Origin of the sequence: Cypionkella sp., assembly GCF_028290025.1 — a bacterium.
Classification (GTDB): Bacteria; Pseudomonadota; Alphaproteobacteria; order Rhodobacterales; family Rhodobacteraceae; genus Cypionkella.
The window spans coordinates 1-56,525 of the sequence record NZ_JAQGKQ010000050.1 but is presented as its reverse complement, the minus strand read 5'-3'; the positions used below and the strand labels follow the sequence as shown (position 1 = coordinate 56,525).

Here is a 56,525-nt window from a genome sequence, read left to right as displayed (position 1 = left end):
GCCCCTGCCGCCAATTTCGTGCGTCGTGCCGGAAGTCGAGATAGCCCAGCGCGCAAGCCAGCCCGATCGTTGGCATCTCTAGCGGGCCGTTCAGCACCTCCCCCCATTGAGCCTCAATCACATCCAGTGCCCTCGCGGCCTTCGCCCATTGCGCTTCGATCCATTCGGGGAACTGCTTATCCACCGGGCGCAACCTCACCTCGTAAGCCATCGCCAGCGCGGCCTCGAGGACGCCGTCCACCGTCGCCTCACGCACCAAACACGGCCAAATCGCTGGCCCGGTTGGGTAAATCTCAGCTTCCGCCAGATCGTTGAGATAGCGGCAAATCACCCGGCTGTCATAGATCGCCCCATCATCGGTTTGCAGCGCCGGGATCTTTCCGAGCGGATTCTGATCGACTGGCAGCGACCCCGGTGCAAGCGGTGTGCCCATGACATTGACCACTTCAACCCGATCTTTCAGGCCCAATTCCATGATCAGCACCATGACCTTGCGGCCAAAGGGCGTGGCGGGGGATGTATAAAGCCGCATGATTTCTCCGATGCAAAGCCGTGATTCGAGGTTGCGGCAGTTAAGCCGCGCTGCCCCTCGCATGACAACACTTGTCAGTTGCTAGCCTCGTGCATTCGATCAATTCACCAAGGCGCTCAACTGGCGCAGCAACCACTCGCGCTATTCCAAATCCCGCCGCATCAGCGCGGCAATAGCCTGCGATCCCGCGTCACTCTGCTGCGCCAGATGATCCACAGCACCGCGACGCACCTCAGGTGTTTTGTTCTGGTTCAGCTTCCAAGTGCCTTCAACCGAGCCAATTTCAAACCGAAACGGCAATATCATCCGCAACATGCGCGGCATCGCACCTTGCGACATTTTGCTCGACTGCCAAGGCGTCTTCGGCAGCAAACGGTTTTCATGCTCGGCTGACAGCGCATCAACATGCGGATGCAACGCGGCCTCGGGCAGAGCCGACAGCAGGCCACGCAGATGCACGGCGATGTAATTCCATGTCGGCACCTGATCGTCCGAGCCATACCAATCGGGCGAGATATAGGCGTCCGGCCCCGACACCATAATGACCGCCGCAACTGGCCCCTCCAGACACGCCTGCCCTACCGGATTTGAGCGTGCGAGATGCAACTCGGCAAACCCAGCATCCGGCGAGATCAAAAACGGCACATGCGCCGCCAAAGGCCCATCCGCACCATTCACCGACAAAATCCCAAACCCCCGCGCCTGGGCGAAGGCGAGGTTGTCTTGCAACGGCGTCGAACGAAAGGCGGGGTTAGGGTGCATGTGCTGGCTTCCAATATTGGCAGGTCTGGTTGCGCCTAAGCCGCACAGCGCCTCACGACAATCTAATCATTCTTAACCGGCATTAGGCCGACGCAGGCACGCTCTACCCCATGCAACATTGAAAAAGCCGCCAGAGATTGCTCTCGGCGGCCTATTCGAAGCTGCTGTGCGCGATAAACCTGCCAAGTATCAACCTTGGCGAGCCTTGTAGCGCTTTTGCGTCTTGTTGATCACATAGACGCGGCCTTTACGGCGCACGACCTGGCAATCGCGATGACGATTCTTCAGCGAGCGGAGCGAGTTTGCAACTTTCATCGTAGCATCTCCCTTGTTCGCGGCGCGTCTTCGCGCCAGTTTAATAGCGTTGCCCCCGTTGCCGGGAACGGCGAATGCCCCCGAAGGGAACATGTAATGGTGGGCGGTACTGGGATCGAACCAGTGGCCACTACGATGTCAACGTAGTGCTCTACCGCTGAGCTAACCGCCCACAAACCTGACGTTCCCGCCCAATCTATTCGCCGAAGCCATAAAGCCCAAACAAAAGGACGCGGGCGGAACCGCGTCGGATGGCTGGGCTATAAACAGAGTCGCAGCGCGGTTCAAGGGGGTAAAGGGGGGTATCCGCAAAGGATATTTTGCAGTTATATCACAACGTAACAGGAGCATGGCGTGTCGCAGAACTTCCGTATTCATCGACCAGAGCGGCAGGATACCGCAGTGGTGTTTGCCTCGCCGCACAGTGGCCGCGCGTATTCTGAGGCGTTTCTGGCGCAGACAGTCTTGTCCGATCATGCCATCCGTTCCTCGGAAGATGCCTTTGTAGATCAAGTGTTTGGCGCCGCTACGCTGCACGGTGCGCCGCTGTTGGTGGCCGATGTGCCACGCGCTTATCTTGACCTCAACCGTGCGCCGGATGAGTTCGACCCCGCGGTGATCGAAGGCATCGCGCGGGTGCCGCACAATCCGCGCATCTCGTCTGGCCTAGGAGTGATTCCTCGCGTGGTGTCGGGTGGTCGGCTGATCTATCGCGGCAAGCTTGCATTGGCCGAGGCAGAGGCCCGGATTACTGAGGTTTGGCACCCCTACCACCGCGCCCTGCGGCAGTTGTTAGAGGAAACCCATACACAGTTTGGTGAGGCCGTACTGATCGACTGCCACTCCATGCCGCACGAAGCCATCGACGGCCACGGTCGCCCCGGTCAGCCCAAACCCGATGTGGTGCTGGGCGATCGCTTTGGTGCCGCTGCCGGGCGTCACGTCATGGACGAGGTTGAAGCGGCGTTTCAGCGCGCGGGTCTGCGCGTGGCGCGCAATGCTCCCTTTGCGGGCGCGTTCATTGCGCAAAGCTATGGTCGGCCCTCGGCGCGCAGGCATGTGATCCAAGTCGAAATTGATCGCGGGCTTTACATGGATGAAGCCACCATCACGCCGCATGAAAGCTTCGACGATTTCCGCGCGCTGATGGCCGGAGTGATCGCCGATGTGACCGGGATCGGCCGCGCCAGCCTGCCGCTCGCCGCAGAATAACCGCAGATTGCCCTAGTGGCGTCAGCGCAGCGGTGCGAGTCGACCACTAGCGCAAGGCTCGCCCTTTAATAATAGCCTCCCGGCCAAATCTGGCGCGGATTGCATCGGTTGCCCGCTCGGCTGCGGCGCGTTTTCCCGCCGTTGGGTCAAGCAGATCGCCCGACAGATCAGCCACAGCCTCGGGTGCCAGATCGCTGATGCCGACACCGATTAAGCGAAACGGCCCGCGATTGCCCGCCTGATCGAACATCGCGCGGGCGGCGCGATAGATGCGGTCGGTCAGTTGGGTGGGGTCGCTCAAAGCATGGCGGCGGCTGATCAGCTGGAAATCCGCGCGCTTCAGCTTCAGCGCCACGGTCTTGCCTGCCAACCCTTTGGCCTTGGCGCGGTCGGCGACTTGCTCGGCCAGCCGCCACAGATGGCCGTCGAGCAGGTCGGCATCGGTGGTATCCTCAAAGAACGTCGTCTCTTTGCTGATCGACTTCAGCTTTTCATCCCGGTTCACCCGGCGCTGATCAAGCCCGCGTGCGAGATTCCACAGCCGATCGCCCATGCTGCCGAAGCGCGCCGTCAGATCGGTGCGATCCCAGCGCAGCAGGTCGCTGATGGTGCGGATGCCGGCTTTCTCCAACGATGCCTGCGCGGCGGTGCCGACGCCCCAGATGATCCGCACCGATCTGGGGCGCAGGAATGCTTCGGTTTCCGCGCGTCCGATGATTGAGAAGCCGCGCGGTTTGTCGAGGTCTGATGCGATTTTGGCGAGAAACTTGTTGTGCGACAGCCCGACCGAGCCGGACAGTCCCAATTCGTCCTCCATCCGTTTCACCAGCCCTGCCAGCACGACGGCGGGGGGTGCGCCGTGTAGGCGTTCGGTTCCGGTGAGATCGAGGAACGCCTCGTCCAAAGATAGCGGTTCGATGGCCGGAGTCAGCGCCTCCATCATCGCCCTTATGGCGCGCGAGGCGTCCACGTAGACCGACATTCGGGGCTTCACCACCACGGCATCAGGGCACAGTTTCAGCGCCTGAAACATCGGCATCGCGGATCGCACCCCATGGATGCGGGCGATGTAGCAGCAGGTTGAGACGACGCCTCGGGTGCCGCCGCCGACGATCACGGCTTTGTCGCGCAGCTCGGGGTTGTCGCGTTTCTCGACGCTGGCATAAAAGGCGTCGCAATCCATGTGGGCTATGGAAAGCTGATTCATCTCGCCGTGGGCAAGCAGGCGCGGAGAGCGGCACTTTGGACAGCGGGCTCCGGCTTCAAATTGAGTGAGACAGTCGCGGCACAGGCTGGTCATGGCGGAATTATGCCTGATCTTGGGTGGGCTTGTCCACGTGTGGCGCTTTGCTACGCCGCATATAAATCAATGGGTTAAAGAGGGGTCGTTTACGAATTCTTTACTTTTGCGCGCATTGCTTCACGCCCATCCCCAATCGTCAAAGCTTTGAACCCGCGCCCCAGTGACCTAACTTAACCTGACCACCGATTTCGGGGCGAAGCTACCCACGCTCAAATGTCGTCAGGACCGGCCGCATGAGACAATCGCAGATACCGCCGTTTGACCCGCAGCTTGATGCCGTGTCGCTGGCGCGTGCGTTGATCGGCGGCTGTCTGATCGTTCGCGGCGCGGGCGGCACCATCATCGAGACCGAGGCTTATACCCAAGACGACCCGGCCTCCCACAGTCACCGGGGCCAAACCGCGCGCAATGCTGCGATGTTTGGGCCTTCGGGACATCTCTATGTTTATCGATCTTACGGCATCCATCTGTGCCTGAATGTAGTGGCAAGACCGGGGGAGGCCGTGCTTATCCGCGCGATCAAGCCCGAGATCGGTGTTGATCTGATGCGGACCCGCCGCAATTCCGCGCTGCTTTGCGCAGGGCCGGGTCGCGTGTCGCAGGCGCTTGGCATTCAAATGGATGATAATGGTGCTGCGTTTGACGGCATTGAGTTTTCGCTATGGCTGCCGGATATCCCTCCCGCCATCATTCTGTCTGGCCCACGCATCGGCATTTCGCGCGGGATGGAGTCTCCGTGGCGCTTTGGCATGGCAAAAACGCTCGGATTAAGCCGTCCGTTTCGCCAAGCCTAAAAGACCGTCAAGCCAGCGCCAAATAATCACGGAACCGTTATGCCATACGGTGCGTTAGTGTTTTGCCCCAGAACATCGCGATGTAGGCGGCTTCTTTGAGCGTGAATGCTACCTGGTCAGTTGAGACGTCTCGATTGTCGATTTTATTGTTGGGAATAGCCGGAATGAACGAACTAAGCCTTACAGCACATTCTGAAAACTTGCTCGCAGCACTGCTGGTTCCGGCTTATATTACCGACAGCGCAGGAAATATCACCTTCTACAATGAAGCTGCGGCTGAATTTTGGGGTTACCGGCCAAAGCTTGGCACTGCCAAATATTGCGGCGCTTGGCGGTTGTTTTTGCCCGACGGCACGCCGCTTCGACATGAGGAATGCCCCTTGGCGGTCACCCTTCGGCAGGGACACCCGGTGTTAGGGTCGGAAGCCGCGGCAGAGCGTCCTGACGGCACGCGCGTTTCGTTCATATCTTATCCAAGTCTGATCAAAAACGCGGCGGGTGAGATTGTCGGTGCGATCAATCTTGTTGTGGACGTATCTGAACGCAACGCCAGCGATCTGCAGCAAAACAGGCTGGCTGCGATCGTTTCCTCGTCGGAAGATGCGATCATAAGCAAGACCCTAGACGGCTACATTACCTCGTGGAATGCGGCCGCGACGCGGATCATGGGATATGAAGAACGCGAAATGCTCGGCACCCATATCAGCCGAATAATTCCGCCTGAACTTATGCACGAGGAAGACGAAATTCAGCGCAAACTGCGTCAGGGCGAGCGGATTGAGCATTTCGATACCGAGCGTCTGGCCAAAGACGGCAGCCGCGTGAATCTGTCGGTAACAATATCGCCGTTGCGGGATCGTACCGGACGTGTCGTTGGCGCATCAAAAGTTGCGCGCGATATTACCGAACGCAAACGCAGCGAAGATTTGCAGAAGCTGCTGTTTAACGAGCTCAATCATCGGGTGAAAAACACTCTGGCGACGATCCAATCCATCGCCGATCAATCGCTGCGTCACTCGGCAAACCCGAAAGAATTTGTCACGAGCTTTAAGGGCCGTGTGCAGGCATTGGCGCGGGCGCATGATCTGTTGGTGCGCGGCCTGATGAAAGCTGTGAGCGTTGACGATCTGCTGCAAGAACAGGTTGTGCTGGGTCAAAGCGACGCGCGCATCCTGCAGTCAGGCCCAGAGGTGCGGCTGGAACCGCATACCGCTGTGCAACTCGGGTTGGTGTTCCATGAGCTTGCCACGAATGCGCGAAAATATGGCGCGCTTTCACGGACCAGAGGTACGCTCACAATCCGATGGCGTATCGAGTCGTCTCAGTCGCCGGAACTGGTGATTGATTGGAAGGAAACCGGGGTGCAAGACCTGTTGGTGCCTACGAAAGAAGGCTTTGGCTCGACGTTGATACGTCATGCTTTAGAAGGTGCAGGCGGCAAAACCAATCTGGAGCTTACCTCGACTGGTCTTGCGTGCCACATTCGCCTTCCGCTTAGCGTGACAGAAAGGACAAGCCTGATGGACCCGATGATTGATGACAAAACGCTGGATTTCTCGGTAAGCGAGGTTCCGCAAAACAGCTTGAGCGGGCGGCGCGTGCTGATTGTAGAGGATGACGCCATCATCGGTATGGATATCGAGGATATCTTAAACAGCGAAGGCATGGTCGTCGTCGGCCCGGCGCGGACATTAGAGCAGGCGCGCGAAATGGCGACGGATGAGGCGTTTGAAGTGGCGCTGGTCGATGCCAATCTGCACGGGGATCGGGTTGACCAGATCGCAGAGGTGCTGGCAGGGCGTGGCATTCCGTTTGCCTTTGCCACCGGATATGGCCGCGATGCGCTGCCGAAGGATCATGGCGACCGGGCGATATTGTCAAAACCGTTCTCGCCGGAAAATTTGATTGCGACCATCAAAGAGTTGTTCGACGAAGTTTAGGTTGGGGCGCGGCAAATGGTGCCGCGCCCTATCGGGTTACTTAACTTCAGCTTTAACCTTATCGACGTCAGCCGTGGTCATCTCGCCAATCGTGGTGACTTTGCCGTCAACGATCTGCCACAGCCGGAATGGCCCCGAGATATCGCCGTATTGGTCAAAGTTGACCGGGCCGATCACGCCTTCATAACGGATCGCTTTGCCGTCTTTGATCAGCGCCAGCGCCTTGGTGAATTCTTCCTTGCCAGCGTAAATCACCTCGCCCGCCGGATCGACCGCCTTGCGCATCGCGTCGGGCAGTTTCGCCGCATCCGGGCCGCCTGCGATAGCGATCGCCAAGCCGACCAACGCACCCGCATCGTAGGAACGGTCAGCGGCAGGCGCTGCCGGGTCCAGCCCCGAGAACGCGTTGTAGTTGGCGTTAAAATACTCGGTCGAGGCCGAAGCGACACTGCCCGACGAGGTGCCATAAGCCCCGCCCAGATATTCCTTGCCAACTGCGGCCACGAAATCATCCGAGTTCATGCCATCGTTCAACAGGAACTTTTGCACGCCACCTTGGCTGATCCATGTCCGCGCAATCGTCGCCCCATCAACCGGGTCCGAGATCAGGTACAACGCATCCGGTTCACCCGCCAAAGCCGCGGTGACTTCCGAGGCATAGCTGGATTGCTTGGCGTTGTAAGGCGTCACCGAAACCACAGCGCCACCCAATGCGGTGTAGGGAGCGGTGAACTCTTTCACCAGATTGACGCCGAAGTCGTTGTTCTGATGGATGATCACGATTTTCTTCATGCCCTGATCCATCGCGAACTTCGCCGCAGCCACGCCTTGCAGCGCGTCCGAGGTGATGGTGCGGAAGAACACGCCATTGGTTTTGCCGTCTTTGCCAAGCTCGGTCAGCGTAGGCGAGGACGAGGCGGGAGAAACTTGCAGCACCTTGGCAGGCCCGGTCACCGACGTCAGGATCGGGATCGACATGGGCGAGATGATGCCGCCGATGATCGCAGGCACATGCGCCACTTGCACAAGCTGGGTAGCCGCATCCACCGCCAAGTTAGCCTGCGTCTGGCTATCGCGCGTGTCGGTTTTCAGCGTGCAGCCCGCAACGCCGCCCGCATCGTTCAGATCGCGGAACGCCATCTCAACCGATTTCGCCCCGGCCTGACCATAAGCCCCAGCCTCACCGGTCAGCTCTAGCACCAGCCCGACGGTGATGTCACAAGCCTGCGCGCCCATAGGCGTCAGGGTCAAAGCGGCGACGCTCGCCAGAAGTATATTTCTCATCGTATCCTCGTCTGTTGGATTGGCCTTTTGTTATCCGCGCAAATGCAGGCAAATCAGCGCGTTGGCGGGTTTTTAGGACGCCGTATTGAGATTGTATTTGATGATCTGGCCGTGCCGCCCATTGCGGTCACGCTCCAACGTATAGGTGTCGCCTTCGGGCACATGGCCCTGCGCCAGAACGGCGGCGATTTCCGCCCGATCTTGCGCCGTCAAAGCCAAACCCGCCACCTTCAAATTCTGCGCCAAATGGCTGCGATTGCGTGCGCCGACGATCACCGCCGCAACTGCGGGCCGGTCCAGCATCGCGGCACTGGCAATCGTGGCAATATCAGTGTCATGGCGATCCGCGACCCCCCGCAGGCAGCGCAGCAAAGCCTGAAACAACTCCCAGCCGCCGAAATCGTCGATGATCAGCTTGTATTTCGTCAGCGAGCGGTTCTCCAACGGATGCTCTGGCTCGACCAATCCCAGCCAGCGATCGCCCAAGAAACCGCCCGCCACGGTGCCATAGCAGAAAATCCACATATCATTCGCGGTGGCCGCTTTGGCCAGCAATCGCTCCGCCCGCGTGTCCAGCAACGAATACTGCACCTGCATCGACAACAACGGCACCCCGCTTCCGATGATTTCCAACGTCCGCGCGGTGTCGAAATTGGTGCCGCCGATCTGATCGACCTTGCCCTCCAGCCGCATCTCGTTCAGCCAACCGACCGCTTCCAGATAGCGCGGCACTTCGTAATCCCACCAGTGGAACTGCACCAGATCCAGCCGATCCATCCGCAACCGCTGCAACGACGTTTCCACGCTGCGCTGGATGCTGGCACGGTCCACCACGGCCAAAGCCGCCAAATCCGGCACCAGTTTGGTATGCACTTTGATGCGGCCCAAAGCCTCTGCGCCGCGCTGATTGCCATAGGCGGTGCGGAAAGCCCCGATCAATTCTTCAACGCCGGTGTAAATATCGGCGCAGTCAAAGCTGGTGATCCCGGCATCGGCGAAGGCGATCATATCATCGACCTGCTGTGCGGCATCCACAGGACCATGCCCGCCCGCCAACTGCCAACCGCCACGGATCACCCGTGAAGTGGTATAGCCGGGGCGCAGTTGCAGAGTGGGAACGCTCATGGCGTAGGCTCCTTTGGCAAGGGAACGGCGGTGGTGTCGGCGTGGGAAAAGCTGCGTTTGCCGAGCCTTGTGATGCGCAAACGCGATGGGCAATGCGGATCGGGGCAGGCGACTTCGGCATCCGAAGTCATCCAATCATTCGGATGCGTCACGCGCTGCTTGGCGGGCAACAAAGGCAGGATCGACGACAGAGAATAGATCGAGAAACTTTGCCCGGGCGGCATGTGCAACTGCTCACCATGCAGTTCAAACCAATCACCGACCTTGCCGCAGTAAATCTTTGCACCCTCGGGGGCTATGAGTTCAACCCGCAGATCGTAAAGCTCAAACTCATCCATCATGCGACCCTTTCATAGCTGATCTCGCACGCACCTGCACGGCGGATTCTGCCGCAAGCCTCTGCCAGATTGGCGCGATCTTGGGGGCGCACTTGCGCCACAACCGAGCCCGCCAGCCAGCCGATTGGAAACAGCATCCGCGCGCCGGGGCCATAGAACAAGCCAATGTCAAACACCGGATCAGGATTTCCGCCCCACATCTTTGCAGGCACATAGGCCAGCACAATATCACCCGGTTGCGGGTGCAAAGTCGCATTTTCCGGGGGCAAAGCTGCTTCAGCGCCCGCGAAATGCGCCGTTGGGATCGGGCAGGAGATCTCTGGCCCGGTCCACATCGCATGTATCCCCGGCACCACGCGCGGCACTTCCAGATAGCGCCAAAGGAACGCGGCGTTTGCAGGCGCTTTGTCGGGGTTCAACACCGCCAAAACGTCCATGCCAGAAGCTTCGTGACTGATGCGGATACTGTTCATGCGGCGATCTCTTTCGACAAAAGTTTGTTGCGTAAAAATGCGAAGGGGCGGCTGATATCTGCAACCAAAGCCTCCCGCGCGGCTTGTGCTTTGCCTGATGCCAAGGCGTCGATCATGTTGTGGTGGAAGTGCGCAGAGTCAGACTCGCCCGCTTCTGAGAACGCGAAGATCGCCGCACGGGTGCAGGGGCCAGATTGTAGCCAGAGGCTTTCGATCATCGGGATCAGCACCGCCGAACCGCAGGCGCTGTAAATCTCAAAGTGAAACGCCTGATTGAGTGCGGCTTCCTGATCGACCGTCGCCGGGTCGCCACCCAACCGCAACACCTGCCATTGCGTCATGTAACCGCGCAACGTGTCGATATTGGCCGCCGTCATCCGGGGCGCGGCCAAAGCAATCGCTTCACCCTCGATCAAGATGCGGGTGCGCAGCAGATCGTCAATCCGTTCCAGCGAAATCGGCGGCACCCGGATCGAACGGTTCGGCAGCGCCTCTAACGCGCGTTCGCTGATCAGACGGCCCAAAGCCTCACGCACCGGCATGGTCGAGGTCATCAGCGCATCGGCCAGTTGCCGGATCGTCAGCACCTGCCCAGGCGCGAACAGACCGCTGATCAAGGCGCGGCGCAGTTCGGAATAAACCCGATCCTGCACGGTTTCCCGCCCGACCGGAGCCAGCGTCAGACCTGCTTCACCCAACGTCATGCGACCTCACGAATCATCTTGCTCGTTGTGAGTAGACGCGCCTACTGTGATCAAATCAAGTGTGATCACAGATCAAACATCAGAGGCGACATGGTAGTTCTGGAAGCGCGCAATGTCTCAAAGCGGTTCGGCGGGATCGCGGCCGTTGACGGCATGTCGTTCTCGGTAGCCTCGGGTGAGATATTGGGGCTGATCGGGCCAAATGGCGCGGGCAAGACCACTATGTTCGATCTGCTGGCCGGATCGGTCGCGGCGACTTCGGGGCAAATTCATCTGATGGGGCAGGATGTAACCCGTGCGCCTGCGCATCGGCGTTTGGCGGGGGGGATGGGCCGCACCTTCCAGATCCCGCGACCGTTTCCCGAACTGACCTTGCTCGACAACATGCTGCTGGCACGGCAGCATCAAAGCGGTGAACGGCTGTGGGCGAATTTCATCGCACCCCGTCGGATCGCCGCCGAGGAACGCGCCGCGCGTGATAAGGCGCTGGGCCTCTTGGACCTCGTGGCGCTGCGCAGGCTTGCCGATGAACCGGCCCGCGTGCTGTCCGGCGGTCAGCGCAAACTGCTGGAACTCGCCCGTGTGATGATGGCTGACCCCAAAGTGGTGTTGCTCGATGAACCCGCCGCCGGAGTGAACCCGTCGCTGCTGGAAGTGCTGATCGACCGCATCCGCGAAATCAACGGCAGCGGCGTCACCTTCGTTTTGATCGAGCATAACATCGACATGGTGACCCGCCTCTGCCACCGCATCCTCGTGATGGCCTCCGGCTCCATGCTGTGTGAAGGCACCCCCGAAGAAGTCGCCCGCGACCCCCGCGTCATCGAAGCCTATCTCGGAGGAGCGCCAGCATGAGCATCCCAGACGTGCCGATCCTCGACGTGCGCGGCCTTATCGCGGGCTACGAGCCGGGGCTTTCCATCGTCAAAGGCGCCTCAATCCACGCCGATGAGAAAGAAATCGTGGTGATCCTCGGCCCCAATGGCGCGGGTAAATCCAGCCTGATCAAAGCGATAGCGGGGCTGGTCCCCATCACGGGTGGCGAAGTCCTACTGGACGGCCGCGACATAACCCACGGTGCCGCCCATCTGCGCGTCCGCCAGGGTCTCGCCTTCGTGCCGCAAACCGAGAACATCTTCCCGCTGATGACCGTCGAAGAAAACCTCCGCGTCGCAGGCGGCGTTCTGCAGCGTGGTGAGGTGCAAGCCCGCATTGATGAGACCTACACGATGTTCCCCGACCTCGCCCGCCAACGCAAACTCGCGGCAGGCAGCCTGTCGGGTGGTCAGCGCCAGATGCTCGCCGTCGGTCGCGCCCTGATCGTGCATCCCCGCGTGTTGATGCTGGATGAACCCTCGGCGGGCCTGTCGCCGAAGTTTGTCGAGATGGTGTTCGCCCGCCTGAATGAAATCCGCCGCGCTGGCCTCACCATCGTCTTGGTCGAACAAAACGCCCGCGCCGCGCTGGCCATCGGTGACCGCGCCTATGTGCTGGTTGAGGGTCGTGAAGCCCACGAAGGTCGCGCCGCAACGTTGTGGGAAGATCCCGTCGTCGCTGAACTTTACCTTGGCAAGCGGAGGCACGCATGAACCTGCAATTCATCGTGGACGGCCTGATCTCGGGCAGCCTGATCGGCCTCGGCGCCATCGGCATCACGCTCACCTATTCCATCCTGCGCTTTTCGAACTTCGCCCACGGTGATTTCATGGCCTGGGGCGCGTACGGCACCTTATCCGTGGTCGCAGCCATCGGAGCCCTCGTCGGCACCACCGCCCCAATCGGCGCACTCTCCTTCGGCTGGCCCCTCATACTCGCCGCCATCGCAGGCATGATAATGACCGCCTGCCTCGCCCTGTTGCTCGATTGGCTGCTGTTCGCCCGCCTGCGCGACAAGGGCCAGTCGATCATCGTCGTCATGGCCTCGTTTGGCGCATCAATGGCCCTACGCAGCCTGTTGGAGTTCATTTTCACCTCCAGCCCGACCTACTTTTCGCGGGGCATCCAGATGGCGATCCCCATCGGCCTCGGCATACGCATCACCCCCGACCAAATGGTGATGCTCGCCACAACAATCGTCCTCGTCACCGCGATGCACCTGTTCATGTCGCGCAGCCAAACCGGACGTGAGATGCGCGCCTACAGCCAAAACCCCGCGCTCGCCCGCGTCGTCGGCATCAACGTGGACCGCGTCGTGCGCGCCACTTGGATCATCGGCGCGGCGCTCGCCTGTGCTGCCGGTGTCATGGTTGGCATCCTCGTGCAAATCCGCCCGCTCATGGGCCTTGACCTGCTGCTACCGATGTTCGCCGCAGCCATCCTTGGCGGCATCGGATCAGTCCCCGGAGCGGTATTGGGTGGCCTAATCATAGGGTTGTCAGAAGCCGCCGCCGTGCAACTGATCGGTGCAGAATGGCGCGCCGCTATTGCCTTCGCCATCCTGATGGCGGTGTTACTCGTCCGCCCGATGGGCCTGTTCGGAAGGGCTGAACGATGATCGACCTCCTCGGCTACGGCGCGTTCTTCATGTCCAGCGCTTTGATTTTCGGCCTGATCGCGCTGGGCCTCAACCTGCAATGGGGCCAAACCGGGCTGTTCAACGTCGGTATCGCTGGCTTTGTCGCTATCGGAGCCTACACCTCCGCCATCCTGACCACACCCGAGACCGCCGACCGCATCGGCGGCTTCGACTGGCCGATCCTCGCAGGCTGGCTGGCCGCAGCCCTCGTCACAGCCGCCGCCGCCGCGCTGACCGGATTTGCTACCCTCAGACTAAAATCCGATTACCTCGCCATCACCACCTTCGGCGTCGCCGTCGTGGTGCAACTGGTCGCCCTAAACGCCCAAAGCCTAACCGGAGGCCCGTTCGGCGTCGCCTTCATCCCGCGCCCGTTTGCCAGCTTGCAAGACCAACCCGTGCTGTTCAACTTCATCAACCTCGGCGTCATCGCCGCCGTAACCGTGGCGGTTTACCTCGCGCTGGAACACCTCGCGCGCAGCCCATGGGGCAGGGTGCTGAAGGCATTACGCGAAGACGAACGCGCCGCGATTTCCCTCGGCAAATCGGCAAAATCCTACCGCATCCAAGCCTTCGCCGCAGGTGGTGCCGTCATGGGCCTCGCCGGAGCAGTGCAAGCGCATTTCATCGGCTTTATCGCCCCGAATGGCTATCTGCCGACGCTGACATTCCAAGTCTGGGCGATGCTGATGGTAGGCGGATCAGGCTCCAACCGAGGCGCGATCTTGGGCTCGGTCGTGGTCTGGGCCATCTGGGTCGGCGCAGGCGCATTCAGCGCAGCCGTAGTGCCGGGCGATTGGCAAGCCCGCGCGGCCTCGCTGCAAATCGTCGCCATCGGCGTGATGCTGTGCCTGATTTTGCTGTGGCGACCACAGGGCTTCTTCGGCCCGCAAGGTTTCTTCGGAAAACGCCGCTCGTGATGCAACCTGAACCTAAAACCCTCTGGCACGCTACCGCTGCGCCCGCCGCTCTCCGCCCGAAAGCTACCGGCGAAATCACCGCCGATCTGCTGGTGATCGGCGGCGGTTTCGCGGGCCTGTCCACTGCCTTGCACGCCGCCGAGGCCGGGCTGCGGGTGGTTTTGTTGGAAGCTGAACAGATCGCATCGGGAGCCACCGGTCGCAACGCAGGCTTCGTGGTGCCGAACTTCGCCAAGGTCGATCCCGAAGGCGTCCGCGCTGCATTGGGCGAAGCCAAGGGCAACCAACTGGTGCAAATGGCGGCGGGCAGCGCCGAACTGGTGTTCGATCTGATCCAGCGCCACGCCATTTCCTGCGATGCGGCGCGTTCCGGCTGGATACAGCCGTCGCACTCGCCCACCGCCCTTGATCGCGCCAAAGATCGGGTCCGCCAATGGGCCGCCGAGGGTCGCCCGGTGGAGTTCCTAACCGCCGCCGCCGTGCAGAATCTCACCGGAGCGCAAGGCTGGCTCGGTGGTTGGATCGACCATTCCGGCGGCGTGCTGAATCCCGTCGGCTATGCCCGAGGACTCGCCCGAGCCGCCGAAACCGCAGGCGCGCAACTGCATGAAAACTCCCGCGTCACAGCCCTCATCGCCACGCCCGAAGGCTGGCAGGCCCGCACCGCCACCGCCACCATCCAAGCGGCCCGCGTCGTTGTGACCACCAACGCCTATGCCGACGGCCTCATTCCTGGCCTCGCCCACAGCTTTTTCCCGCTGAAAGTGTTCCAGATCGCCACGCAGCCCTTGCCGCAATCGGTCCGAGAACGCCTGCTACCCGGCGGCCAATGCGTCTCCGACAGCCGCCGCAACCTGTTCACCTTCCGCTTCGATGCCACCAACCGCCTGATCACCGGCGGTATGCACATTCTCGGTCTAGGAGCCGACGCGCGGGTGCCCAAAGCCATTCGCCGCCGCATGGCGCAGATGCTAAACCTGCCCGACCTGCCGCCGCTGGACTATGCTTGGTCTGGCATGGCGGCGGTGATGCCGAGTTTCCTGCCGCGCCTGATCGCCCCGGCTCCGAACCTGATCGCAGGTATCGCCTGCAACGGTCGCGGCATCGCAATGACCACCGCGATGGGGCGCGAACTGGCACTTTGGGCCGCTGGCACCCCAGCCGAGGCGCTGGCAATTCCCGTTGGCCCTCCCGCGCCAATCCCGCTGCACGCCCTGATGCGCCACGCCCCGAACGCGCTGCTACCGATCAGTCAGCTGCGAGATCGCATTGAGAGCCCCGCAGATTTGGGGCGTTGAAGCGTTAACAAATGTTTAACGAAAAACCTAAGCCGTTGACAAACAATGTCTTAAAGCCCTGTCCGCGTGTGGACTGCCGCAATTTGCCTCGGCGCGCAGTTTTCTATATCCACAGACCATGACAAGCCTGATCAACCAAACCCTGATAGTGGGCGCAAGCGGGCGCGTTGGCCGATTGCTGACCCAAGCATGGAGCCAAGCCGGGCAAACCCCAACCCTGCAACACCGTGGCAAGCCGCTAAATTGGCCCGCCGCGCAGCTAGAGTGGCCCCCCCTGCGAGCCACCCCGCTGGACCCCAACCGCTTCACCGCAATGATCGTCCTGGCCGGAGCCGTCCGCGGCGACCTAACCCTGAACGCCCAACTCACCGAAGCCTGCTGCGCCGCCGCCGCAAAAGCCGGGATCGCGCAAGTTTTGCTGGCCTCATCCTCCGCAATTTACGGCGTGAACGACGGCTACCCCTGCCGAGAAGACACCCCCACCCAACCCGTCAACGACTACGGCCGCGCTAAACTTGAAGCCGAAGCCGTAGCCGATCAGTGGCGCGAACGGGGGCTTTCTATCACCTCGCTGCGGATCGGCAACGTCGCCGGAGCCGATGCTCTGCTGGCCTACCTTCAGCCCGATCAGCCCACCTTGATCGACCGCTTCCCCAACGGCGCAGGACCGATCCGCAGCTATATCGGCCCGCAAACCCTAGCAGATGTGCTGGCTACCCTGCTGGGTCAGCACCTGCCGCCGATCCTAAACCTAGCCGCGCCGCATCCGGTCGCGATGGCCGATCTGGCGCAGGCTGCCGGTGCGGATTGGTCATATCAGCCCGCGCCAATGACCGCACATCAGCGCATCACACTCGATTGCACGCGGCTCGCACAACATTATAGCTTTACCGAAAGCCAATCCGAGGCCGCCACGATGGTCGCGGAATGGCAGGCAACAAGAGGCGCAGAATGACTCCGATGAAACGCTTTCTCGACGTGCTGGCGGTGCTGGTGCTGGCGATCCCGCTGCTGCCGCTGGGGCTGTTGATGGCGCTGGCGATCTTGATTTTGGACGGCCGCCCGGTGCTGTATTGGGCCGAGCGGATGAAGACGCCGACGCAGGGCTTCAAGCTTGCGAAGTTTCGCAGCATGACGGTGCGGCTCGCAGAGGCCGGCGTTTCGGGCGGCGATAAGACGGGCCGCATTACCCGGACGGGGCGCTTCATGCGGCGCACCCGGCTCGACGAATTGCCGCAACTTTGGAACGTGCTGAAGGGCGACATCAGCTTTGTTGGCCCCCGCCCGCCCCTGCGCGAATATGTCGAGCGTTTCCCCACGATCTACGCGAAGGTTCTGAAATCGCGACCGGGGATCACCGGGCTTGCGACAATCGTGTATCATCGGCATGAAGAAATCTTGTTGTCACGTAGCAAGACCGCAGCGGAAACCGATGCGATTTACGCCCGCGCTTGCGTGCCCCGTAAAGCTCGGTTGGATTTGATCTATCAGCAGCGGCGCAATCTGTGCTTCGACTTTTACTTAATGCTAAAAACGGTGTTCAAGCGCCTGCCACTATAGAGATTGCCCGTTAGTCAGCGCAGTTTTCACCCGGGCCCAAGCCAAATCGGCAAATTCGAGCTTAGCCGGCTCCAACAGGTTCAGCGCCAGAAACCAATAGAGGTATTTCTCGTAATCAAACTCGACTTGGAGCATCGGGACATTACGCAGCGCTTGCACCAACAGGGCGGGGCGTTTGGCCACAACTGTCGCGTGATGATAGTCACATTCGGCGCATGTGATCACCGGCTTTTTCTGCATCAGCGCCTCAAACCCCGCTGCCGAATTCTGCGTTACTACCATCTGAGACGCTGCTGTAAGATCATGGATCGACGCATCCGAAATCACCAGATTTGCAGTCTTGCGCGCCATAGCCTGTATCTGCGCAGTGGTTTCGGTGCGCTGCGCTGGGTGGAGTTTGACGTAGACCCGGGCACCGTCCGCCTCTCGTGCGACCAGTTTCAAGATTTTTAAACTGTCGATGTAATGCACTGGGCTGGCAAAACGCTCGATATCTTGCAGGAATACCGTCGCAAAAGCGGCGGGCAGATTGCTGCGCGGGTTCTGTGGAAATTTTGAGATGTTTCGCCGCAGGTTCCAGCCGGTCACGCCATTAAAGAAAAACCGCGCGGTTTTGGCGTCGATTTGGTCGGGCTGAAAGCTGCGCTGACACAGCGATGATCCCATATTGACGCCCACCGGATCAAGATACCAAAACCCGCGCAGATAGCCGGGATGCGCGTGCAGGATGCCGGGACGGATCGGCAGGCGCGGGCCGATCAGGATGTGAACGTGGCTTTGATCTAAAAAAAGCTTGGCAGAGGTCGGGCTATCAGCCGCCACTAACGCTGTTGCCATGCCTTCTGCGTGCGCCTTAGCACCCAGCTTTTCAAAGAAATCGAAGCGGCCCGAGGCTACATCCTGATACCAGCTTTCCGCAGCATGCACGATCAGACTGCGGGGCGAAGTGTCGCTGAGGGGCGGAAAGCTGGACATCGGGCAGTTTTCGATTTTCGGGAAGAACCTGACAGTCACTTCAACAGAAAAACTGTGCGGCTCGTGCGTCTGAAAGTAAAGCACCGTCTTCAAAAGGCTCAAGTTTGAGCCGGGCCAATCGAATGAAATTTTCTGAGATGCCTAGGTCAATGCCGTTACCGGAGATATCAATCTTCAACTCGTTACGGCCATCATAGCGAACAACGTTTGCGAAAGTATTGCCTTCGCTGTCGATCAGTTCGACCGACATTGAGCCGTCAGAAACACTTCCTGCCGTTTGCAGCAAAATTTTTTCAGCGAAAATTATGGATGGGCTGCAACTGCTCAACCGGCTCGGACAGATGGACATTTCTGCAAGAGAAGCTGCCGCTGGCATCCAATCTCAGAACCAGGCCAAGAGCTCTCGCTTCCGCATCAAAGCGATCATCACCATTGAGGGAACTTCGCTGGGTTATCGACTGCGGCATTTTCACTCCTCAGACGGAACCATTTGGCGCATTTACGAGTTCGACTTCGTTGAATTCGGTTATAAGGAAAAACAACATGTCCTATGCTGATGAAGAACGTGATCGTGCCGCGCCAGCGAACAACTTTGGTGATCGGGCGCAGTCCAAATTCGATCCACCACGGCAAACATATGGCGATGCACATGGCTTCGGATCGGGCATGCTGGTCGTCATTGTTTTCATTGTGGTTGCGATCATGGCAGGCGTTATATTAGACGTGGGCTGATAAAGTTGTAAGATCAGTGCTGCCTGACAGCAGTCGCGACAGGGAGTGCTACGGACCTTTCGCCAAATTCAGCGCGTCAACTTAAACCGGCACAAACTCCCCCTTTGCGGGGTCAAACTGTTCCAGACCGCCCTCTCCGGTATCGGTCCAGAGGCCGTGGAGGGTCAAATGATCACCCTCGACGGCTTCTTTAACGAAGGGGAAGGTCATCAGATTTTCCAGGCTAACCAGCACGGCTTCACGTTCCAATGCGGGTTGTTGCAGTTCGGTGGGCAGGCCGGAAATGCGTTGGTAGCCGGGGCGCAAGATGTCCATCCAGCGGCCGACGAAGCTGGTTTTCTCTAGCAATTCAGGGGCATGGCCGGAGCACATATCAAGGCAGCCTTTGACGCCGCCGCAGTTCGAATGACCTAGGACGACGATATGTGCGACGCCAAGGGAGGCTACTGCATATTCGACGGTGGCCGAGGTGCCGTGATATTCGCCGTCGGGATTGTGCGGTGGCACAAGGCCCGCGATATTGCGGTGGATGAAGAATTCGCCCTCATCCGCCCCGAAGATCGAAGTGACATGCACACGGCTGTCGCAGCAGGAAATCACCATAGCGCGGGGGTGTTGGCCGTTGGCGGCAAGGCGGCGATACCAAGCCTTATTGTCCTGATAGGTCGTGGCTTTCCAGCCGTGAAACCGTTGCACCAGATAATTTGGCAGCGCGCGAACGTGGTTCATGGTGATCCTTTTCGGCTTGGGCTCTTTGCCCGTTGTTATGCTGCAATTGCAGAAAATTCGAGAGATTTCTTTGAGCCGCAGCAACGATTTCTTCAGCACGAAGCTGCCAAGATGATGGTGGGTGTGTTGGATAGGTGTGGATGGAAAACGTGGTGGCTTTGCGGCCAAAGGAACGGGTTCGGCAGGATGCCGAGCCGATTGCGACGATTTATCGGAATTTGGGCACGTCGAGTGCGGAACAGGTTGTGACGCGGGCCTTGGCTGAACTGGCGCTGACGATGGCGGGGCTGGCAAGCCAGGTGCGGGCGCATGAGATGGGCGATCTGATCCGGCAGTTGCGGCGATTGCAGCGGATGTCCGAGAACTTGGGCATGGTATCGTTGGGCGATGTGGCGGGCGATCTGCGGCTATGTCTGGACCGCGCTGATACTACGGCGTTCGCCGCCGTTTGGGCGCGGTTGCTGAGGATTGCCGAGCGATCTTTGGCCTCGGACAAGGCGCTGTTGGAGCAGCTGGATCAGACGCCGTTTTAGGCTTCGGGCGGGGGCTTGCGGCGGCGGATGGAAGCGGTAGGTTCGCTCAAGGCCCAAGGTTTTAACCTCGGGCGGTTTGGAAGGATGCGCCGATGGTTCCCGCTTTTGCTGACGCTGCGACTGCGTCGCGACCGCTTTATGTGGTTGCGTCCGATGATTTGGCCGGGTTTTTCGCCGATCAAACTGAAGCGGTGCGCGGCTGGCTACAGGCTTCGGGTTTTGCAGCGGCTTTGGGCGATCTACAGCTCATCCCCGGAGCGGATGGCGTCGCGGGCGCGGTGATCGGTTTTGGCAATGATAAGGCGCGGGCAAGGGCGCGGTTTGTGTTGGCGAAGGCTGTGACGCTGCCCGGTGGTGCGTGGCATTTGGTCGGCGATCTGACGCCAGCGGCGCGTGACGAGGTGGCGTTGGGCTGGCTGCTGGCGCAGTATCGGTTCGATCGTTATCGCAAGGCGGCGGCGGTGGAGCCTGCGCTGTTGGTGCTGCCCGAAGGCTGTGACGGCCGGCGCTTGCTGGCGATGGCGGCGGGGGAGTACTTTACGCGCGATCTGATCAACACCCCGGCGCAGGATATGGGGCCGGATGAGCTAGAGGCGGCGTTTCTGGCGCTGGCAGAGCGGTTTTGTGCGCGCGCCAAAGTTGTGAAGGGGGATGCACTGCTGGAGCAGAACTTCCCGATGATCCATGCGGTCGGTCGGGCCTCGCCGCGCGAACCGAGGTTATTGGAGATGCATTGGGGTACTGCGGGGCCAAGTCTGACACTGGTGGGTAAGGGTGTGTGCTTTGACACTGGCGGGCTGAACATCAAGACCTCGGGCATGGCGTTGATGAAGAAAGATATGGGCGGGGCGGCGACGGTGATGGGGCTGGCGCAGATGATCATGCAGTTGGCGCTGCCGATCCGGTTGCGGGTGATCGTTGCGGCGGTAGAAAACGTGATCTCGGGAAATGCATTGAAGCCGAAGGATATTCTGACCTCGCGCAAGGGGCTGACGGTTGAGGTAAACGATACCGATGCCGAGGGGCGGTTGGTGCTGGGCGACGCCTTGGCGCTGGCGACCGAGACGCCGACCGATGTGCTGATCTCTATGGCGACGCTCACCGGGGCGGCGCGGACTGCGCTGGGGCCGGATCTCGCGCCGTATTATACCGATGATGCAGTGATGGCGGCGGCGCTAGAACAGGGCGCGATTGACAGCTTCGATCCGGTGTGGCGACTGCCGTTTCACACGCCCTATGAACACATCATTGAACCCGGGATTGCTGATCTGGACAACGCGCCGGGTTGGGGATTTGCGGGGTCAGTGACGGCGGCGCTGTTTCTGCGGCGGTTTGCCGAGCATCCGCGCTATATGCATTTCGACATCTACGGCCACACGCCTGCCGATGCGCCAGCGCGGCCGAAGGGTGGCGTTGGTCAAGGTGCGCGGGCAATTCTTGCGGCGCTGCCCGCCATGTTGGGGCTGTAAAATGGATCGCCGCCTGACACCCGCTACCGCCCGCATCGCCCATATCTCGCTGAAAGGGCTGGTCGATGCGCCGCAATTCACCGAAGGCGAGAAACGCAGGGTCGCGATGCCGCTGGTCGATCTGCTGCGCAGTCCCGGTGGCGCGCGGGATCGGCAACTTTTGCTGGGTGAAAACTTTACGGTGATTGACCATCAAGACGGCTACGCCTTTGGTTTTGCGGCAAAAGACGGCTATTGCGGCTGGCTGCCGGAGGCCGCGCATAGTGAGGGGCCGAAGCCGACGCATTGGGTCGCCACTCCCGGCACGCATCTTTATCCAGAACCTCGGGTGCAGTCGCATGAGGTTGCGGCGCTGAGCATGGGCGCGCAGGTGGAGGTAATTTCGCAAGGCGCGAAGTTCACCGAAACGACGCAGGGCTTTATTCCGACGCCGCATCTGTTGCCTCTGGGCCAGCATCACACAGACCCGATCACCGTCGCGGAAGGTTTTCTTGGCACGCCTTACCTCTGGGGTGGCAATTCTCGGGCGGGGATTGATTGCTCCGGCGTGGCGCAGGCGGCTTTGCTGGCTTGCGGCATCAAAGCGCCGGGCGACTCTGATATGCAGCAAAGCCTCGGCCATGAAATCCCCGAAGGCGAACCGCTACAACGCGGCGATCTTCTGTTTTGGAAAGGCCATGTCGCACTCGTCGTTGATGAATCGCGCCTGATCCATGCCAATGGTCATAGCATGTCGGTGGCATATGAGGGGATTGAGGCGTGCATCGCGCGGGTTATGGCAGCAGACGGCGCGCCTGTTAGTCATCGGCGCAGGCTGTAATTTCTGCTCTTGGTCATCCTCTTTGCATAAATATCACAGCGTCCAGAGCTGCCCCCGGGGCTTGCCAAGCCGACTAACTGAATAAATCTGGCCCACGATTCTTGCGCGAATCTCGCGCGAAAAATCGAGCCCGCGCCAAATCACTCTACCGGTCTGATCAGCTTTTGCTCCAACACCCGCAGGACGCTGGCCAAATCGTGGCCGCGGCGCAATATGAAACCGTCCATTCCGACCACAGCATACATGCCCTGTTTTGCGCGCAGCTTGGGGCGCTTTTCGATGCGATACAGTGGAAATTCGGCGGTACGGCGGAATACCGAGAATACCGCCACCTCGCGCAGGAACGATAGGCCGTAGTCGCGCCACTCACCCGCTGAAACCATCTGACCATAAAGCCGAAGGATCGCCCCCAGCTCGCGACGATCAAAAGTGACCTGATCCGGCACAGGTTCGGGCGGTTGGAAAGGGGTCGTCGTTTGCACCGTCATAGGCCAAAGTTTATTCTGCTTGCGGCGCAAATCAACCCCTGCGCGCAAAGACAATGGCGCGCCGCGATTTTGCCACCACAATGCCCGCAAAACACCGCATCTTGACCCAAAGCACGCCGCGTTCGATCGGTATACCAAAAGGGCTACAGTGAACCGAAACCGGTGGAGCAGGTCTTTGCCCCCGCCCAGCTTGCTTCACCGGCGCTGTCGCAGCGAACGGCCCCTACTGTAAAGTAGGGGTCTTTTTCATAGTAACATGACTTGCAGCGGCTTAGAGAAAACCCGCGCTCAGCCGCAACTCTCCCACCGTCAAACCTCGACAATTCACTTGCGGCGCAGGCAGGCGCTTTTGCGCCATCGGATGCGCTGCATCCAGCACGCCGAGCCGCGCCAGAATAGCCACCAGCGCGACCTCGGAGGCGCGGGTATTGCCATCCTCTATCTTCAGCGCGATGCCGAGCTTCTTTTCTGGGATGATCGCCACGAACACCGCTTCGGCTCCGGTCTTGATGCTGACCCTACCACCCATCGCCCGCATCAACTCGGTGCAAGCGCGGCCTTCGCCTGCGACCAGTTCTGGGTGGGCGGCCATTGATCTGGTCAAGCGGTGCATCGCGCGGTCGCGCACCGATCCGGTTTCATTGGCCGAGGCGAAATTCGCCATGGCTTTCGCCAAGCCCGTCACCGACATCGCAAAGTTTGGTGCCGAACATCCGTCGATCCCGTAACCGGCTGAGTTTTCATCGGTCACATCCTCGGTCGCCGCTTTGATTGCTTTTTGCAGCGGGTGATCGAGTTCGACATATTCCGGCCCGGCTTTCAGATGCCGGGTGGCGGTGAGAAACCCCGAGTGCTTGCCGGAACAGTTGTTGTGCAGCTGGCAGGGCGCATCATGCGCCAAGATCAGCCGGTCACGCTCGGCCCGGTCGTAGGGCTCGTGCGAACCGCAGCGCAGGTCAGGCTCGCCCAAGCCCAGATCAGCCAGCCAGCGGCTTGCCATATTTACATGCAAAGCCGAACCCTGATGGCTGGCGCAGGATAAAGCGATATGGGCATCGGTCAGACCCGCCGCTTCGGCCGCACCGGATTCCAGCAACGGCAGCGCTTGCAGCATTTTGCACGACGAGCGCGGGAAGATCACCCGGCTCGGATCGCCCCAACTTTCGACGATTTGCCCCGCCTCATCGCAGATCACCGCATGGCCGCGATGCGTGCTTTCCAGCAGCCCGCCACGCCAAAGTTCCACCATTTCCGCTGCTGCCATGCCATCCCCCGTCACATATGCGCGATTTTATGCCCGTTTCGTCCCGGCAGGGCTTTCACGGACCTTCGTTTTTCGGTTATGAAGGCTTATCGAGTGAAAATGCGCCGCGCTACCGAAAAACCGCGTCTGAAGCGGCAGTTGGCGGGCAGAGGCAAAGCGGCTTGGAGGCTGTAATCGAAATGACAAGCTGGATGACGCGCGCTATAGGCGTGGCAATGATTTCCATGACGGGGTTTGCGGCGATGGGGACCAGTGCTGTGGCACAGGAATCCAGCAATCGGGTTGCAACGATGACGGACTGGAGCGTTTTTGCCGACAAGAACCCGACCGAATGTTGGGGAGTGTCTAGCCCGAAGGAAACCGTGAACACCAAAGATGGCAAGCCTGTCTCGGTGCGGCGGGGTGATATTTTGCTGTTCGTGACCTTCCGCCCAGGTGCCAGCGGTGAAACTTCATTCTCGGGTGGCTATCCTTTTGCGCCGGGATCGACCGTTAAGCTGGAAGTTGATGGAACCAGCTTTGACTTGTTCTCCGATGGCGAATGGGCGTGGCCAGGAACTACAGAGGATGACGCGGCGATTTTGGCGGCATTGAAAAAGGGCACGACAGCGGTGTTGACGGGACGTTCGGCCAAGGGCACGCAAACTCAAGACAGTTTCAGCCTGCGCGGCTTTACCGCAGCGATGGAAGAAGCCGGCAAGCAGTGCAAATAAGCGCCTGATCCGCTCGGCGCTCGCGCCACTAACACGTTTTCGCAACCGGGGCCCTAAAGCCTCGGTTGCTTGCATTTCGGGGTCTTCGTTCTCATTTGCGTGAGCGCGGTTGATTTTGTTCCCTATATGTTCTATATTCCATCAACAGAACCATCCCGAGGTGACGTTATGGAAGATACCACATTTGCCATTGCTGCGACCGAACGGCAGATTTCTTACGCGCGATCATTGGCGCAGCGCAACGGCGTTAATTTGCCGTGGGAAGTGCAGTTGGATCGCCGCAGCTTAAGCGCCTGGATTGACGCGCAGGCCGAGATGCGCCCGATGGAGCCTGACCCTCGGCCGAGTTCCAAGCAGGTGGCGTTTGCCGAAAAGATCGCGCGGTTTAAACGTCGAGCGGTGCCGGATGAATGTTTTAGGGACCGGCAGTTGCTGTCGCGCTGGATCGACAGCAATCGGTGATCGCCGCCCGTGATCGAGCCCGCAAAATGGGCCAAGTCGGAAATGGCCAAGAAAGCGTGCCTAACCGGCTAGCTGGCTGCGCATTATTGCTGATCTAAGCGGCATTGCCCCTGCTGTGCGAGAAAGCTATGCAACGGGGCAAATCTGCTCTCTTTGCATGGAACCGTTGCCAGATGACCGAAGCCCTGAAGCCCGCCCGTATCGCCTTTATCAAAGCCCGTTGGCACGCCGAGATTGTTGACCAAGCCTATGACGGCTTTGTCGCAGCGGCGGAGACACTGTTGCCCGCAGCAGAGATCGAAGCCTTTGATGCGCCCGGCGCGTTTGAGATGCCACTGTTGGCGAAAAAGCTGGCGCAAACCGGGCGTTATGATGCGATTGTCGCGGCTGCTTTGGTGGTCGATGGCGGGATTTACCGGCATGATTTCGTCGCCGGAGCCGTGGTGACGGGCTTGATGAATGTGGGTCTGGAAACCGGGGTGCCATGCTTTTCGGTGTCATTGACGCCGCATAACTTCCAGCCCGTCGACTCGTTGATCGCCTATTACACCGCGCATTTCGTCAAAAAAGGCGCCGAGGCAGCTGAAGCCGTGCGGCAGGTTTTGGCGCTTGATGCGCAACTGGCGGCTTTGGCATCGACGTAAGGCGGTTTGGCGGCGCGAACATAAGTCTGCATTGCGTGGTTTTGTTTTGGCTCCGAATCCCTTATAGGGGCCGCTTACAGCCAAGGACTCTGCCATGACCGCCCCGACTCTCGCGCCGCCGCTTGCTCCAATCACGCAAGACGTGTTGGCCCTGCCGCGCAAGCTGGCAGAGGGCGCAAAGCCCAATTTGATTGGGATGACCCGCGATCAGATGCGCGATGCGCTGATTGCGGCGGGCACCGATGAAAAAGCCGTGAAGATGCGGCTTGGGCAGGTTTGGCAGTGGATTTACCATTGGGGTGTGCGCGATTTTGAGCTGATGAGCAATCTCGCCAAAGATTACCGCGCGCTGTTGGCCGATAACTTTGTGCTGGAAGTGCCTGAAATCGTGACGAAACAAGTCTCGACCGATGGCACCCGCAAATATCTCGTGCGTATCGCCGGCGGGCATGAAGTTGAGGTGGTCTATATCCCCGAGACCGACCGAGGCACATTGTGCATCTCGTCTCAGGTCGGTTGCACGCTGACCTGCACCTTCTGCCACACCGGCACGCAAAAATTGGTGCGCAATCTGACGGCTGCCGAAATCGTCGGCCAAGTGATGCTGGCGCGGGACGATTTGGGCGAATGGCCCAAGCCGGGGGATCGCAATGTCGAGACTCGGTTGGTCAGCAATATCGTGCTGATGGGCATGGGCGAGCCGCTGTATAATTTTGAGAACGTCCGCGACGGCATGAAAGTGGTGATGGACGGCGGCGGCATTGCTTTGGGTCGCCGGCGGATCACGTTGTCAACGTCGGGGGTGGTGCCGGAAATTGCCCGCGCCGCTAAAGAAATTGGCTGCCTGCTGGCGGTATCGTTCCATGCGACAACCGATGAAGTGCGCGACGTGTTGGTGCCGATTAACAAGAAATGGAACATCGCGACCCTGCTCGAAAGCCTGCGCGATTATCCGAATCTGACCAATTCCGAGCGGATTACCTTTGAATATGTGATGCTGGATCATGTGAATGACAGCAAAGAAGACGCTTACCGCTTGGTTGAATTGCTGCGCGGCATCCCGGCCAAGGTTAACCTGATCCCTTTTAACGAATGGCCGGGCGCACCCTATAAACGCTCTAGCGGCAACAGGATACACGCTTTCGCCGACATTCTTTACAGCGCTGGTTATGCCTCTCCTATCCGCACCCCACGTGGTGAAGATATCATGGCCGCCTGTGGTCAGCTAAAGTCTGCGACCGAAAAGCAGCGCAAATCCGCGTCAAAGGCTGTGCCGAAAGCTACGGCGGCTGAGTAAAATCGTCGCAGTTTTGGGGCATAGTCTGCATTGTGTCCACACAATGGAACTTCACAGCAAATTTACACTTCCCAACACCGATGCCGCGCGGCATGGTGCGATAATCGCTAAGAAAGTGTCAGGTTATCTGTTAAGGTCCGATAAATCTTGGTTTGGCATCATCGCTCGACCCAATCAACACAAGGCGCTTTCAGGCGCTGCGGCCCTCCGGTGGCAGACCGGGTGAGCATAAGGCGCTTTTGATGACAGGTTCCAAATTCGACGTGCCGCCCGCGGTTGCGCAACGATCCGCTAAGGAATGGGTGCAAGTGCTGGCGAAATATCGCGAGCCTTCGACGTTTCGTTCGATCTTTGAACTGGCGGCAACTCTGGTGCCGTTTGTGATGTTGTGGGGGCTCGCTTGGGCCTCGCTAGAGATCAGCTATTGGTTGGCTTTTGGCATCGCGTTGCTAAATGGCGTGTTTCTGGTGCGGATTTTCGTGATCCAGCATGATTGTGGTCATGCCTCATATTTCACCAATCGCACGGCGCAAGATTGGCTGGGACGCTGCCTTGGCGTGCTGACGCTGACGCCTTATGACGTGTGGAAGCGCACGCATTCGATCCACCATTCGCACCACGGCAACCTTGACCAACGCGGCATCGGTGACGTGCTCACGCTCACGGTTGAAGAATATCGCGCTCGCAGCTCGATGGGGCGTTTTCTGTATCGGATGTATCGCAACCCATTGGTGTTGTTCGTGCTTGGGCCAAGCTATCTGTTCATCCTGCAAAACCGTCTGCCGTTCGGTTTGATGAACAAAGGCTGGAAATATTGGACTAGCGCGATGGGCACCAACGCGGTGATCGCGATCGCTCTGGGCCTAATGATCTGGCTGGGCGGCTTCATGCCGGTGCTGCTGATCTACCTGCCAACCTCGGTGATTGCGGCGACGATTGGGGTCTGGCTGTTCTATGTGCAACACCAGTTTGAGGAAACGCATTGGGCAAAAACCGAAGATTGGCAATTGCATGAGGCAGCGCTTGAGGGTTCGTCGCATTACGTGCTGCCGCAACCCTTGCGCTGGTTCACCGCCAATATCGGCATCCACCACGTGCATCACCTTTATAGCCGCATCCCGTTCTACCGCCTGCCCGAGGTGCTGAAGGAAAACAACCATCTGGCAGAAGCGCAAAGGCTGACGATCTGGGAAAGCTTCAAGTCGGTGAAGCTGCATTTGTGGGACGAAAAGCTGCAAAAACTTATGTCGTTCCGAGAGGCGCGGCGACTTTACGGACGGGTGTGACATGACTGAGAACGTGCGACTGACGGCCTCTGATGGCTTTACCTGTGACGCTTATGTGGCCCGCCCGGTGGGTGCGCCGCGGGGTGGCATTGTGGTTATTCAAGAGATTTTTGGGGTGAACGCCCATATCCGCAGCGTGGCTGATCGCTATGCGGCAGAGGGTTATCTCGCCATAGCGCCCGCGCTGTTTGACCGGGCCGAGCCGGGGTTTGAATCTGGCTATCAGCCGGAGGATATGCCGCGCGCCTATGCGATGATTGGCAAGGTTTCCAGCGGTCCCGCTTTGCTGGATATTGCCGCTGCGGTGAAGTTCGCAGCCGAGGCGGGCAAGGTCGGCGTCGTCGGGTTCTGCTGGGGCGGCACTTTGGCGTGGTCGGCAGCGGCAGAGTTGCCGGGGCTTTCGGCAGCGGTTGGCTATTACGGCGGCGGCGTGCTGGGGCTCACCGATTTGCTGCCGAACTGCCCAACGATCCTGCATTTCGGTGCGAAGGATGGCCATATCCCGGTCGAAAAGGTCCGCGAATTCGCAAGCTCGCGCCCCGACGTGCCGGTGTACATCTACGACGCCGACCACGGCTTTAACTGCGACGCGCGCGGCTCTTATGATGCCGCGTCCGCGAAATTGGCGCAGGAACGCACATCCGCACATTTCGCGAAGCATCTGGCGGCGTAGTCCACAGCAACGCGCCACACTCAAACGCCAAGTTTCGTGGCCCAGCCAAAGATATCTTGACGGCTTGCACGGGTCTGTAGATACCCGCAGCAGAACCCGCCACGTTGGCGGGGTCTTTGTGCATTTGCGACCAGCCCGGCGAGAGTAATGATATTTAGTGAACGGCAGATCAGTAAGCCAGTTTGGCCCCAAAGATCGCATCCGCGCGCCTTTGAGCGCGGCGGCCAAGAAAAGAAGACAATTCCAGCTTTAGCGGTTTTGCTGGAACCAAATCAGTCCCGGATGCGGGGCTTTGCACCGGCACGAGCCCGACCCCTCGCAAACCGGGCCGACATTCCTGAAAATCTTGGCCGTTTGACGCTCCCCCTGCTAGCGCGGACCGCTGAAACTTGCCAGATAGCACCAGCCCATCTTGAAGGAAGCCGATAATGACCACCAGCCCGCCCGCCGCGAACGGCCTGAGCGCCAGCACGCTGACGCATTTGCAGCGGCTTGAGGCCGAAAGCATCCACATCATGCGCGAAGTGGTCGCCAACGCCGAGAACCCGGTGATGCTGTATTCGGTCGGCAAAGACTCGGCGACTATGCTGCATCTGGCGAAGAAGGCGTTCTATCCGGCGCCGCCGCCGTTCCCGCTGCTGCATGTCGATACGACGTGGAAATTCCGCGAGATGTATAAGCTGCGCGAGAAAGCCGCCAAAGACGCCGGGATGGAGTTGATCGTTTATCACAACCCCGAGGCGATGGAAAAAGGCATCAACCCGTTCGATCATGGGTCTTTGCACACCGATATGTGGAAGACCGAAGGGCTGAAGCAGGCGCTGACCAAGTATAATTTCGACGTGGCTTTCGGTGGTGCGCGTCGCGATGAGGAGAAATCCCGCGCGAAAGAACGCGTGTTCTCGTTCCGCTCGGCCAACCATCGTTGGGATCCGAAGAACCAGCGGCCCGAGTTGTGGAAGTTGTATAACACCCGCAAATCCAAGGGCGAAAGCATCCGCACCTTCCCGATCTCAAACTGGACCGAGCTGGATATCTGGCAATACATCCATCTGGAGGGCATCGAAATCGTGCCGCTGTATTTCTCTGCCCCGCGCCCGGTGGTGGAGCGCAACGGTATGCTGATCATGGTGGATGATGATCGCTTCCGCCTGAACCCCGGCGAAGTGCCGGAGATGAAGTCGGTGCGTTTCCGGACTTTGGGGTGCTACCCGCTAACGGGTGCCGTGGAGTCCGAGGCGCGGACTTTGCCGGAAGTCATTCAAGAAATGCTGCTGACCACCACGTCAGAACGTCAGGGGCGTGCGATTGACCATGATCAATCCGCCTCGATGGAGAAGAAGAAACAAGAGGGGTATTTCTAAATGACCGCTGATACGAATGCCCTGATGGACCCTATCTACGTCACCGACCAACTGATCGCCGACGACATTGACGCCTATCTGGTGAAACACCAACACAAGACCATGCTGCGCTTTATCACCTGCGGCTCGGTCGATGACGGCAAATCGACGCTGATCGGGCGGCTGCTGTATGACAGCAAGATGATCTTTGAGGATCAGCTTGCGACGCTGGAGCGCGACAGCAAAGCCTCCGGCACTCAAGGCCAAGAGATTGACTTTGCTTTGCTGGTCGATGGTCTGGCCGCCGAGCGTGAGCAAGGCATCACCATCGACGTCGCCTACCGTTTCTTTGCCACCGACAAGCGCAAGTTCATCGTCGCCGATACCCCCGGACATGAGCAATATACCCGCAACATGGTGACAGGCGCTTCGACCGCCGACCTCGCGGTGATCTTGATTGACGCCCGCCAAGGTGTGCTGACGCAGACCCGGCGGCATAGCTATCTGGTGCAGTTGTTGGGCATCAAGAACGTCGTGCTGGCGGTCAACAAGATGGATCTTGTCGGCTATTCGCAGGATCGTTTCGACGAGATCGTCAAAGAATACACGCATTTCGCCAAGCAAATCGGCATGGTGAACTTCCTGCCAATCCCAATCTCGGGGTTGAAGGGTGAAAACATGATCACCCGCTCCACGCAAATGCCGTGGTATACGGGCCAGACTTTGATGGAGCATCTGGAAACAGCGCCCGTCAATGACGCGCGGATGCTGAACGTGCCGTTCCGTATGCCGGTGCAATGGGTCAACCGCCCGAACCTCGATTTCCGCGGCTTTGCTGGGCAGATCGGTGCAGGTGTGGTCAAGCCCGGCGATGCGATCCGGGTCCTGCCCTCGGGCAAGACCACCACGGTCAAATCCATCGTCACCTTTGATGGCGAGTTGGATCAGGCGATTGCCGGCCAATCGGTGACGCTGACGTTCGCCGATGAGGTCGATTGCTCGCGCGGTGATGTGATCGTGAAGGCGGACGAGCCTTGTGAGGTTGCCGATCAGTTTGAGGCAACTTTGGTCTGGATGGACGAGCATGAAATGCTGCCCGGTCGGCCTTATTTGCTGAAGATCGGCACCCAGACCGTGACGGCGACGGTGACCGAGCCGAAATATGAAGTCAATATCAACACATTGGAGCATCTCGCGTCGCGCACCTTGGGCCTAAACGCGATTGGTGTGTGCAACCTGTCGATTGACCGCGCGATCCCGTTTGAGGCTTATGCGACCAACCCCGACTTGGGCGGTTTCATTCTGATCGACCGGATGACCAACGCCACCGTCGCCGCCGGGATGATCCATTTCGCCCTGCGCCGTAGCCAGAATATCCATTGGCAGGCCGTCGATGTAGACCGTGACGCCCATGCGGCGCTGAAAACCCAGAAGCCCGCCGTGGTCTGGTTCACCGGACTTTCGGGCTCGGGCAAATCGACCATCGCTAACTTGGTTGAGAAGAAACTGCATGGCCTAGGCAAGCACACCTTCCTGCTCGACGGCGATAACGTGCGTCACGGTTTGAACCGCGACCTTGGCTTTACCGATGCTGACCGGGTGGAAAACATCCGCCGTGTGGGCGAAGTGGCCAAGCTGATGACCGATGCGGGGCTGATCGTGCTGACGGCGTTTATCTCGCCGTTCCGGTCCGAGCGTCGCATGGTGCGCGATCTGATGGCTGCGGGCGAGTTCATGGAAGTGTATGTTGATACGCCTTTGGCCGTCGCCGAAAGCCGCGATGTGAAGGGGCTATACAAGAAAGCCCGCTCGGGTCAGTTGAAGAACTTCACCGGCATCGACAGCCCGTATGAAGCGCCGGAAGATGCCGAGATTGTGGTGAATACCAGCGACCTGACCGCCGAAGAAGCTGCAAGCCGGATTGTAGAAGCTATCCTCGCGCGTTGATCTTTGGGAAATGAAAACAAAGGCCGGGCATCACGCTCGGCCTTTTGCGTTGTGCTAAACTACGACGCGCCTGCGCGCCAATAGCAGCAGAAAATAACTGCCGCCCAGGATTGCCGCCACCGATCCGGCGGGCAGTTGGTTCGGATACAGCACAATCCGCCCCAGCCAATCGGACAGCACCATCAGCGCCGCCCCAGCAATCGGGGCTACGATCAACTGATCCTGCATCCGCCTTGCGCCTAAAAGCACGGCGAGATGTGGGCCGACGAGGCCGACAAAACTGACCGGCCCCATGAACGCCGTCACCGCCGCCGTCAGAGCCGCCGCCAGCACCATCAACAGCCGCCGCGCCGGGGCCAAAGCCAAACCGCGCCCCGTCGCAATGCCATCGCCCGCGCCAAGCAGGGTCAGCGGGCGCACCGCCATAGCCGCCAGCAGGATGCCTAGCCCCAGACAAACCAGCAACCCCAAAGCCCGCGCGGCGTCGATGCGATAGGTCGATCCGCTCATCCAGCCGAGGATCGCAAACGTCTCCGACGTGCCCGCAGCCATCGACACCCGCACCACGGCATCAAGGCCCGCGCCCAAGGCAATCCCGATCAGCGCCAGTGCGGCGGGGGCGTGGCTGTGCCTGCGCCCAAACCACAGCAGCAGCGCCAAGGCTCCACCGCAACCCGCCAAAGCCACAGGCAGGCGCGCGGCATGGATCGAGCCTCCCGTGAGCAGCGCCACGCCGACCAGTGCAGCCACAGCGCCCGCCGACATGCCGAGAATATCCGGGCTGGCCAACGGGTTACGGATAAGGCGTTGTAGGATGCAGCCCGCCAGCGCCATGCTCGCCCCCGCCGAAGCCGCCGCCAGAACGCGCGGCCAGCGCAAAGACAGGATCATCGGATCGAACGACAGCACCCAGCCGGTTTGCGTCACACCCAAAGCCAAAGCCGCGAACACCAGCATTGCAAATGCCAGCCCCAACAAAACCGCGCGCCTCAAACTAACCCGGGCGGCACCAGCGGGCAGCGAATGCACCGCGTGATCTTCGGCCCCCAGTTTGCGCCGCAGCAGCCAGATCAGCACCACCGCCCCGGTCAGCGCGGCGGTCGCTCCGGTTGGCACGATGCTGGTCATAAACTGCGACACAGCCAGCGCCAGCACATCCGCCGCGATCAGACAAACCGCGCCCAAGATCGCCGAGGCCAGCAGTTCCGACCCCGCCCGTCGCGCTCCCAAAAGCCGCGCCATATTGGGGGAAACCAGCCCGATAAAGCCGATCATCCCCACCGCTGTCACCGAAACCGCAGCCAAGTGCAGCGCCGCCAACGCCACGGCCACGGCCACCGGCCACAAAACCATGCCACGCCCGCCAGCCGCTTGCGCGCCCAAGCGCAGCAGGCTCAACGGTCGCACCAACAGCGCCGCGATCACCATGCCGGGCAGCAATCGCGGCAGCAGCCACAGCACCGGCCCCCAACTGGTTTGCGTCAAATCGCCCGCGCCCCACAGGAACAGATGCTCGGTATAGGGGTTCGCGAGCAGCACCGCGGTGGCCGCCATCGAGCCAAACAGCAGGTTCACCGCCATCCCGGCCAGCGGCGCCTGCATCCCCACCAGCCCGCGCGCGCCCGTCACCGCCAGAACCAGACCCGCCGCCACCGCAGCTCCACCCAGCGCCACCCATTCCGAATGCACCCCACCCGGCGCGATAATCGACACCAAAACCAGTGCCAGCCAAGCGCCCGACGACACCCCCATCGTCATCGGCGACACCAGCGCGTTCTGCGTCAACTGCTGCATCAGGCTACCCGCAAGACCCAAAGCCGCACCGACCAACGCCGCCATAACCAAGCGCGGCAGTTCACCCTGCACGAACACCGCATCAGCGAAGTCTTGCGGCTCGGCCCCGGTCAAAAGCTGCGCCATCCGGGCCAGTGGCAGATCGACCGCGAGCATCACATGCGCCGCACAATGCCCCAGCACCAGCAGTGCGAGGCCGGCTAATTTCAGCGGATTGCTCACCGGATGAGAGCCTCAGGCGGTATCGTCATCAACGCCGCCTCAAACCCGCGCGCAAGACGCCCAATCGACAAAGCACCGCCATAGCTCCAGACCGGGCGGACATCGGCGAGGCGTTTGGCCTTCACGAACGGCAAAAACGCCCAGATCGGCGTCTGCCGCAAAGCCGTGCCACCCATATCGGGCCCGATAGCCAGAACGATGCCAGTCTTCGCCGCCGCCAAATCTTCGGCCTTCAACAGCGCAATGCCCCAGCGGGTTTTCGTCTGTGGCAATTCGTTTTCAAACCCAAGACGTTGCAAAACATACTCCGGCATCGAGTTCGCGCCATTGACATAGGCCGAAGTCGCATCGTTCAGCCGCACCGACGTCACCTTGGGCAGCGGCGTGCCGAAATGGTCGGCCAACCGCTTGGCAATCGCATCAAGTTCAACCTCTTGCGCAGCCAGCTTTTGTTCCGCCAAAGCCCGCGTTCCGGTCAAGGTGCCGAGGCTTAGAAAAATCTCTTTCGCCACGCTCGGGTTGTCTTGGTTGATGTCGAATGCCTGAAAGACCACCACCGGGGCGATCTGCTCCAGCACCGGCACCAGCGCGGGGTCAATGTCGGCGGTCACGATTACATCGGGGTGCAGCGCCGCCAAAGCCTCAAGGTTCGGCTCGGCGCGCAGACCGAGATCAACGGCACCAGCGGGCAGGGCTGGATCAACCACCCAATCGGCATAAGCCGCGGGTTCGGCGACGCCTGCGGGGGTGATGCCAAGATCAAGCAGCGCCTCGGTCACCGACCAATCGAGCGCCGCGATCTTCTGCGGTGGGGTGGCGAAGGTTTGCGCGCCACGGCGGTCGGTGATGGTTACAGGGTCCGCGAAAGCGGGCAACGCGAGCAGACAAAAGGCGGCGAACAAAGCGCGCATCGGATTTCCTTAGGACACAACGGCCAGCGGCAACTGGCCAGCCAGACCGGGCACTACCTGCATCGGCACCGCGTAAAGCATTGACAAAATCGCGGGGTCAAGCAGGCCCACGGGCGCGCCATCAAACGCGATTTGACCTTCGCGCAACGCCACCACACGGTCGGCAAAACGCGCGGCCAAGTTGACGTCATGCAGCACCACGATCACCCGGCGCCCCGTGGTATCGACCAGCTTGCGCAGCAGCCGCATCACCTCGTAAGCATGGCCGGGATCAAGCGCCGAGGTCGGCTCGTCGAGCAGCAAGATCGGCGCGTCTTGCGCCAGCAGCATGGCGATATAGCCGCGCTGACGCTCTCCGCCCGACATGGTTTCGACCAAAGCTTCGGCGCGAGCCTCACCGGAGGTTGCGATCAAAGCCGCCTTAACCGCCGCGTGATCTGTCGGCTGCCACCGCCCCAAAGCGCCGCGCCACGGGTAGCGGCCAAGCCGCACCAACTCCCGCAAAGTCAGCCCCGGCACGGCAGGCAAGCGCTGCGGCAGATAGGCGATTTGCTGCGCCAATTTGCGTTGACCGATTGCGGCCAGCGGCGTGTCATTCAAGCTGATCCGCCCCGTTGTCGGCACATCTGTGCGCGCGAGCAGCCCCAACAGCGTCGATTTGCCCGAGCCATTGTGGCCCAGCACCACCGTCAGCCCCTCAGCCCCCAGCTCCAGCCGATCCAGCGCCAACACTTTGCGTGCACCATGCAGCCGCGAGATGGCCTCAAGCCTGAACATCGCCCGCCGTCCAATAGCCCGCGATTGTGGTGTCAGATTTCGCCCAACCGCTCGCAACATTGAACTGCCCGCGCAGGCGTTGGCATTCCGAACGCTCGCCAGCGATCCACAACTGACGACCCCCGGCCAATCCGGCTCGAGGCATAGCAACCGTCGTCAGACCACTTTCCAACGTATCGCCCGCCGTGCGGAACAGCCAGATCACCTGCACTTCGGGCGGAGCGATCAACGGCTGCATCGCCGCCGCATTCGGGACCAAGATTATCGCATCGCCAAGCGTATCCGGGGCAGCAGTCTCTAGTATCCGTGCAATCGCGGGCAATGCCGTCTCATCGCCAGCCAGCACCAGATGCCGCGCCATGGGCAGATAACCGCCACCCGGCCCGATCAGCCCAACCACCGCTCCGCGCTGCACATTTTCCGCCCAACGGCAGGTGCGACCCTTGCCGTGCAGGAAAATATCGACCTCAAGCCAGCCCGCCGCCGGATCAATCGCGCGGATAGTGTAGACCGGATCGTGCAGCTTATCCGCACCTGTGGGCCAAACCGTGCGGCCCGCCTCCGACACTGACGGCCAAACCACCGCGCGACCTTCGGGCGGCAGCAGCAGCCGCAGATGCAGTCCGCTGACAGCGAACGCCCCCAGATGATCCGCCGCAATGCGCAGCCGCACATACCCCACGCCGGGATGCGAGATTGCCACCACACGCCCCTGCCGGAAGTTCGGCGGCACCTGTAGCTTCGCCAGTGGACGATCCCAGATCAGCCGTGCCGCCAACGTCGCATCGAAGCCATCGACGAGCCCAGCCACCGCCTCACGCAGCACAAATAGGTCGGTCGCGGATACCGCGGTCACCGCAATAACCATCGCCTGCTCACCCGGCGCAAAGCTGATCGAACCGCTGGTGAAACTGACCCGTACCCCGCCGTCCGGCAAATCGACCACGTCAAACGAGCTGTAAATCTGCCCGACATGCGCTGCGAACGCGCCCGGTGCATCCAGCAAACTACCCGTTAAGGCAAGGTTATCAGCGCGGATCATGCGGCGTGCAGATCGGCATAGCGACCCCCCTTCAGGCTCAGATCGCCATGCGTTCCGGTCTCCACCACTTGCCCCTGATCCATCACCACGATCTTATCGGCGTGGCGAATGGTGCCCAAGCGATGCGCGATGATAAAGGTGGTGCGCCCCGCCGAAAGCCTGTCGAGCGCGGCCTGAATCTCGCGTTCGGTCTGAGTGTCCAGCGCCGAAGTCGCCTCATCCAAGATCAACAGCGGTGGGTTTTTCAGGAACACCCGCGCGATTGCCACCCGCTGTTTTTGCCCGCCTGACAGCATCACGCCACGCTCGCCCACCACGGTATCGAGGCCCTGCGGCAAGGCGGCAATCGTCGCCTCTAGCTGCGCGGAAGCTGCGGCGGCAAGGATTTCGGCATCCGTCGCGCCTAAGCGCCCATAGCCGATATTATCGCGCAGAGTGCCGCTGAACAGGAACACGTCCTGCGACACAATCCCGACCTGCGCCCGCAGGCTCGCCAGAGTCATCGACTCCAACGGCATCCCGTCAATGCTGATCTGCCCGGAAGTCGGCTCGTAAAACCGCGGCAACAGCGCCAGCAGAGTGGTCTTGCCCGCCCCCGAAGCGCCGACAAATGCCACGGTTTGCCCCGGATTTACCGAGAAGCTCACATCGCGCAGCACCGGGCGCGCGGCCTCGTAGCCGAAACTCACATGCTCGAACTTCACCGCGCCGCGCAAGGCGGGGGCCGCCACCGCATCGGGGCTGTCCACAACATCCGGCTTGGTCGCCATCAAATCAAGGTAACGCCGAAAGCCCGCGATGCCTTTCGGATAGGTCTCAATCACCGAGGCAATCTTCTCCAACGGCCGGAAATACACGCCAACCAGCAGCAGGAACGCGACGAACCCCCCCGCCGTCAACGACCCGTTCAGCACAAACCCCGCGCCGGCAACCATCACCATCACCTGCACCGCGCGCATCCCGACATAGTTCAGCGTCGAGGAAATCGACATCACCTTGTAAGCCTCAAGCTTGGTGCGGCGATAGCTGGCGTTATCCTTCGCGAACAGCGCCCGCTCGTGATCCTCGTTGCCAAACGCCTGCACCACCCGGATGCCGCCGACGTTTTCCTCAATCCGCACGTTGAAATTCGCCACACGGTCATAGATCGCCCGCCACGTCGCGGTCATTCGGCCGCCGAAATACATCACCAGCACGGCGGCCATCGGCACGATCACCACCGTCATCCATGCCAAGGGCGCGTGAACGGTTAACATCAGGATAAATGCGCCGACAAAGGTCATCACCGCGACGATCAGATCTTCGGGGCCGTGGTGCGCGACTTCACCAATATCCTCCAGATCGCGGGTCACCCGGGCAATCAGATGGCCGGAGTGTTGACGGTCAAAATAGCCCCAAGACAGCCGCTGCAAATGGTCAAAAGCCCGCCGCCGCATCTCGGTTTCGATATTGATGCCCAGCATATGACCCCAATAGATCACAATCGCCATCAGCCCGGCGTTCACCACATAAATCGCGCACAGAGCCACCGCGAACACCACCGTGAGCGTCCAGTTGCCCTGCGGCAGCAGCCAGTCGATATAACCGCGCACCGCCAGCGGAAAGGCGAGCTCCAACAGCCCCGACAGCACCGCACAGCCGAAGTCGAGCCAGAACAATCCCATCCACGGGCGGTAGTAGACAGCGAATTGGCGAAGCATGTGGGGAACTCGGGTTAGGAAAACTGCGGGCGAAGTGGCGTGGGTGAAGCACGGGCAACTTGGCTGGCAGGATGGGCGAGGTCAACCCGCCCATCCTGATCATATTAGTCCCGTAGGCTTAGAACGACTTGCTGATGCTGATGCTCGCCGTGCGGCCGTCACCATAGTAGCAATAGTTGGTGCCTGCGCAGCTAGAGACATACTTTTTGTCGGCGACATTAGTGATCGCGAGATTAGCCTGCCAATCATTTTGCATCGCATAGCTTGCACCAATATCAAACAACGTGCGCGACGGCACCCAAGCGGTGTTGGCGTCATCCGCCCAGCTTCCGCCTGTGTAACGCGCAGCCCCGGTCAGTGTCAGCTCCGGCATCGACGACGGTGTCCAACCCATTTGCAACGACGCGAACTCCTCTGGCTCTTCGCGCAAGGAATTACCGATCAAAGCCGTGTTCTGGTCGTCAAGAACCTCAAGTTCCATCTTGGTATAAGCTGCCGAGATCGTCAGACCTTCCGCGATTTTTCCCTGAGCCTCAAACTCGAAGCCCTTGGATTCGACTTCGCCAACTTGCGAGAAGATTGACCCAAACACACCGGGAGAGATTTCGCCAAACGTCGATTGCGAGACGTTCTTCCGCTTCAGATCAAACGCCGACGCAGTCAGCAGAAAGTTGTTGCTAACCGCCCATTTCACACCCAACTCGGCCTGACGCGCAGTTTCCGGCTTGATGTCATTACCAGCTGTGCTTGGCTCGATGGTCGGGTTGAACGAAGTTGAAGTGGTGGCGTAAACCGTCACGCCCTCGGTCACTTCTTTCGCCAGACCCAAACGCCATGTCAGCTCACCGTCATTGCGCTTGCTGCCTTCAGCGTCGGTGGCGCGATCGGCGCTCGCCTCGGTTTCGACCCAATCGTAACGCAGGTTGCCAGTGCCGATCCAGCCATTGCCCCAGCGGATTTGGTCTTGCAGATAAACCCCCGCCTGACGCTGGGTGATATCAACATCCTTGTAAGCCGCTGCTGCGGGTTGGCTCGCGCCGTAGATCGGATCAACCACTGTCAAAGGCGTCGCGGGATATGCGCTTTTCTCGAGGATATCCATTTTGAAGTTTTTCAGGTCAACACCGACCATCACCTTATGCTCCAAAGCGCCGGTCGCAAAAGTATTCTCAAGCCGGGTATCGGTGCCAAAGCTGGTTTGCGAGGTGTCATGGTCGAACACGCCGCGCACCAAGGTGCCCACTGCATCCGGCGCCCCGAAGGTGGCATAGCCATAAGCCACCACCGAACGCTCAGAGATATCAGCCCACGACAGACGCGTGTTGTTGGTCAGCTTCCAGCCGCCGCCAAGCTCTTGCGTGAAGCCAAAGCGCAGCGATGCCTGATCGCGCTTGTAGCTGTCATGGTCCGGCTCGCCGACGTTGAAATCGCGCGGGATGTAACCGAACGAGGCTTCTTCCACGGTGCCAACATAGGGCAACCAAGCGTTGCCGACATGCGCTTCGTCGGTTTTCAACAGGTCCAGCCCGTAAGTTAGCACCGCCCCATTGTCGAGTTTCTGTTCAACCGAACCCGAAAGCAGCGTGTGCAGGCCGGGATCAAACGCACCGTGGCCATCGAGACGCTCAATCTTGCCCAGCAAACGATAGCTGAGCGAATCCGAAACCACACGGTTCTGATCGACCGAGGCCCAAACGCGGCCATGCTCGTCCAGACCAAACTCCAGCGTGGTTTTATCTTCGCCCGTTGGGGCTTTGGTCACATAGTTGACCAGACCACCCGGATTCGAGCCGCCATAAAGCACCGACGACGCGCCTTTCAGCACTTCAATCCGCTCCACCAAGAACGGGTCGATGAAGAAGCTGCCGAAGCCATAAGCGTTGTTCGCCAAGCCATCTTGATACGCGCCATGCTGTGAGGCATTGAAACCACGGATGAAAATCCAGTTGGTGTCACTGTCATAGCCGTAGGGCTGACCCGTCACACCCGCGACATAGGACAAAGCCCCGTCCAGCTTGGATACGTTGGTGGTCTTCAAAGTCTCCGCCGAAATCACGCTCACCGACTGCGGCACCTCTGTGATCGGCGTGGCGGTCTTCGACCCGGTCAGCGTTGCCGGATTGGTGCCGGTGACTGGACCAGTCGCGGTGCCTTCGCCTTCGCCCGTCACCACAATCGGCTCTAGCTCGGTGGTGGTTTGGGCGATAGCCAACTGCGGCAACGTGCAGGCGATCAGGGCGGTTTGGCCCAGCAGCACGGCCAGACGGGAGCGGGAGCGGAGCGGGGTCATCAGCATTTCCTGAATTATGAAGGACGGAACGCGCGCAACGAGGAGGAAGCACGTATTCCTGACTGTTTAAGTAGAAATATCGGTGCTGTCTTGCAGCATCCCGCTTTGAATTGCACGAATGCCGCTTCAATCAGCAGGAGTGACCGCGCCGCCATGCCGCTGGAGTGGTGCCCGTCACCAACCGAAACGCCCGCGTCATATGGGCTTGGTCGGCAAAACCGGTGGCCGCCGCGATCTCTACCAAAGCCGAGCCATCGCGTCCCAACATCGCCTTGGCAGCACTGATCCGCAGCTGTTGTTGCCAAGCGTGCGGCGTCTCGCCGTTGGTCTGTTTGAACGCCCGCGCGAACCAGCTTTCCGACAGCCCGATCTGCGCCGCAAGCTCGCTAACCGGCACGCGGCGATGCAAATTGGCCTGCATGAAATCGGTCAAGCGGCGCATTTGATGTGGAGTCAAACCGCCGCGCAAAGGCTCCGCATTTGCCGTGCAATCGGCCGCCGAAAGCACCCGGCCCAATATCGCCTGCACCAGCCCCTCGCCAAACAAATCGTGCTGGCCGTCGCCTTGCATCTCATCCGCCAGCAGATGCGCAATCCGGTCAATCTCGGGGCTTTGGCCTAGCATGATCGGCTTGGCCAGCGCTGCCACGGCCCAAGCCATGCCATAGCGCTCACCCAATCTTTGCGTCAGCGCCACGCCATCGAAATGCAGATCGAGATGGCGGAACTCTCCGGTTTCAACGATCTGCGACCACAGCGGCATCCCCGCCGGAATATAGCTGATCTGTCCAGCAGGGCGCGAGGCCACATCATTCGGCGTATCAGAAAGCCGGATGCTCTTGCCGCCATCCTTCAGGAAAATCACGATCCGCGGGTCAGGCGAGACATAATGCCCGCCGCCGCCCAAAGTGCCCTCAGCGTGCCAAAGATCGGCGACCACACCTTCCCAAGCCCGCCAACGCAGCGCACCAAGGGCACGAATGCCATCGGTGAATGCCGTCATATTGGGGCGAAACGACATAAGGGACACCATCAGCGCCAAGGGAAAACGGGAAGCTGGCCTTGATCTGACGACCGGTAGAATCGGCGGCAGACAAGGCTGGCGTGACACCTTAATTCTTGCAGTCTAATGTCCGAGTCAATTACTCGGCAATCTATCATCGGGATTGTGACAAATAGGCGACTGAAAGCCTAAGAAATTTTCTTGACTCACCCCGGCAACGAAATTAACTGCCTGCACGGTAAGCAGATCAGAATGTGTTGGCCGCTTGTCGGCTGCTTTTTGCAATCTGAAACGCCCGTCAGACCGCAAACAATCGACGCTGCAGACCTCACCTGTGCAGCGAAATGAACGGACCCAGCCATGTTGACAGCGCCTTTCCCGATCCCTCGCAGCATCGGTTTGGCCGTGGCTTTTGGCCTCGTTACGGCGTTGGCAACTCCGCTTTTTGCGCAAGAGGCTCCGCAACCACCTGTCGTGCAATCCGAAATGCCGGAGCCAAGCGCGCCCGCTGTGTCAACCGAGGCAGCGCCCACATTACCCGCCGAAACGATGCCCTCGGAAACGCCGTCCGCAGAAAACATAGCACCTGCGCAAGCCAAACCCGCCGCAACTGCGCCGCTTGCCACTCCGCAACCACCTGCCGCGCAACAGCCCGCCTCCGCTGAAACCGTATCCGAACCTCCACACACGCAGACCGATTACTCGCCTTGGGGCATGTATCTAGCCGCGCATTGGGTGGTGAAGCTGGTGATGGTGTCGCTGGCCTTCGCCTCGTTCGTGACTTGGACGGTGCTGGTGTTCAAGATGATCGAGCTTGCCATCGCCCGCGCCCGCGCCCGCCGTTCGGTCAAAACCATCCACGCCGCGCAATCGCTGGAATCCGCCTCGGCGCAGCTTTCCAAACAAACCGACCCCGCCGCCTTCATGGCGCAAGCCGCCCTGATCGAATACCGCCGCTCTGACCCAGCTATCGCCGCCGCTGGCCCGGATGGCGTCAAAGAGCGCACCCGTTCGGTGCTTGACCGCGTCGAAATCCAAGCCGGCAGCCGCATCCGTCGCGGCACTGGCTTGCTCGCCACTATCGGCGCAACCGCTCCGTTTGTGGGGCTGTTTGGCACGGTCTGGGGCATTATGAATTCGTTCATCGGCATCGCTGAAACCAAGACCACCAACCTCGCCGTCGTCGCCCCCGGTATCGCCGAAGCCTTGCTCGCCACCGCCATCGGTCTGGTCGCGGCCATCCCCGCCGTGGTGATCTACAACCACTTCACCCGCGAAATTGCTGCATATCGTCAAAGCCTTGGCGACGCCGCTGCCGGGGTGGAACGCCTGCTCAGCCGCGATCTCGATTTCCGCCACCTGCCGAAAGAGGCTTAAGCCATGGGCAAGTCGATGCGCGACAAAACTGGCGACGATCTGGAGGAAAACCACGAGATCAACGTCACGCCGTTTATTGACGTGATGTTGGTGCTGCTGATCATTTTCATGGTGGCGGCGCCGCTTTCGACGGTGGATATCCCCGTCGATCTGCCCGGATCGAACGCCGCCCCGGTAGATCGCGCGCCCGAGCCGATCTATGTCACCGTGCAAAAAGACCTGACTCTTTCGCTCGCGTCTGAGGCCATCAACCGCGAAAATCTCGGTGCAAAACTTGACACCTTGACCAACGGCGACCGCACCCAACGCATCTATCTGCGCGCCGATGAGACGGTGGCTTACGGCAAACTGATGGCCGTGATGAACCTGCTGCGCGCTTCCGGCTATCTCCATGTCGCGCTGGTCGGCATCGAAGGCGCGCCTGCTACGCCATGACGACGCGCGCCGCCCCTATGGCTTCGGTCGATTGGCTGACGTCCCGCGCAGGCCATCACCCCGTAGGTTATGCCGCGAAATGGTCGGCGGCGGCGGTGTCGGTGGCGGGCGTAATGGCGGCGGCTGTCTGGCTGACGCTGTGGATCAACAACACCGTCGGCAGCAACACCGACATCGAAAACGCCGTGCTGATCGACATGGCCCCGCTGCCCGCAGCGCCCCCAGCCATCGCCACGCTGGAACCCGCGCCGGAGGTGCCAATGGCCGAACTGCCCGACAGTTTGGAACCTATCGTGCAGAACGAACCCCTCCCTGATCTGGCCGAGCCTGACATAGCGCCCGATATGCCCGAGCCTGAACCACTCGCGCTAGAACCACCGCAAGCGGACCTGCCACCCGACGCCGAAGCCCCACCGGAAAAGCCAAAACCCGAGCCGGTGCCGGAAGAAAAACCAAAGCCTAAAAAGCCCAAGGTTGAAAAGGTTAAAGAGAAACCCAAGGCTCCGCAGAAACCCTCCGCCGAGACGAAATCAGCTACCGCCGCTTCAAAAGGCCAAGTCAAATCGCTGACCTCACGCTGGGGTGCCGCGATCCGCAAGAAAGTTAACGGTCGCAAATCCTATCCAAGTGCCGCGAAGGGCGCAGAAGGCACCGCCACCGTGCGCCTGTCAGTCTCCCGCAGCGGCGCATTGGCAGGCGTCTCGCTGGTCGCATCGTCCGGCAACGCCGCGCTGGACAAAGCCGCCCTAAGCGCCGTCAGCCGCGCCGGCAGCTTTCCGAAAGCGCCCGAAGGATTAACTGACGCCAGCTATAATTTCACCCTGCCGATCAGCTTCACGCGGTAGCCGCAAACTTTTCCAAATAATCCGCCCGCCCATGTCACACTGGGCCAAGCTGCCTCGTCTTATCCTTGTAAGCAAATCAAGGAACCACAATGATCCCCCGCATGACCGACTATTTCAAACCCACCCACCCCGGCGTTAAGGCGATGTTTGCGCTGGAGACAGCCATCCGCGACAGCGGCTTGGATGCCAAACTCCTGCATCTAGTCAAACTGCGCGCCTCGCAGATCAACGGCTGCGCCTTCTGCCTGCACCTTCACGCGACCGAGGCGTTGAAGGATGGCGAAGATCCGATGCGGCTGCATCTTCTCTCCGCATGGCGCGAAGCTCCGCTGTATTCCGCTCGCGAACGTGCGGCTTTGGCGTGGACGGAAAGCTTGACTAACCTCGCCCAACACTGGCGCTCCTGATGAGGATTACACGCTGGTCGAGGCTGCGTTTACCGAGGACGAACGGCTGAACCTGACGCTTGCGATCGGCTCGATCAACGTTTGGAACCGCATCCAAGTCGGCTTCCGCGCCGCCCCCGCCTTAGCCAAACATGCAGCCTAACGCTGAAACCTTTGAGGCGCAGCGGCCCCGGTTGCTGCGCCTCGCTTACCGAATGCTCGGTTCGCGCGCCGAGGCAGAAGACGTTGTGCAAGACGCCTATCTACGCTGGCACAAGCTGGATGCGGCCAAAATCGACAGCCCCGCCGCGTATCTGTCGCGCATCGTCACCCGTCTGTGCCTTGACGCGATGAAATCCGCCCACGCCCAGCGCGAGACCTATTTCGGCCGTTGGTTGCCCGAACCGATCACCGAACCCAAAGACGATGCCCTGCGCGCTGATAATCTCACCCTCACCCTGATGGTCGCGCTGGAACGCCTGTCACCGCTGGAGCGCGCCGCCTTCCTGCTACACGACGTTTTTGAAACCTCCGTTTCCGAAATCGCCCACACCCTGAACCGCGACCCCGAGGCAGTGCGGCAACTCGCCTCGCGCGCGCGCAAGCATGTGCAGGCGGAACGTCCGCGCTATGTGGTCGGCCGCGACGAAGGCAACCGCATCACCCACGCTTTCCTTGCGGCTACCCGCAGCGGTGACATTGCGGCGCTGCAATCCCTGTTGGCGCAAGGTGTGATGATGCATTCGGACGGTGGCGGCAAAGTCAGCGCGTTCCCGAATGTGATCAGCGGAGCAGCAAATCTGCTGAGGCTGTTCGCAGGGCTCTGGCGCAAGCATGGCACGAATGAGAGTCTGATCAAGCTGATCTGGAATGACGGTCTGCCCGGCTATGTCAGTACCCTAAACGGCGTGCTGCAAACAACGACGCTCGAGATTGAGCACGGCCAGATCAGCGCAATTTACCGCACCCGCAATCCAGACAAACTGGCACGCCTGCCGCTGTCTCATTGGGCGAGCACGACTTTAGCGCGGCCCCAATAGGCTCCGCGCGATCCTAGTTCACGCTATCTGTGATTCATTTGGGCGATTGGCGACGGAAACCTTTCCGGGCGGCGTAAAAGGCTTATCTTGGGCGCAGCGATGCTCTGCTTGCGATACGCTATCTTGGCCTGCCATTGCTTCCAGAATAATCAAAAAACGGAATCCAAATGCTCCCTTACCCGGCCCCCCAGATTTTGCGGCGCACGCTCCGCCATATCGGCAGCTTTTCCTTGATTTCGTTTATGTTTCTGGCCAGCCAAAGTGTTGCCCAAACGCCTCCCGGCGGTGCGCCTAAGGGTCCGGTCGATGTGGGAACCGTCGTCGTGGAAACCCGCGATGTGCCTTATGTCCGCACCCTGCCGGGTCGTGCCGTGGCGTATGAAACCGGGGAAATTCGGGCTCGGGTCAGTGGGGTGGTCGAAGAAATCTTATATGCCGCAGGCGACGCGCTGCAACCCGGCGATCCAATGTTCAAGATTGAAGATACCACTTATGTTGCGGCACTCGCCTCGGCCAATGCGGCTTTGGCGGGCGCTATGGTGCAGCGTGACACAGCACAAGCCACGGTAGATCGCTATAAAACCCTGCAAGGCAGCGCCGTCAGCAAAGCCGATCTGCAAAATGCCGAAGCCACAGCGGCAGCTGCCGCCGCGAGCTATGCCGCCGCCAAGACCGCGCTTGATGTGGCGCAACTTGACCTAGACCGCACCATCGTCCGCAGTCCGATTGCAGGGATTGCTGGCATATCCAACGTCTCTATCGGCGCTTTAGTGACGGCGAACCAAGCCGATGCTTTGGCGACCGTCACGCGGCTTGACCCGATCTATATTGATGTCAGCGATTCCAGTGCCGGAATGTTGCGCGTCCGCGCGCAGATTGAGGATGGCAGCTTGCAGCTGGGCTCTAAGGTCGGCGTGGCGCTGGTGCTGGAAAGCGGTGACATTTATGACGGCGAAGGCACCGTGGTTGTGCTGGGAAATGTGGTTTCCGCCACCACGGGTACCTTCGATCTGCGCGTGCAGTTCGACAACCCCAAGCGGCTGATCCTGCCCGGCCAATTCCTGCGGGTTAAGCTGACGCTGGGCAGCACCAGCGGCAAACTGGTGCCGCAACGCGCCACGGGCCGCAATTCCGATGGCACGTTGACGGTGTTTGTCGCCAAGGATGGCGTGGCGCGCAAGGTCGCGCTGACCACTTCGGGCAGTCAAGACAACGCGTGGATTGTTACCTCGGGCGTTGAGGATGGCGATCTGGTGATCGTCGATGGCCTGACCAACCTGCGCGATGGGGCCGAGATCAATCCGGTTCCCGTCACCATTGATGCTGATGGCGTGGTGCATGATGCCACTTCTGCCGCAGCGGACGCCCCTGCCGCCACCACCGGGAATAATTGAGATATGCCGCGTTTTTTCATCCACCGCCCGGTGTTTGCTTGGGTTTTGGCGATTGTTGTGATGTTGGCGGGCGCGTATTCGCTGCTGCAACTGCCGGTCTCGCAATATCCTGACATTGCCCCTACCACGATCCGCGTCTCGGCGAGCTATCCCGGTGCCACCGCCGAAGCCGTGCAAACTTCCGTCACCGAAACCATCGAAGATGGCCTGACCGGGTTAGAAGGCTTGCTATACACCGTCGGTTCATCGTCAACCGGGCGTTCCAGCCTGACGCTGACCTTCGACGACTCAGTTGACCCCGATGATGCGCAAACCAACGTGCAGGCCAAGGTCGACCAGATCAACCGCCGCTTGCCCGATGCGGTGCAGGATTCTGGCGTCAACGTCAGCCGCTCGTCGTCGTCGATCCTGCTGGTCGGCTCGCTGGTGTCCGAGGATGGCCGCTACAGCACGGTGCAACTCGGCGATATCCTCTCCTCCACCATCGAAGGCGCGGTTCTGCGCACTGATGGCGTAGGCTCGATCAACTCGTTCGGCTCGGGTTATGCGATGCGCATTTGGCTCGACCCGATGAAGCTGGCCGAGTTTGCCATGACCCCCGGTGATGTGGTCAGCGCGGTGCAGGCGCAAAATACCACGGTTTCCATCGGCTCGCTTGGCGCACAGCCCGTTACCCGCGGCCAGCAGTTTACCGCCACGATCACTGCGCAAAGCCAACTGACCACGGTGGAGCAGTTTGAGCAGATCCGCCTGACCACCACCGCTGCAGGCAATACCGTGCGGCTCGGCGATGTCGCCACGGTTGAGATTGGCAAAGCAACCTACGGCGGCGACTCGCGCTTTAACGGCGCCAATGCCTCGGGTTTTGGCGTTAACTTGGCCAGCGGAGCCAATGCCGTTGATACCGCAGCCGCCGTCCGCGCCACGCTTTCCGGCTTGGAAGCAGCGCTACCCGATGGTGTCAAAGTCCAATACGCCTATGACACCTCACCCTTCGTCGAACTTTCCATCGAAAAGGTCGAACACACCCTGATGGAAGCCATTGCCTTGGTTTTCCTTGTTATTCTGGTGTTCCTACAAAACTGGCGCGCCACGCTGATCCCGATCATTGCTGTGCCGATTGTGCTGCTCGGCACCTTCGCTATCCTCGGAATCTTAGGCTATTCGATCAACACGCTGACGATGTTCGCGATGGTGCTCGCCATCGGCTTGCTGGTCGATGACGCCATCGTTGTGGTCGAAAACGTCGAGCGGGTGATTGCAGAAGAGGGATTAGACCCGGTCGCCGCGACGGAGAAAAGCATGGCGCAAATCACCGGCGCGTTGATCGGTATCGCGCTGGTGCTGTCGGCGGTATTCTTGCCAATGGCGTTCTCGTCAGGCTCCACCGGGGTGATCTACCGACAATTTTCGGTCACGATCATCTCGGCGATGCTGCTTTCGGCCGCCGTTGCGCTGATCCTGACGCCCGCGATGTGCGCCACTATCCTGAAACCGCACACAGCCCACAGCACGGGCTGGCTGAGCGCCCCGGGTCGCGCCTTTAACCGTGGCTTTGGTGCTGCGACCCAAGGCTATGCCAACCTGTTGATCCGTATCCTGAAATGGCCCGCGACCATGCTCTTGGTGCTGGCCATCGTTTGCGGTGGCGCTTGGGCGATCTACAGCCGCATCACCGCATCCTTCCTGCCGTCAGAAGATCAGGGCGTGCTGATGACGCGCATTTCGCTGACCCAGGGCTCCACCACAGCCGCAACTTTAGACGTGGTGCGGCAGGTTGAGGAATATCTGAACGCCGAAGAATCCGCCGCCGTCGAATCCACATTCGTCGCGATGGGCTTCGGCTTTAGCGGCACCGGGCAAAATCAGGCGATGGTGTTCGTCAAACTGCGCAGCTTTGATGAGCGTAGCAGCAGCGATCTGTCGGCATCGGCAGTCGCCGCCCGCGCCAATGCCCACTTCAAAACCCTGCGCGCGGGCACCGTGCAGTTCAACCAACCGCCCGCTATTCAAGGGCTTGGCAACTCTGCCGGGTTCTCGATGTATTTGGTCGATCAGTCCGGCGCCGGCAATGAGGCGTTGTTTGCCGCCGCCACCGATCTGATCGCCCGCGCGACCGCCGATGGCCGCATCACCAACCTGCGCAATGGTGCCTCCGAGGATGAAGCCGCCTTGAAACTGGTGATTGACCAAGAAAAAGCCGCCGCCTTGGGTGTGTCTTTGACCGAAGTGAACTCTATGCTGTCGATCGTGTTTGCCGGTGATGAGGTCAACGATTTCCAACTTGGCACCTCGCTGCGCCCGGTGATCGTGCAAGGCATTGCCGGATCGCGGATGCAGCCCGAGGATGTGCTGGCATGGTTCGCCCGCAATTCCAGTGGTGAGATGGTGCCGTTCTCGGCGTTCTCGAAAACCGAATGGGCTCCGGTCGCTCCCAGCCTGTCGCGGATTGATGCGCTGCCTGCGGTGCAGATCAACGGCTCGCAAGCCGATGGCACTTCGTCGGGCGAAGCGATGGAGATTATGGAGGAGTTGGTTCAGGCGATGCCGGGCGGCTATGGCGTGTCGTGGACCGACCTGTCCTATCAAGAACGCCAATCCGGCAACCAAGCGCCCTATCTTTACGCGCTGTCTGCGCTGGTGGTGTTCCTGTGTCTGGCGGCTTTGTATGAAAGCTGGGCGATCCCGTTCTCGGTGATGCTGGCGGTTCCGGTTGGCATCTTGGGCGCACTCGCGGCAGCTTGGCTGTTTGGTCAGTCGAACGATGTATATTTCAAGGTTGGCTTGCTGACGACCATTGGCCTCGCCGCCAAAAACGCCATTCTAATTATCGAGTTCGCCCGAGAGTTGGAAACCCAAGGCCGCACTCCGGTAGAGGCCGCTTTGGAGGCCGCGCGCACAAGGCTGCGCCCGATCCTGATGACCTCGCTGGCGTTTATCCTGGGCGTGACACCGCTTGCCATAGCAACAGGTGCCGGCGCAGGTGCGCAAAACGCCATCGGTGTCGGCGTGCTTGGCGGGATGCTTTCCGCGACCGTCCTCGGCATTTTCATGGTGCCATCGTTCTATGTGGTGGTGCGCAAGTTCTCGATGCGAATGTCACGCAAGCCCGCGCCTGCCGCCACTCGCACATAAAATGCCCTGCGTTGGACCAATCCAACGCAGGGCATTTTGTCAGCTCAGCACGCCATTGGCTTTCGCAGTAAACGTCGCGATGTAATCCATCAGACCCGGCGACAGCGCATCATAGGGCGGCAGCCCCAACTCGTTCAGCCGCGCCCGGATAGCGTCCATCTTCGCCGGATCAGTACCGCCCTCAATCACCGAAGACACAAACGCCGCGAAGGTTGGTGCTGCAAACCCTTCAACATCCGCCAACTCGGTATGAATAAAGGTAAGCCCGGTGAACGGATGGTTTGGCCGCGTCACAGGCCCGTGCATATGCACACCGCAGCTGGTGCAAGCGTGGCGCTGGATCAAAGCCGTGCCATCGACCACCTTCAATTTATGCACGTTTTTGGTGACTTCGACGTCGCTTGAACTCGCCACCGCCACCATAGAGAACGTCGCGCCCGCTGGTTTCCAGCATTTCGTGCAGCCGCAAACATGGTTGTGCAGACAATCCGAACTGATCTTCACTTCGACCGGATCGGTGGTGCAATTGCAGCGCAACGTCGCGCCGGCAAACCCGGGCTTACCCGGCTTTACGCCATTATCAACGGCTGGATGAATGGAAACTGATGCCATGAAAATTCTCCCTGAAATCGACCCTGCTACGGGGCCTCAGGGCGGAGCCTAGACCTGCCCGCAGAGTCGGGCAAGTCGCGTGGCAGTCGCCTACGCCGGATCAGGCGTCGGTTTTGCCGCATAGCGATCTGCGAGATGAAACAGCAGTGGATTGACCAGAATAGACACCAGCGCCGCTGCCACCACCAGATCACGCGCGCCCACCGGCACGATCTTCAGGCTGACGCCCATGCCGATCAGGATGAACGAAAACTCCCCCACCTGCGCGAGACTTGCCGCCAACACCAACCCTGCCGAGCGATCATGGCCAAACCAGCGCATCAGCACATAGGCCGCGACCGATTTGATGCCGAGCACAATCGCCACCGTCCCGAGCAATGCCAAAGGCTGCGTCCAGATCACCGATGGATTGAACAACATTCCGACCGAGACGAAGAACAGCACCGCAAACGCATCGCGCAACGGCAGCGTATCTTTCATTGCCTGATTGGAAAGCGTGGAGCTTGCCATGACCATGCCCGCAAAAAACGCCCCCAGCGCAAAGCTGACTCCGAAGAACACCGCCGAGCCATAAGCCACGCCCAAAGCAATCGCGAGCACTGCCAGCCGAAACAACTCGCGCTGTCCAGTGTGCATCGAGTAATGCAGCACCATCGGGATTAAGCGCGCGCCGACAATGAGCATCAGCCCCAGAAACCCGGCGACCTTCACCCCAGTCAGCAGCAAGGTCGCACCCAGTGGGCCAAAACCCCAACTCGCAACCTCAGCCGTTTCGCTATCGACTGCCACTTCAACGCCGCCCATCACCCCGGCCAGTGGCGGGATCAGCACCAGCACCACTACCATCACCAGATCTTCAACGATCAGCCAGCCAACCGCCAGCTTGCCCGTTTCATCCTTCAATATCCCACGCGATTGCAACGCCCGCAGCAGCACCACCGTCGATGCCACCGACAGCGACAGCCCAAATATCACGCCCGCGCCAATGCCCCAGCCAAGCCCGTAAGCCAGCGCCACCCCGGCAATCGTCGCCACCGCGATCTGACCCAACGCCCCCGGCACCGCCGCCGCCTTCACTGCCAGCAAATCGCGCGCCGAGAAATGCAAGCCCACCCCGAACATCAGCAAGATCACCCCGATTTCCGCCAATTCGCTGGCGAGATCCTGATCCGCGACAAAACCCGGCGTGAACGGCCCGATAATCACCCCCGCCATCAAATAACCCGCAATCAACGGCAATCGAAACCGATGCGCCACAAGTCCCAAAACAAACGCCATGGATAAACCTATGGCAATAATAGCAATCAGCGGCGTGTCATGCGTCATCCAAAACTCCTTGGGGTATAACCTAAATTGGGGCCTGACCGCGCCGCGAGCAACCTTATAAATCAAGCGTTTTGGTCACAATTTTCACGCGAATATGTCAGTATGTTACGACATGCCGCTGTTGGCCAAGAAAACGTCGCTGTTGACCGCCGCCACAGCCCTGCTACCCATAGCGCCATGTTGCCCTTGCTGACCAACCCCGCCGCCCGCCGCTTGTTTCTGCACCGTCACGCGTTGGCCGAGGCTCCTACTGGTGCTGCCTCCGGGCAGGCGCTGGCCGATCTGATCCACCGCATCGGTTTCGTGCAGGTCGATAGCATCAACACCGTCGCGCGCGCACATCACATGATCCTGTTCTCGCGCCGCCATTCCTACAAACCCGCCGCGCTGAAAACCCTGCTGGAACGCGACCGCGCCCTGTTTGAACATTGGACGCACGACGCCTCTATCCTGCCGGTCCACCTGCACGGCCACTGGCAGCACCGCTTTGCCCGCAGCGCCGAGACCATGCGCCAGAACCACCACAAATGGTTCCCCGATGGCGACGCTTCGCAACTCGACACCATCCTTCGCCACATCGAAGATCACGGCCCCGTCACCACCTCGGATGTTGGTCAAAACGAGACCCGCAGCAAAGGCGGCTGGTGGGAGTGGCGTCCGTCGAAGACCGCCCTCGAATGGCTTTGGCGTACCGGGCAACTGGCGATCTCCGGCCGCGACGGTTTCCAGAAAATCTACGACCTGACCGAGCGCGTCATCCCCGCCCCCCATCGCACCACCGCCTATGATCTGGCACAGATGACCGACTGGGCCTGCACCTCGGCGCTCGACAACTTAGGTTTCGCCGATGCCACCGAGCTGCGCGCCTACTGGAACGCCCTCAAACCCGATGAGGCGAAGGCTTGGGTGAAAACCGCCCTCGCGAGCGGTGAGATTATTGAGATCGAAGTCGAAGGCGCCAAAGGCCAACGCCGCCGCAGTTACGCCCGCCCCGATGTGCTGACCCAAGCCGCAAATGCCCCCGAGCCCACCACCCGCCTGCGCATCTTATCCCCCTTCGACCCCGCCCTACGCGACCGCAACCGCACCGAGTTCCTGTTCGGCTTCTACTACCGCATCGAAGTTTTCGTCCCCGAAGCCAAACGCCAATACGGCTACTACGTCTTCCCCGTGCTCGAAGCCGACCGCCTGATCGGCCGCATCGACATGAAATCCTACCGCGACGACCGCACCCTGCGCGTCAAAGCCTTCTGGCCCGAAGCCGGAGTGAGGTTCGGCCTAGGCCGCATCGCAAAACTAGAAGCCGAGCTAAGCCGCTGGGCCAGCTTCACCGATTGTGATCGCGTGGCGCTTCAGGACGGTTGGTTGCGAGAGCCGTTGCGCTGAAAAATCTCGGGCGACAGCCTCACACAGCTACGCGAGCGGCAGGCGCGATCTCACCAAGCCCGCGTAGATAAAATGGTAAACACTCCTGGTGTCGCGAGCGGATCAAATCGAATCAATGGAATCGAACGATTCCGGTCCAGCTTGAAAGTCAGGATATTGCGGCCTTGCTTCACATCAAGGCTCAGACTGTCTTGGTTTAAAAACGGATACCCTTTCTCATTGATACCTGGATAAAAAAGCTGACACTTGCCATCGACACTGCTCTCAATTTCGAAAGAAATTGTTTTCTCCGAACGAAGCGCCAAACCAGCCCGCGGGAATATTAATTGAGGATCACGACCTATGGACGAAAACGAGCGCTCAAGTTCATTTACCGGCACCAGCATTGCATTGCCGAAAGCTGGTCCAAGCACGGGATCTACATAAAGTGGTTTCGGGATATTTTTATTGCGCCACGAAGTATAGTAACTGTGGTGGTGCCCCCAAGACGCTTGAGCGCGCAGCGCATCGGAAAACTCGTCAGAGGGTCTGTAATCCTCGGCACCGTAATTCGCAAGAACAACGCTATGAGAGCTGGTATCGCTTTTAACCGCAGATAAATATCGCTCGCTGTTCGCAGAAACAATGATATCCGGGGAAAATAAAGAAACAGCGTCTTTTTGAAAAAACGGTGAACGGATATATATGATGTCCTTGAAGAATGCCGAAAGAATACTAAGGCATCCGGCGATAAAGCTGTCACCGAAAACAAGCAATCTCTTATCAAAAACCGCCAGATCATTTGATACGATGACAATATTGTTCGAGTTTCCCTTGAGATAAGTTATATTGTTGAATGTTTTTGCGGTCGGGATAATGTGATCCAGCCATGTTTCGTCGGATGTCTCGCTTGACTGCAGCATCTTGCCAAGATCACCACTATGTTTCAAATCTCTCTCGATGAAATATAGCACGGGATCGCACGGAAGACCCAATTTGGCCAAGATTATTGATACGATATGCAGTCGTCCAATCGCTGACAAATGCGTGTCAAACTTGAAGAAAGCCGATTTTTTCGAGTGTAGGTCAATCAGTTCATCAAGTGGGTAGACGAGATACTCAGGCAAATGATCGCCAAATACGCCTCGATAGCATCTGTCAAATAAGCTTGACTGCTCTGCTGCATATGACGTTGGCAACATCTCCCGTGTTACCAGATCTTTTGTCGGGAATACGACATGAAGATAGTCCATACCGTGAGAGCGACAAAATTCGAATCTCGAGGTGATGTTCTGGCGGAAATTTTCAACATCGATCGCAGTCGGTGACAACGTTCCGTTCAGATGCTCGCGCTGTTTCTGGGCGCCTGAATTGAGAAATAACCAGCCATCGTGTCCGATGATCACGTTATTTTTTATCATGTCGGTTACCTGCTTCCCCGAAGACCATTAGGCTCAACGACACCTCTCAGCGTTACTATTCGTCAATTTCCGTTATGGCAATGAACTCGTGGTAAGCCCCTAAACTGTAAGGGAAGTCCTCATCCTGTTGTTGATGGCCGACGAAACCGTGTGAGTTGCGCTGCGAGATAGTGCCGCTGCCAGACCCGCACTATACGAGCGGCCGACTCTGGGCTTCTATTGCCTACCTTTCTTAGACCGAAAGCTGTCCTTTTGCGCCGCACCGATCATGCCGGACAAAGTCGCGTTTCAGACATCAAATCTGCAATCGCGATATTCTGAGCCTTGACGTGGCCGCGAACTGCTGCACCTGACCTAAGCGCGTGCAGCTCGCGTCAAGGTTGCGGACACCACGCAAAGCTGCTAGCCACGTGAAACTCTGACATCATTTCGCTTCGGCTGCCTAAAACAGCAATCTACTGGGCGTTTCTTTGGAAGCGAGCCATTATAACCTTCCTCCTCCCTCCTCCTCTTTCATCTTCGGGTTAGTACATGACGAGTTACGCAATAGTTATTCCTGCGCGATTAGGTTCAACGAGATTGTCTCGCAAGCCACTTTTGGAGATCGGTGGTAAGCCGATGGTGATCCACACTTGGGAGCGCGGGGTCGAAGCGGCCCCTTCGGAAAATGTTTTTGTTGCAACTGATAGCGACGAAATTATGGATGTATGCGCAAAATATGGCGCCCAGGCTGTGATGACCGATGCGGGCGTCTCAAGCGAGATGGCCGAGCGCATGAAGGCATTGGAACGCGAGAACCGCGAGCTGCGCCAAGCAAACGAGATCCTTCGCAAGGCATCAGCGTATTTTGCGATGGCGGAGCTCGACCGCCGGTCGAAGTGATGGTGGGTTTCATCGACGCGCATCGGAATGCGCACGGGGTCGAGCCGATCTGCAAAGTGCTGCCGATCGCCCCGTCCACCTATTATGATCATCTGGCCAAGCGGATCGATCCGGGCCG

54 protein-coding genes, 1 tRNA gene, 2 pseudogenes and 1 other annotated feature (1 of these 58 running past the window's edge) are annotated in these 56,525 nt (G+C 59.8%); of the genes and pseudogenes, 32 read left to right on the top strand and 25 right to left on the bottom strand.

Going from position 1 to position 56,525, the window contains the following annotated elements; translation table 11 throughout:
• The 4 genes from JWS10_RS07475 to JWS10_RS07460 all read right to left on the bottom strand — a co-directional run.
• A protein-coding gene (locus JWS10_RS07475) for a glutathione S-transferase (protein WP_299505938.1) crosses the window boundary here: on the bottom strand, positions 1–532 show its 5' portion. The gene continues 77 nt to the left of window position 1, outside the view; only the first 532 of its 609 coding nucleotides appear in the window; its start codon is at positions 530–532; its stop codon lies beyond the left edge, outside the window.
• 141 nt (positions 533–673) lie between these two features.
• Positions 674–1,294 (bottom strand): FMN-binding negative transcriptional regulator, encoded by a 621-nt coding sequence (locus tag JWS10_RS07470; RefSeq protein WP_299505936.1) that lies wholly within the window; start codon positions 1,292–1,294, stop codon positions 674–676.
• A gap of 189 nt (positions 1,295–1,483) precedes the next feature.
• Positions 1,484–1,609, bottom strand: a complete 126-nt coding sequence (gene ykgO, locus JWS10_RS07465) for a type B 50S ribosomal protein L36 (protein ID WP_054006596.1) — start codon at positions 1,607–1,609, stop codon at positions 1,484–1,486.
• A gap of 97 nt (positions 1,610–1,706) precedes the next feature.
• Positions 1,707–1,781, bottom strand: a tRNA-Val gene (locus JWS10_RS07460).
• A 182-nt stretch (positions 1,782–1,963) separates the two neighbouring features.
• Here JWS10_RS07460 and JWS10_RS07455 point away from each other — a divergent pair.
• Positions 1,964–2,821 carry an N-formylglutamate amidohydrolase gene (locus JWS10_RS07455; protein ID WP_299480994.1) on the top strand — a complete coding sequence of 286 codons (858 nt, stop codon included), beginning with the start codon at positions 1,964–1,966 and terminating at the stop codon, positions 2,819–2,821.
• Between the two features lie 46 nt (positions 2,822–2,867).
• Here JWS10_RS07455 and JWS10_RS07450 read toward each other — a convergent pair whose 3' ends face one another.
• Positions 2,868–4,121, bottom strand: coding sequence for a DNA polymerase IV (locus JWS10_RS07450; RefSeq protein WP_299505934.1), 1,254 nt, complete (start codon positions 4,119–4,121; stop codon positions 2,868–2,870).
• 236 nt (positions 4,122–4,357) lie between these two features.
• Between JWS10_RS07450 and JWS10_RS07445 the strand changes: the two genes are divergently transcribed.
• Together JWS10_RS07445 and JWS10_RS07440 are read left to right on the top strand one after the other, a co-directional pair.
• A complete protein-coding gene (locus tag JWS10_RS07445; protein ID WP_299505932.1) occupies positions 4,358–4,918 on the top strand; it encodes a DNA-3-methyladenine glycosylase in 561 nt (186 codons plus the stop codon).
• A gap of 164 nt (positions 4,919–5,082) precedes the next feature.
• Positions 5,083–6,858 (top strand): PAS domain S-box protein, encoded by a 1,776-nt coding sequence (locus JWS10_RS07440; RefSeq protein WP_299475157.1) that lies wholly within the window; start codon positions 5,083–5,085, stop codon positions 6,856–6,858.
• 36 nt (positions 6,859–6,894) lie between these two features.
• On the opposite strand, the gene JWS10_RS07435 is transcribed toward JWS10_RS07440, so the two are convergent.
• From JWS10_RS07435 to JWS10_RS07415, 5 genes are all read right to left on the bottom strand, one after another.
• Entirely contained in the window at positions 6,895–8,142 is a 1,248-nt protein-coding gene (locus JWS10_RS07435; protein ID WP_299505929.1) for an ABC transporter substrate-binding protein, read from the bottom strand.
• Positions 8,143–8,214: 72 nt separating this feature from the next.
• Complete coding sequence (locus JWS10_RS07430) at positions 8,215–9,267, bottom strand: aldo/keto reductase (RefSeq protein ID WP_299505926.1); 1,053 nt, start codon at positions 9,265–9,267, stop codon at positions 8,215–8,217.
• Complete coding sequence (locus JWS10_RS07425) at positions 9,264–9,605, bottom strand: TIGR04076 family protein (protein ID WP_299505924.1); 342 nt, start codon at positions 9,603–9,605, stop codon at positions 9,264–9,266. The genes JWS10_RS07430 and JWS10_RS07425 overlap by 4 nt, the downstream gene beginning before the upstream one ends.
• Positions 9,605–10,078, bottom strand: coding sequence for a DUF3830 family protein (locus JWS10_RS07420; RefSeq protein WP_299505922.1), 474 nt, complete (start codon positions 10,076–10,078; stop codon positions 9,605–9,607). Before JWS10_RS07420 ends, JWS10_RS07425 begins: the two co-directional genes overlap by 1 nt.
• Positions 10,075–10,782 carry a GntR family transcriptional regulator gene (locus JWS10_RS07415; RefSeq protein ID WP_299505920.1) on the bottom strand — a complete coding sequence of 236 codons (708 nt, stop codon included), beginning with the start codon at positions 10,780–10,782 and terminating at the stop codon, positions 10,075–10,077. Before JWS10_RS07415 ends, JWS10_RS07420 begins: the two co-directional genes overlap by 4 nt.
• 90 nt (positions 10,783–10,872) lie before the next feature.
• Between JWS10_RS07415 and JWS10_RS07410 the strand changes: the two genes are divergently transcribed.
• The 7 genes from JWS10_RS07410 to JWS10_RS07380 all read left to right on the top strand — a co-directional run bounded on the left by JWS10_RS07410 (position 10,873) and on the right by JWS10_RS07380 (position 17,075).
• A complete protein-coding gene (locus JWS10_RS07410) occupies positions 10,873–11,637 on the top strand; it encodes an ABC transporter ATP-binding protein (RefSeq protein WP_299505918.1) in 765 nt (254 codons plus the stop codon).
• Positions 11,634–12,371 carry an ABC transporter ATP-binding protein gene (locus JWS10_RS07405; RefSeq protein ID WP_299479733.1) on the top strand — a complete coding sequence of 246 codons (738 nt, stop codon included), beginning with the start codon at positions 11,634–11,636 and terminating at the stop codon, positions 12,369–12,371. Before JWS10_RS07410 ends, JWS10_RS07405 begins: the two co-directional genes overlap by 4 nt.
• Positions 12,368–13,276: a branched-chain amino acid ABC transporter permease gene (locus JWS10_RS07400; protein WP_299479730.1), complete on the top strand. Its 909-nt coding sequence runs from the start codon at positions 12,368–12,370 to the stop codon at positions 13,274–13,276. Before JWS10_RS07405 ends, JWS10_RS07400 begins: the two co-directional genes overlap by 4 nt.
• A complete protein-coding gene (locus JWS10_RS07395) occupies positions 13,273–14,217 on the top strand; it encodes a branched-chain amino acid ABC transporter permease (RefSeq protein WP_299479727.1) in 945 nt (314 codons plus the stop codon). The genes JWS10_RS07400 and JWS10_RS07395 overlap by 4 nt, the downstream gene beginning before the upstream one ends.
• Positions 14,217–15,515 carry an FAD-dependent oxidoreductase gene (locus tag JWS10_RS07390; protein ID WP_299505916.1) on the top strand — a complete coding sequence of 433 codons (1,299 nt, stop codon included), beginning with the start codon at positions 14,217–14,219 and terminating at the stop codon, positions 15,513–15,515. Before JWS10_RS07395 ends, JWS10_RS07390 begins: the two co-directional genes overlap by 1 nt.
• Before the next feature lie 118 nt (positions 15,516–15,633).
• On the top strand, positions 15,634–16,470 hold the full coding sequence (locus tag JWS10_RS07385; protein ID WP_299505914.1) for an NAD(P)-dependent oxidoreductase: 837 nt from the start codon (positions 15,634–15,636) through the stop codon (positions 16,468–16,470).
• Complete coding sequence (locus JWS10_RS07380; RefSeq protein ID WP_299479718.1) at positions 16,467–17,075, top strand: sugar transferase; 609 nt, start codon at positions 16,467–16,469, stop codon at positions 17,073–17,075. The genes JWS10_RS07385 and JWS10_RS07380 overlap by 4 nt, the downstream gene beginning before the upstream one ends.
• On the opposite strand, the gene JWS10_RS07375 is transcribed toward JWS10_RS07380, so the two are convergent.
• Complete coding sequence (locus JWS10_RS07375) at positions 17,070–18,050, bottom strand: hypothetical protein (RefSeq protein ID WP_299505912.1); 981 nt, start codon at positions 18,048–18,050, stop codon at positions 17,070–17,072. The two genes, JWS10_RS07380 and JWS10_RS07375, sit on opposite strands and share 6 nt — an antisense overlap.
• A gap of 40 nt (positions 18,051–18,090) precedes the next feature.
• Positions 18,091–18,426 carry a hypothetical protein gene (locus tag JWS10_RS07370; RefSeq protein ID WP_299505909.1) on the bottom strand — a complete coding sequence of 112 codons (336 nt, stop codon included), beginning with the start codon at positions 18,424–18,426 and terminating at the stop codon, positions 18,091–18,093.
• Between the two features lie 167 nt (positions 18,427–18,593).
• On the opposite strand from JWS10_RS07370, the gene JWS10_RS07365 reads away from it, so the two are divergent.
• Positions 18,594–18,782 carry a hypothetical protein gene (locus JWS10_RS07365; protein WP_299505906.1) on the top strand — a complete coding sequence of 63 codons (189 nt, stop codon included), beginning with the start codon at positions 18,594–18,596 and terminating at the stop codon, positions 18,780–18,782.
• An 81-nt stretch (positions 18,783–18,863) separates the two neighbouring features.
• On the opposite strand, the gene JWS10_RS07360 is transcribed toward JWS10_RS07365, so the two are convergent.
• Positions 18,864–19,511, bottom strand: coding sequence for a carbonic anhydrase (locus JWS10_RS07360; protein ID WP_299479709.1), 648 nt, complete (start codon positions 19,509–19,511; stop codon positions 18,864–18,866).
• A 140-nt stretch (positions 19,512–19,651) separates the two neighbouring features.
• On the opposite strand from JWS10_RS07360, the gene JWS10_RS07355 reads away from it, so the two are divergent.
• From JWS10_RS07355 to JWS10_RS07345, 3 genes are all read left to right on the top strand, one after another.
• Positions 19,652–20,044: a hypothetical protein gene (locus JWS10_RS07355; protein ID WP_299505904.1), complete on the top strand. Its 393-nt coding sequence runs from the start codon at positions 19,652–19,654 to the stop codon at positions 20,042–20,044.
• A gap of 92 nt (positions 20,045–20,136) precedes the next feature.
• On the top strand, positions 20,137–21,513 hold the full coding sequence (locus JWS10_RS07350; protein ID WP_299505901.1) for a M17 family metallopeptidase: 1,377 nt from the start codon (positions 20,137–20,139) through the stop codon (positions 21,511–21,513).
• Position 21,514: 1 nt separating this feature from the next.
• On the top strand, positions 21,515–22,333 hold the full coding sequence (locus tag JWS10_RS07345; RefSeq protein ID WP_299505899.1) for an NlpC/P60 family protein: 819 nt from the start codon (positions 21,515–21,517) through the stop codon (positions 22,331–22,333).
• Between the two features lie 140 nt (positions 22,334–22,473).
• On the opposite strand, the gene JWS10_RS07340 is transcribed toward JWS10_RS07345, so the two are convergent.
• Entirely contained in the window at positions 22,474–22,821 is a 348-nt protein-coding gene (locus tag JWS10_RS07340; RefSeq protein WP_299505897.1) for a DUF2794 domain-containing protein, read from the bottom strand.
• 271 nt (positions 22,822–23,092) lie between these two features.
• Positions 23,093–24,085 (bottom strand): asparaginase, encoded by a 993-nt coding sequence (locus tag JWS10_RS07335; RefSeq protein ID WP_299505894.1) that lies wholly within the window; start codon positions 24,083–24,085, stop codon positions 23,093–23,095.
• 191 nt (positions 24,086–24,276) lie between these two features.
• On the opposite strand from JWS10_RS07335, the gene JWS10_RS07330 reads away from it, so the two are divergent.
• From JWS10_RS07330 to cysN, 8 genes are all read left to right on the top strand, one after another.
• Complete coding sequence (locus JWS10_RS07330) at positions 24,277–24,798, top strand: invasion associated locus B family protein (protein ID WP_299479694.1); 522 nt, start codon at positions 24,277–24,279, stop codon at positions 24,796–24,798.
• 168 nt (positions 24,799–24,966) lie between these two features.
• Positions 24,967–25,260 (top strand): hypothetical protein, encoded by a 294-nt coding sequence (locus JWS10_RS07325; RefSeq protein WP_299505892.1) that lies wholly within the window; start codon positions 24,967–24,969, stop codon positions 25,258–25,260.
• 173 nt (positions 25,261–25,433) lie between these two features.
• The gene (locus JWS10_RS07320) at positions 25,434–25,904 is read left to right on the top strand and encodes a 6,7-dimethyl-8-ribityllumazine synthase (RefSeq protein ID WP_299505890.1); all 471 of its coding nucleotides are present in this window, start codon (positions 25,434–25,436) and stop codon (positions 25,902–25,904) included.
• 94 nt (positions 25,905–25,998) lie between these two features.
• Positions 25,999–27,201 carry a 23S rRNA (adenine(2503)-C(2))-methyltransferase RlmN gene (gene rlmN, locus JWS10_RS07315; protein WP_299505888.1) on the top strand — a complete coding sequence of 401 codons (1,203 nt, stop codon included), beginning with the start codon at positions 25,999–26,001 and terminating at the stop codon, positions 27,199–27,201.
• Positions 27,202–27,443: 242 nt separating this feature from the next.
• A complete protein-coding gene (locus tag JWS10_RS07310; protein ID WP_299479683.1) occupies positions 27,444–28,487 on the top strand; it encodes a fatty acid desaturase in 1,044 nt (347 codons plus the stop codon).
• Between the two features lies 1 nt (position 28,488).
• Positions 28,489–29,160: a dienelactone hydrolase family protein gene (locus JWS10_RS07305; protein WP_299505887.1), complete on the top strand. Its 672-nt coding sequence runs from the start codon at positions 28,489–28,491 to the stop codon at positions 29,158–29,160.
• Between the two features lie 428 nt (positions 29,161–29,588).
• On the top strand, positions 29,589–30,524 hold the full coding sequence (gene cysD, locus JWS10_RS07300; RefSeq protein ID WP_299505885.1) for a sulfate adenylyltransferase subunit CysD: 936 nt from the start codon (positions 29,589–29,591) through the stop codon (positions 30,522–30,524).
• The gene (gene cysN, locus JWS10_RS07295) at positions 30,525–32,450 is read left to right on the top strand and encodes a sulfate adenylyltransferase subunit CysN (protein WP_299505883.1); all 1,926 of its coding nucleotides are present in this window, start codon (positions 30,525–30,527) and stop codon (positions 32,448–32,450) included. It begins immediately after the preceding gene.
• A gap of 54 nt (positions 32,451–32,504) precedes the next feature.
• Here the strand turns inward: cysN and fhuB are convergent, their stop codons facing one another.
• From fhuB to JWS10_RS07260, 7 genes are all read right to left on the bottom strand, one after another.
• Positions 32,505–34,466 (bottom strand): Fe(3+)-hydroxamate ABC transporter permease FhuB, encoded by a 1,962-nt coding sequence (gene fhuB / locus JWS10_RS07290; RefSeq protein WP_299505881.1) that lies wholly within the window; start codon positions 34,464–34,466, stop codon positions 32,505–32,507.
• A complete protein-coding gene (locus JWS10_RS07285; protein ID WP_299505878.1) occupies positions 34,463–35,377 on the bottom strand; it encodes an iron-siderophore ABC transporter substrate-binding protein in 915 nt (304 codons plus the stop codon). Before JWS10_RS07285 ends, fhuB begins: the two co-directional genes overlap by 4 nt.
• A 9-nt stretch (positions 35,378–35,386) precedes the next feature.
• The gene (locus JWS10_RS07280) at positions 35,387–36,154 is read right to left on the bottom strand and encodes an ABC transporter ATP-binding protein (protein ID WP_299505876.1); all 768 of its coding nucleotides are present in this window, start codon (positions 36,152–36,154) and stop codon (positions 35,387–35,389) included.
• Positions 36,141–37,196 carry a siderophore-interacting protein gene (locus JWS10_RS07275; protein WP_299505874.1) on the bottom strand — a complete coding sequence of 352 codons (1,056 nt, stop codon included), beginning with the start codon at positions 37,194–37,196 and terminating at the stop codon, positions 36,141–36,143. The genes JWS10_RS07280 and JWS10_RS07275 overlap by 14 nt, the downstream gene beginning before the upstream one ends.
• On the bottom strand, positions 37,193–38,896 hold the full coding sequence (locus JWS10_RS07270) for an ABC transporter ATP-binding protein (protein WP_299505871.1): 1,704 nt from the start codon (positions 38,894–38,896) through the stop codon (positions 37,193–37,195). Before JWS10_RS07270 ends, JWS10_RS07275 begins: the two co-directional genes overlap by 4 nt.
• Positions 38,897–39,014: 118 nt before the next feature.
• A complete protein-coding gene (locus tag JWS10_RS07265) occupies positions 39,015–41,186 on the bottom strand; it encodes a TonB-dependent siderophore receptor (RefSeq protein WP_299505869.1) in 2,172 nt (723 codons plus the stop codon).
• Between the two features lie 130 nt (positions 41,187–41,316).
• Complete coding sequence (locus tag JWS10_RS07260; RefSeq protein ID WP_299505867.1) at positions 41,317–42,207, bottom strand: AraC family transcriptional regulator; 891 nt, start codon at positions 42,205–42,207, stop codon at positions 41,317–41,319.
• 342 nt (positions 42,208–42,549) lie between these two features.
• Between JWS10_RS07260 and exbB the strand changes: the two genes are divergently transcribed.
• The 7 genes from exbB to JWS10_RS07225 all read left to right on the top strand — a co-directional run bounded on the left by exbB (position 42,550) and on the right by JWS10_RS07225 (position 50,801).
• Entirely contained in the window at positions 42,550–43,566 is a 1,017-nt protein-coding gene (gene exbB / locus JWS10_RS07255; protein WP_299505865.1) for a tonB-system energizer ExbB, read from the top strand.
• Between the two features lie 3 nt (positions 43,567–43,569).
• Complete coding sequence (gene exbD, locus JWS10_RS07250; RefSeq protein ID WP_299505863.1) at positions 43,570–44,001, top strand: TonB system transport protein ExbD; 432 nt, start codon at positions 43,570–43,572, stop codon at positions 43,999–44,001.
• Entirely contained in the window at positions 43,998–44,846 is an 849-nt protein-coding gene (locus tag JWS10_RS07245; protein ID WP_299505861.1) for an energy transducer TonB, read from the top strand. The genes exbD and JWS10_RS07245 overlap by 4 nt, the downstream gene beginning before the upstream one ends.
• Before the next feature lie 89 nt (positions 44,847–44,935).
• Entirely contained in the window at positions 44,936–45,253 is a 318-nt protein-coding gene (locus JWS10_RS07240) for a carboxymuconolactone decarboxylase family protein (protein ID WP_299505859.1), read from the top strand.
• 131 nt (positions 45,254–45,384) lie between these two features.
• Positions 45,385–46,272, top strand: coding sequence for a sigma-70 family RNA polymerase sigma factor (locus tag JWS10_RS07235; RefSeq protein WP_299505858.1), 888 nt, complete (start codon positions 45,385–45,387; stop codon positions 46,270–46,272).
• Between the two features lie 167 nt (positions 46,273–46,439).
• Positions 46,440–47,666, top strand: coding sequence for an efflux RND transporter periplasmic adaptor subunit (locus tag JWS10_RS07230; RefSeq protein ID WP_299505857.1), 1,227 nt, complete (start codon positions 46,440–46,442; stop codon positions 47,664–47,666).
• 3 nt (positions 47,667–47,669) lie between these two features.
• Complete coding sequence (locus JWS10_RS07225) at positions 47,670–50,801, top strand: efflux RND transporter permease subunit (protein ID WP_299505855.1); 3,132 nt, start codon at positions 47,670–47,672, stop codon at positions 50,799–50,801.
• A 39-nt stretch (positions 50,802–50,840) separates the two neighbouring features.
• Here JWS10_RS07225 and gfa read toward each other — a convergent pair whose 3' ends face one another.
• Both gfa and JWS10_RS07215 read right to left on the bottom strand, forming a co-directional pair.
• Positions 50,841–51,413: an S-(hydroxymethyl)glutathione synthase gene (gene gfa, locus JWS10_RS07220; protein WP_299478119.1), complete on the bottom strand. Its 573-nt coding sequence runs from the start codon at positions 51,411–51,413 to the stop codon at positions 50,841–50,843.
• A gap of 90 nt (positions 51,414–51,503) precedes the next feature.
• Positions 51,504–52,739, bottom strand: coding sequence for a cation:proton antiporter (locus JWS10_RS07215; protein ID WP_299505852.1), 1,236 nt, complete (start codon positions 52,737–52,739; stop codon positions 51,504–51,506).
• Between the two features lie 177 nt (positions 52,740–52,916).
• Between JWS10_RS07215 and JWS10_RS07210 the strand changes: the two genes are divergently transcribed.
• Positions 52,917–54,125, top strand: coding sequence for a crosslink repair DNA glycosylase YcaQ family protein (locus tag JWS10_RS07210; RefSeq protein WP_299506053.1), 1,209 nt, complete (start codon positions 52,917–52,919; stop codon positions 54,123–54,125).
• Between the two features lie 50 nt (positions 54,126–54,175).
• On the opposite strand, the gene JWS10_RS07205 is transcribed toward JWS10_RS07210, so the two are convergent.
• Entirely contained in the window at positions 54,176–55,525 is a 1,350-nt protein-coding gene (locus tag JWS10_RS07205; protein WP_299505849.1) for a hypothetical protein, read from the bottom strand.
• A gap of 531 nt (positions 55,526–56,056) precedes the next feature.
• Between JWS10_RS07205 and JWS10_RS07200 the strand changes: the two are divergent.
• Together JWS10_RS07200 and JWS10_RS07195 are read left to right on the top strand one after the other, a co-directional pair.
• Positions 56,057–56,254 (top strand): annotated as a pseudogene (locus tag JWS10_RS07200) (3-deoxy-manno-octulosonate cytidylyltransferase); the annotation flags it as partial.
• 18 nt (positions 56,255–56,272) lie between these two features.
• Positions 56,273–56,525: pseudogene (locus tag JWS10_RS07195) on the top strand (IS3 family transposase); the annotation flags it as partial.
• Positions 56,365–56,481 (top strand) — a sequence feature (AL1L pseudoknot). Its footprint overlaps the pseudogene before it by 117 nt.

Bases quoted from the DNA above. Each gene is read 5' to 3' on its own strand.
- JWS10_RS07470 (WP_299505936.1), bottom strand. From the start codon at position 1,294: ATGCACCCTAACCCCGCCTTTCGTTCGACGCCGTTGCAAGACAACCTC.
- ykgO (WP_054006596.1), bottom strand. From the start codon at position 1,609: ATGAAAGTTGCAAACTCGCTCCGCTCGCTGAAGAATCGTCATCGCGAT.
- JWS10_RS07450 (WP_299505934.1), bottom strand. From the start codon at position 4,121: ATGACCAGCCTGTGCCGCGACTGTCTCACTCAATTTGAAGCCGGAGCC.
- JWS10_RS07445 (WP_299505932.1), top strand. From the start codon at position 4,358: ATGAGACAATCGCAGATACCGCCGTTTGACCCGCAGCTTGATGCCGTG.
- JWS10_RS07440 (WP_299475157.1), top strand. From the start codon at position 5,083: ATGAACGAACTAAGCCTTACAGCACATTCTGAAAACTTGCTCGCAGCA.
- JWS10_RS07435 (WP_299505929.1), bottom strand. From the start codon at position 8,142: ATGAGAAATATACTTCTGGCGAGCGTCGCCGCTTTGACCCTGACGCCT.
- JWS10_RS07430 (WP_299505926.1), bottom strand. From the start codon at position 9,267: ATGAGCGTTCCCACTCTGCAACTGCGCCCCGGCTATACCACTTCACGG.
- JWS10_RS07425 (WP_299505924.1), bottom strand. From the start codon at position 9,605: ATGGATGAGTTTGAGCTTTACGATCTGCGGGTTGAACTCATAGCCCCC.
- JWS10_RS07420 (WP_299505922.1), bottom strand. From the start codon at position 10,078: ATGAACAGTATCCGCATCAGTCACGAAGCTTCTGGCATGGACGTTTTG.
- JWS10_RS07415 (WP_299505920.1), bottom strand. From the start codon at position 10,782: ATGACGTTGGGTGAAGCAGGTCTGACGCTGGCTCCGGTCGGGCGGGAA.
- JWS10_RS07410 (WP_299505918.1), top strand. From the start codon at position 10,873: ATGGTAGTTCTGGAAGCGCGCAATGTCTCAAAGCGGTTCGGCGGGATC.
- JWS10_RS07405 (WP_299479733.1), top strand. From the start codon at position 11,634: ATGAGCATCCCAGACGTGCCGATCCTCGACGTGCGCGGCCTTATCGCG.
- JWS10_RS07400 (WP_299479730.1), top strand. From the start codon at position 12,368: ATGAACCTGCAATTCATCGTGGACGGCCTGATCTCGGGCAGCCTGATC.
- JWS10_RS07395 (WP_299479727.1), top strand. From the start codon at position 13,273: ATGATCGACCTCCTCGGCTACGGCGCGTTCTTCATGTCCAGCGCTTTG.
- JWS10_RS07390 (WP_299505916.1), top strand. From the start codon at position 14,217: ATGCAACCTGAACCTAAAACCCTCTGGCACGCTACCGCTGCGCCCGCC.
- JWS10_RS07385 (WP_299505914.1), top strand. From the start codon at position 15,634: ATGACAAGCCTGATCAACCAAACCCTGATAGTGGGCGCAAGCGGGCGC.
- JWS10_RS07380 (WP_299479718.1), top strand. From the start codon at position 16,467: ATGACTCCGATGAAACGCTTTCTCGACGTGCTGGCGGTGCTGGTGCTG.
- JWS10_RS07375 (WP_299505912.1), bottom strand. From the start codon at position 18,050: ATGTCCAGCTTTCCGCCCCTCAGCGACACTTCGCCCCGCAGTCTGATC.
- JWS10_RS07370 (WP_299505909.1), bottom strand. From the start codon at position 18,426: ATGCCAGCGGCAGCTTCTCTTGCAGAAATGTCCATCTGTCCGAGCCGG.
- JWS10_RS07365 (WP_299505906.1), top strand. From the start codon at position 18,594: ATGTCCTATGCTGATGAAGAACGTGATCGTGCCGCGCCAGCGAACAAC.
- JWS10_RS07360 (WP_299479709.1), bottom strand. From the start codon at position 19,511: ATGAACCACGTTCGCGCGCTGCCAAATTATCTGGTGCAACGGTTTCAC.
- JWS10_RS07355 (WP_299505904.1), top strand. From the start codon at position 19,652: ATGGAAAACGTGGTGGCTTTGCGGCCAAAGGAACGGGTTCGGCAGGAT.
- JWS10_RS07350 (WP_299505901.1), top strand. From the start codon at position 20,137: ATGGTTCCCGCTTTTGCTGACGCTGCGACTGCGTCGCGACCGCTTTAT.
- JWS10_RS07345 (WP_299505899.1), top strand. From the start codon at position 21,515: ATGGATCGCCGCCTGACACCCGCTACCGCCCGCATCGCCCATATCTCG.
- JWS10_RS07340 (WP_299505897.1), bottom strand. From the start codon at position 22,821: ATGACGGTGCAAACGACGACCCCTTTCCAACCGCCCGAACCTGTGCCG.
- JWS10_RS07335 (WP_299505894.1), bottom strand. From the start codon at position 24,085: ATGGCAGCAGCGGAAATGGTGGAACTTTGGCGTGGCGGGCTGCTGGAA.
- JWS10_RS07330 (WP_299479694.1), top strand. From the start codon at position 24,277: ATGACGCGCGCTATAGGCGTGGCAATGATTTCCATGACGGGGTTTGCG.
- JWS10_RS07325 (WP_299505892.1), top strand. From the start codon at position 24,967: ATGGAAGATACCACATTTGCCATTGCTGCGACCGAACGGCAGATTTCT.
- JWS10_RS07320 (WP_299505890.1), top strand. From the start codon at position 25,434: ATGACCGAAGCCCTGAAGCCCGCCCGTATCGCCTTTATCAAAGCCCGT.
- rlmN (WP_299505888.1), top strand. From the start codon at position 25,999: ATGACCGCCCCGACTCTCGCGCCGCCGCTTGCTCCAATCACGCAAGAC.
- JWS10_RS07310 (WP_299479683.1), top strand. From the start codon at position 27,444: ATGACAGGTTCCAAATTCGACGTGCCGCCCGCGGTTGCGCAACGATCC.
- JWS10_RS07305 (WP_299505887.1), top strand. From the start codon at position 28,489: ATGACTGAGAACGTGCGACTGACGGCCTCTGATGGCTTTACCTGTGAC.
- cysD (WP_299505885.1), top strand. From the start codon at position 29,589: ATGACCACCAGCCCGCCCGCCGCGAACGGCCTGAGCGCCAGCACGCTG.
- cysN (WP_299505883.1), top strand. From the start codon at position 30,525: ATGACCGCTGATACGAATGCCCTGATGGACCCTATCTACGTCACCGAC.
- JWS10_RS07285 (WP_299505878.1), bottom strand. From the start codon at position 35,377: ATGCGCGCTTTGTTCGCCGCCTTTTGTCTGCTCGCGTTGCCCGCTTTC.
- JWS10_RS07280 (WP_299505876.1), bottom strand. From the start codon at position 36,154: ATGTTCAGGCTTGAGGCCATCTCGCGGCTGCATGGTGCACGCAAAGTG.
- JWS10_RS07275 (WP_299505874.1), bottom strand. From the start codon at position 37,196: ATGATCCGCGCTGATAACCTTGCCTTAACGGGTAGTTTGCTGGATGCA.
- JWS10_RS07270 (WP_299505871.1), bottom strand. From the start codon at position 38,896: ATGCTTCGCCAATTCGCTGTCTACTACCGCCCGTGGATGGGATTGTTC.
- JWS10_RS07265 (WP_299505869.1), bottom strand. From the start codon at position 41,186: ATGACCCCGCTCCGCTCCCGCTCCCGTCTGGCCGTGCTGCTGGGCCAA.
- JWS10_RS07260 (WP_299505867.1), bottom strand. From the start codon at position 42,207: ATGTCGTTTCGCCCCAATATGACGGCATTCACCGATGGCATTCGTGCC.
- exbB (WP_299505865.1), top strand. From the start codon at position 42,550: ATGTTGACAGCGCCTTTCCCGATCCCTCGCAGCATCGGTTTGGCCGTG.
- exbD (WP_299505863.1), top strand. From the start codon at position 43,570: ATGGGCAAGTCGATGCGCGACAAAACTGGCGACGATCTGGAGGAAAAC.
- JWS10_RS07245 (WP_299505861.1), top strand. From the start codon at position 43,998: ATGACGACGCGCGCCGCCCCTATGGCTTCGGTCGATTGGCTGACGTCC.
- JWS10_RS07240 (WP_299505859.1), top strand. From the start codon at position 44,936: ATGATCCCCCGCATGACCGACTATTTCAAACCCACCCACCCCGGCGTT.
- JWS10_RS07235 (WP_299505858.1), top strand. From the start codon at position 45,385: ATGCAGCCTAACGCTGAAACCTTTGAGGCGCAGCGGCCCCGGTTGCTG.
- JWS10_RS07230 (WP_299505857.1), top strand. From the start codon at position 46,440: ATGCTCCCTTACCCGGCCCCCCAGATTTTGCGGCGCACGCTCCGCCAT.
- JWS10_RS07225 (WP_299505855.1), top strand. From the start codon at position 47,670: ATGCCGCGTTTTTTCATCCACCGCCCGGTGTTTGCTTGGGTTTTGGCG.
- gfa (WP_299478119.1), bottom strand. From the start codon at position 51,413: ATGGCATCAGTTTCCATTCATCCAGCCGTTGATAATGGCGTAAAGCCG.
- JWS10_RS07215 (WP_299505852.1), bottom strand. From the start codon at position 52,739: ATGACGCATGACACGCCGCTGATTGCTATTATTGCCATAGGTTTATCC.
- JWS10_RS07210 (WP_299506053.1), top strand. From the start codon at position 52,917: ATGTTGCCCTTGCTGACCAACCCCGCCGCCCGCCGCTTGTTTCTGCAC.
- JWS10_RS07205 (WP_299505849.1), bottom strand. From the start codon at position 55,525: ATGATAAAAAATAACGTGATCATCGGACACGATGGCTGGTTATTTCTC.